The 56355-nt window shown below is 72.3% G+C and carries 54 protein-coding genes and 1 pseudogene (1 of these 55 only partly in view); 33 read left to right on the top strand and 22 right to left on the bottom strand.

Annotated features, from left to right (window positions below; genetic code table 11):
• The 5 genes from ACIRPT_RS35920 to ACIRPT_RS35900 all read right to left on the bottom strand — a co-directional run.
• Positions 1-434, bottom strand: the 5' end (the start) of a protein-coding gene (locus ACIRPT_RS35920) for a thioredoxin domain-containing protein (RefSeq protein ID WP_403835151.1). Its footprint begins 496 nt before the window's first position; only the first 434 of its 930 coding nucleotides appear in the window; it begins with the start codon at positions 432-434; its stop codon lies off the left edge, out of view.
• 43 nt (positions 435-477) lie between these two features.
• Complete coding sequence (locus ACIRPT_RS35915; protein WP_403835150.1) at positions 478-1143, bottom strand: hypothetical protein; 666 nt, start codon at positions 1141-1143, stop codon at positions 478-480.
• 62 nt (positions 1144-1205) lie between these two features.
• Positions 1206-2060 carry a thioredoxin domain-containing protein gene (locus ACIRPT_RS35910; protein ID WP_403835147.1) on the bottom strand — a complete coding sequence of 285 codons (855 nt, stop codon included), beginning with the start codon at positions 2058-2060 and terminating at the stop codon, positions 1206-1208.
• Positions 2061-2147: 87 nt separating this feature from the next.
• A complete protein-coding gene (locus ACIRPT_RS35905) occupies positions 2148-2813 on the bottom strand; it encodes a hypothetical protein (protein ID WP_403835145.1) in 666 nt (221 codons plus the stop codon).
• A 148-nt stretch (positions 2814-2961) separates the two neighbouring features.
• The gene (locus ACIRPT_RS35900; RefSeq protein WP_403507038.1) at positions 2962-4305 is read right to left on the bottom strand and encodes a DUF2252 domain-containing protein; all 1344 of its coding nucleotides are present in this window, start codon (positions 4303-4305) and stop codon (positions 2962-2964) included.
• Between the two features lie 312 nt (positions 4306-4617).
• On the opposite strand from ACIRPT_RS35900, the gene dnaE reads away from it, so the two are divergent.
• Positions 4618-8160 (top strand): DNA polymerase III subunit alpha, encoded by a 3543-nt coding sequence (gene dnaE / locus ACIRPT_RS35895; protein ID WP_403835142.1) that lies wholly within the window; start codon positions 4618-4620, stop codon positions 8158-8160.
• Between the two features lie 225 nt (positions 8161-8385).
• On the opposite strand, the gene ACIRPT_RS35890 is transcribed toward dnaE, so the two are convergent.
• Complete coding sequence (locus ACIRPT_RS35890) at positions 8386-8562, bottom strand: hypothetical protein (RefSeq protein WP_403507042.1); 177 nt, start codon at positions 8560-8562, stop codon at positions 8386-8388.
• A gap of 342 nt (positions 8563-8904) precedes the next feature.
• Here ACIRPT_RS35890 and ACIRPT_RS35885 point away from each other — a divergent pair, with 342 nt between their 5' ends.
• From ACIRPT_RS35885 to ACIRPT_RS35870, 4 genes are all read left to right on the top strand, one after another.
• Positions 8905-10248, top strand: a complete 1344-nt coding sequence (locus tag ACIRPT_RS35885; RefSeq protein WP_403835139.1) for an NYN domain-containing protein — start codon at positions 8905-8907, stop codon at positions 10246-10248.
• A 61-nt stretch (positions 10249-10309) separates the two neighbouring features.
• A complete protein-coding gene (locus ACIRPT_RS35880) occupies positions 10310-11320 on the top strand; it encodes an ABC transporter ATP-binding protein (protein ID WP_403835136.1) in 1011 nt (336 codons plus the stop codon).
• 91 nt (positions 11321-11411) lie between these two features.
• Positions 11412-12233: an ABC transporter permease gene (locus ACIRPT_RS35875; RefSeq protein ID WP_403835273.1), complete on the top strand. Its 822-nt coding sequence runs from the start codon at positions 11412-11414 to the stop codon at positions 12231-12233.
• A gap of 68 nt (positions 12234-12301) precedes the next feature.
• Entirely contained in the window at positions 12302-13060 is a 759-nt protein-coding gene (locus tag ACIRPT_RS35870) for an ABC transporter permease (protein WP_403835134.1), read from the top strand.
• A 360-nt stretch (positions 13061-13420) separates the two neighbouring features.
• On the opposite strand, the gene ybaK is transcribed toward ACIRPT_RS35870, so the two are convergent.
• From ybaK to ACIRPT_RS35855, 3 genes are all read right to left on the bottom strand, one after another.
• Complete coding sequence (gene ybaK, locus ACIRPT_RS35865) at positions 13421-13915, bottom strand: Cys-tRNA(Pro) deacylase (RefSeq protein WP_403835271.1); 495 nt, start codon at positions 13913-13915, stop codon at positions 13421-13423.
• A gap of 31 nt (positions 13916-13946) precedes the next feature.
• On the bottom strand, positions 13947-14693 hold the full coding sequence (locus ACIRPT_RS35860; RefSeq protein ID WP_403835132.1) for an LON peptidase substrate-binding domain-containing protein: 747 nt from the start codon (positions 14691-14693) through the stop codon (positions 13947-13949).
• Positions 14694-14841: 148 nt separating this feature from the next.
• Positions 14842-16443, bottom strand: a complete 1602-nt coding sequence (locus ACIRPT_RS35855; RefSeq protein WP_403835129.1) for an oxidoreductase — start codon at positions 16441-16443, stop codon at positions 14842-14844.
• A gap of 225 nt (positions 16444-16668) precedes the next feature.
• Between ACIRPT_RS35855 and hisD the strand changes: the two genes are divergently transcribed.
• The 12 genes from hisD (at position 16669) to ACIRPT_RS35795 (ending at position 24696) form a co-directional block, all read left to right on the top strand.
• Positions 16669-17994 carry a histidinol dehydrogenase gene (hisD, locus tag ACIRPT_RS35850; protein WP_403507054.1) on the top strand — a complete coding sequence of 442 codons (1326 nt, stop codon included), beginning with the start codon at positions 16669-16671 and terminating at the stop codon, positions 17992-17994.
• 8 nt (positions 17995-18002) lie between these two features.
• Positions 18003-19109: a histidinol-phosphate transaminase gene (locus ACIRPT_RS35845; protein WP_403835268.1), complete on the top strand. Its 1107-nt coding sequence runs from the start codon at positions 18003-18005 to the stop codon at positions 19107-19109.
• On the top strand, positions 19106-19699 hold the full coding sequence (hisB, locus tag ACIRPT_RS35840; RefSeq protein ID WP_403835125.1) for an imidazoleglycerol-phosphate dehydratase HisB: 594 nt from the start codon (positions 19106-19108) through the stop codon (positions 19697-19699). Before ACIRPT_RS35845 ends, hisB begins: the two co-directional genes overlap by 4 nt.
• 3 nt (positions 19700-19702) lie before the next feature.
• Positions 19703-19867, top strand: a complete 165-nt coding sequence (locus tag ACIRPT_RS35835) for a hypothetical protein (protein WP_403507058.1) — start codon at positions 19703-19705, stop codon at positions 19865-19867.
• Positions 19864-20514, top strand: a complete 651-nt coding sequence (gene hisH, locus ACIRPT_RS35830) for an imidazole glycerol phosphate synthase subunit HisH (protein ID WP_403835122.1) — start codon at positions 19864-19866, stop codon at positions 20512-20514. The genes ACIRPT_RS35835 and hisH overlap by 4 nt, the downstream gene beginning before the upstream one ends.
• A complete protein-coding gene (gene priA, locus ACIRPT_RS35825) occupies positions 20514-21251 on the top strand; it encodes a bifunctional 1-(5-phosphoribosyl)-5-((5-phosphoribosylamino)methylideneamino)imidazole-4-carboxamide isomerase/phosphoribosylanthranilate isomerase PriA (RefSeq protein WP_403507062.1) in 738 nt (245 codons plus the stop codon). Before hisH ends, priA begins: the two co-directional genes overlap by 1 nt.
• Before the next feature lie 40 nt (positions 21252-21291).
• On the top strand, positions 21292-21714 hold the full coding sequence (locus tag ACIRPT_RS35820) for a RidA family protein (protein WP_403835120.1): 423 nt from the start codon (positions 21292-21294) through the stop codon (positions 21712-21714).
• Positions 21715-21720: 6 nt separating this feature from the next.
• Positions 21721-22476, top strand: a complete 756-nt coding sequence (gene hisF / locus ACIRPT_RS35815) for an imidazole glycerol phosphate synthase subunit HisF (protein ID WP_403835118.1) — start codon at positions 21721-21723, stop codon at positions 22474-22476.
• A gap of 99 nt (positions 22477-22575) precedes the next feature.
• Positions 22576-23487 (top strand): NmrA/HSCARG family protein, encoded by a 912-nt coding sequence (locus ACIRPT_RS35810; protein ID WP_403835116.1) that lies wholly within the window; start codon positions 22576-22578, stop codon positions 23485-23487.
• Between the two features lie 75 nt (positions 23488-23562).
• Positions 23563-23832, top strand: coding sequence for a hypothetical protein (locus tag ACIRPT_RS35805; RefSeq protein WP_403835113.1), 270 nt, complete (start codon positions 23563-23565; stop codon positions 23830-23832).
• The gene (locus ACIRPT_RS35800) at positions 23825-24109 is read left to right on the top strand and encodes an SH3-like domain-containing protein (protein WP_403835110.1); all 285 of its coding nucleotides are present in this window, start codon (positions 23825-23827) and stop codon (positions 24107-24109) included. The genes ACIRPT_RS35805 and ACIRPT_RS35800 overlap by 8 nt, the downstream gene beginning before the upstream one ends.
• Positions 24106-24696 carry a nitrile hydratase subunit alpha gene (locus tag ACIRPT_RS35795; RefSeq protein ID WP_403835107.1) on the top strand — a complete coding sequence of 197 codons (591 nt, stop codon included), beginning with the start codon at positions 24106-24108 and terminating at the stop codon, positions 24694-24696. Before ACIRPT_RS35800 ends, ACIRPT_RS35795 begins: the two co-directional genes overlap by 4 nt.
• 1 nt (position 24697) lies before the next feature.
• Here the strand turns inward: ACIRPT_RS35795 and ACIRPT_RS35790 are convergent, their stop codons facing one another.
• Genes ACIRPT_RS35790 through ACIRPT_RS35780 form a run of 3 tightly spaced genes read right to left on the bottom strand, consistent with a single transcriptional unit; the run spans position 24698 to position 28186 of the window.
• Positions 24698-25441 carry a succinate dehydrogenase/fumarate reductase iron-sulfur subunit gene (locus tag ACIRPT_RS35790; RefSeq protein ID WP_403835266.1) on the bottom strand — a complete coding sequence of 248 codons (744 nt, stop codon included), beginning with the start codon at positions 25439-25441 and terminating at the stop codon, positions 24698-24700.
• A 35-nt stretch (positions 25442-25476) separates the two neighbouring features.
• The gene (locus ACIRPT_RS35785; RefSeq protein WP_403835104.1) at positions 25477-27426 is read right to left on the bottom strand and encodes a fumarate reductase/succinate dehydrogenase flavoprotein subunit; all 1950 of its coding nucleotides are present in this window, start codon (positions 27424-27426) and stop codon (positions 25477-25479) included.
• 1 nt (position 27427) lies between these two features.
• On the bottom strand, positions 27428-28186 hold the full coding sequence (locus tag ACIRPT_RS35780) for a succinate dehydrogenase cytochrome b subunit (RefSeq protein WP_403835100.1): 759 nt from the start codon (positions 28184-28186) through the stop codon (positions 27428-27430).
• A 94-nt stretch (positions 28187-28280) separates the two neighbouring features.
• Between ACIRPT_RS35780 and ACIRPT_RS35775 the strand changes: the two genes are divergently transcribed.
• Positions 28281-29180, top strand: coding sequence for a LysR family transcriptional regulator (locus ACIRPT_RS35775; RefSeq protein ID WP_403835097.1), 900 nt, complete (start codon positions 28281-28283; stop codon positions 29178-29180).
• 33 nt (positions 29181-29213) lie between these two features.
• On the opposite strand, the gene ACIRPT_RS35770 is transcribed toward ACIRPT_RS35775, so the two are convergent.
• Positions 29214-29849, bottom strand: a complete 636-nt coding sequence (locus ACIRPT_RS35770; RefSeq protein ID WP_403835094.1) for a TIGR03085 family metal-binding protein — start codon at positions 29847-29849, stop codon at positions 29214-29216.
• 46 nt (positions 29850-29895) lie between these two features.
• Positions 29896-30042: a hypothetical protein gene (locus tag ACIRPT_RS35765; protein WP_403835092.1), complete on the bottom strand. Its 147-nt coding sequence runs from the start codon at positions 30040-30042 to the stop codon at positions 29896-29898.
• A gap of 81 nt (positions 30043-30123) precedes the next feature.
• Between ACIRPT_RS35765 and hisI the strand changes: the two genes are divergently transcribed.
• The 11 genes from hisI (at position 30124) to lgt (ending at position 39873) form a co-directional block, all read left to right on the top strand.
• Positions 30124-30495 (top strand): phosphoribosyl-AMP cyclohydrolase, encoded by a 372-nt coding sequence (gene hisI, locus ACIRPT_RS35760; RefSeq protein ID WP_403835089.1) that lies wholly within the window; start codon positions 30124-30126, stop codon positions 30493-30495.
• Positions 30496-30619: 124 nt separating this feature from the next.
• Positions 30620-32164 carry an anthranilate synthase component I gene (locus ACIRPT_RS35755; RefSeq protein WP_403835087.1) on the top strand — a complete coding sequence of 515 codons (1545 nt, stop codon included), beginning with the start codon at positions 30620-30622 and terminating at the stop codon, positions 32162-32164.
• A 427-nt stretch (positions 32165-32591) separates the two neighbouring features.
• Positions 32592-33251 (top strand): TIGR02234 family membrane protein, encoded by a 660-nt coding sequence (locus ACIRPT_RS35750; protein WP_403835085.1) that lies wholly within the window; start codon positions 32592-32594, stop codon positions 33249-33251.
• Positions 33252-33333: 82 nt separating this feature from the next.
• The gene (locus ACIRPT_RS35745; protein WP_403507092.1) at positions 33334-33579 is read left to right on the top strand and encodes an HGxxPAAW family protein; all 246 of its coding nucleotides are present in this window, start codon (positions 33334-33336) and stop codon (positions 33577-33579) included.
• Between the two features lie 137 nt (positions 33580-33716).
• Positions 33717-34160 (top strand): DUF2752 domain-containing protein, encoded by a 444-nt coding sequence (locus tag ACIRPT_RS35740; protein WP_403835082.1) that lies wholly within the window; start codon positions 33717-33719, stop codon positions 34158-34160.
• A gap of 187 nt (positions 34161-34347) precedes the next feature.
• The gene (gene trpC / locus ACIRPT_RS35735) at positions 34348-35157 is read left to right on the top strand and encodes an indole-3-glycerol phosphate synthase TrpC (protein ID WP_403507096.1); all 810 of its coding nucleotides are present in this window, start codon (positions 34348-34350) and stop codon (positions 35155-35157) included.
• Positions 35158-35182: 25 nt separating this feature from the next.
• Complete coding sequence (trpM, locus tag ACIRPT_RS35730) at positions 35183-35425, top strand: tryptophan biosynthesis modulator TrpM (protein ID WP_403835080.1); 243 nt, start codon at positions 35183-35185, stop codon at positions 35423-35425.
• Between the two features lie 154 nt (positions 35426-35579).
• Positions 35580-36869, top strand: a complete 1290-nt coding sequence (trpB, locus tag ACIRPT_RS35725) for a tryptophan synthase subunit beta (protein ID WP_403835078.1) — start codon at positions 35580-35582, stop codon at positions 36867-36869.
• Positions 36869-37687, top strand: a complete 819-nt coding sequence (trpA, locus tag ACIRPT_RS35720; protein WP_403835075.1) for a tryptophan synthase subunit alpha — start codon at positions 36869-36871, stop codon at positions 37685-37687. Before trpB ends, trpA begins: the two co-directional genes overlap by 1 nt.
• Positions 37688-37776: 89 nt before the next feature.
• The gene (locus ACIRPT_RS35715) at positions 37777-38649 is read left to right on the top strand and encodes a DsbA family protein (protein WP_403835073.1); all 873 of its coding nucleotides are present in this window, start codon (positions 37777-37779) and stop codon (positions 38647-38649) included.
• Positions 38650-38769: 120 nt separating this feature from the next.
• Positions 38770-39873 carry a prolipoprotein diacylglyceryl transferase gene (gene lgt, locus ACIRPT_RS35710; RefSeq protein WP_403835070.1) on the top strand — a complete coding sequence of 368 codons (1104 nt, stop codon included), beginning with the start codon at positions 38770-38772 and terminating at the stop codon, positions 39871-39873.
• Between the two features lie 210 nt (positions 39874-40083).
• Here the strand turns inward: lgt and ACIRPT_RS35705 are convergent, their stop codons facing one another.
• From ACIRPT_RS35705 to ACIRPT_RS35680, 6 genes are read right to left on the bottom strand one after another with little or no spacing between them, the layout of a single operon-like run.
• Positions 40084-40950 carry an HpcH/HpaI aldolase/citrate lyase family protein gene (locus ACIRPT_RS35705; RefSeq protein ID WP_403835067.1) on the bottom strand — a complete coding sequence of 289 codons (867 nt, stop codon included), beginning with the start codon at positions 40948-40950 and terminating at the stop codon, positions 40084-40086.
• Positions 40947-42224 carry a CaiB/BaiF CoA transferase family protein gene (locus tag ACIRPT_RS35700; protein WP_403835065.1) on the bottom strand — a complete coding sequence of 426 codons (1278 nt, stop codon included), beginning with the start codon at positions 42222-42224 and terminating at the stop codon, positions 40947-40949. Before ACIRPT_RS35700 ends, ACIRPT_RS35705 begins: the two co-directional genes overlap by 4 nt.
• A 33-nt stretch (positions 42225-42257) precedes the next feature.
• Positions 42258-43697, bottom strand: a complete 1440-nt coding sequence (locus tag ACIRPT_RS35695; protein WP_403835063.1) for an ADP-ribosylglycohydrolase family protein — start codon at positions 43695-43697, stop codon at positions 42258-42260.
• A gap of 2 nt (positions 43698-43699) precedes the next feature.
• A complete protein-coding gene (locus ACIRPT_RS35690) occupies positions 43700-44899 on the bottom strand; it encodes an ADP-ribosylglycohydrolase family protein (RefSeq protein ID WP_403835061.1) in 1200 nt (399 codons plus the stop codon).
• Positions 44896-46182 (bottom strand): ADP-ribosylglycohydrolase family protein, encoded by a 1287-nt coding sequence (locus ACIRPT_RS35685; RefSeq protein ID WP_403835059.1) that lies wholly within the window; start codon positions 46180-46182, stop codon positions 44896-44898. Before ACIRPT_RS35685 ends, ACIRPT_RS35690 begins: the two co-directional genes overlap by 4 nt.
• Positions 46179-47150: an ADP-ribosylglycohydrolase family protein gene (locus ACIRPT_RS35680; protein ID WP_403835263.1), complete on the bottom strand. Its 972-nt coding sequence runs from the start codon at positions 47148-47150 to the stop codon at positions 46179-46181. Before ACIRPT_RS35680 ends, ACIRPT_RS35685 begins: the two co-directional genes overlap by 4 nt.
• 459 nt (positions 47151-47609) lie before the next feature.
• Between ACIRPT_RS35680 and ACIRPT_RS35675 the strand changes: the two genes are divergently transcribed.
• The 3 genes from ACIRPT_RS35675 (at position 47610) to ACIRPT_RS35665 (ending at position 54706) form a co-directional block, all read left to right on the top strand.
• On the top strand, positions 47610-48350 hold the full coding sequence (locus ACIRPT_RS35675; protein ID WP_403835057.1) for a VIT1/CCC1 transporter family protein: 741 nt from the start codon (positions 47610-47612) through the stop codon (positions 48348-48350).
• 292 nt (positions 48351-48642) lie between these two features.
• Positions 48643-53253 (top strand): glutamate synthase large subunit, encoded by a 4611-nt coding sequence (gene gltB / locus ACIRPT_RS35670; RefSeq protein WP_403835054.1) that lies wholly within the window; start codon positions 48643-48645, stop codon positions 53251-53253.
• Positions 53246-54706 carry a glutamate synthase subunit beta gene (locus ACIRPT_RS35665; RefSeq protein ID WP_403835051.1) on the top strand — a complete coding sequence of 487 codons (1461 nt, stop codon included), beginning with the start codon at positions 53246-53248 and terminating at the stop codon, positions 54704-54706. Before gltB ends, ACIRPT_RS35665 begins: the two co-directional genes overlap by 8 nt.
• A 103-nt stretch (positions 54707-54809) precedes the next feature.
• Here ACIRPT_RS35665 and ACIRPT_RS35660 read toward each other — a convergent pair whose 3' ends face one another.
• Positions 54810-55370: a hypothetical protein gene (locus ACIRPT_RS35660; RefSeq protein ID WP_403835048.1), complete on the bottom strand. Its 561-nt coding sequence runs from the start codon at positions 55368-55370 to the stop codon at positions 54810-54812.
• An 81-nt stretch (positions 55371-55451) separates the two neighbouring features.
• Between ACIRPT_RS35660 and ACIRPT_RS35655 the strand changes: the two genes are divergently transcribed.
• The gene (locus tag ACIRPT_RS35655; RefSeq protein ID WP_403835261.1) at positions 55452-56213 is read left to right on the top strand and encodes an ArsR/SmtB family transcription factor; all 762 of its coding nucleotides are present in this window, start codon (positions 55452-55454) and stop codon (positions 56211-56213) included.
• A 42-nt stretch (positions 56214-56255) separates the two neighbouring features.
• Here the strand turns inward: ACIRPT_RS35655 and ACIRPT_RS35650 are convergent.
• Positions 56256-56355, bottom strand: a pseudogene (locus tag ACIRPT_RS35650) (IS481 family transposase); the annotation flags it as partial.

Raw genomic sequence — 56355 nt, 5'->3', positions numbered from 1 at the left:
CCCTCGCCGCCGGACATGCCGTCGATGAACGAGTACATCGTGTAGCGGACCTTGAACCGGCCCTCCTTGATGTCCTTGATCAGCTCCGCGCCGGTGCTCTGCTCGAACGCCGCACACGCCGGGCACCGCACGTCCTCGAAGACCTCCAGCGTCTGCTTCGCCTTCGGGTCGCCGATCAGGATCTCGGTGCCGTTCTTGCCCTGGGTGTGGGCCGGCGGCACGGACTTGGCCTCGGCGGCGGCCTCCCAGCCGGTGGGCTCGGTCAGCTTCATGATGCCGAAGCCGATACCGGCGACGACCGCCAGGACGCCGACCACCGAGGCGCCCACGATGAGCTGGCGCCGCGTCTTCTCCTGCTTCTTCTGCCGCTCGCGCTCGGCGCGTATCCGGTCGCGGGCCGCCGACTTGTTGGCCTGGCTGTTGCGATTGCTCATGGGGGGTCCCGTTCCTCAGGAGGTGATGGCTCGTACGTACTGGTCAGCGGGCTGCCGCAGGCGGGGGGCCGCGGCGCAGCACACAGTGCACGAGGAGGGGGAGCGGGCGGGCCGGCAGCAGCGGACGCGGCAGCCCGCGGCCCGGTCGGCCGGGGCAGGAGCCGTTGGCGGTGCCGCCGGGTACGCGCGGCAGCGGGCGGAACGCGAAGGCGGCGACCGCGCGCAGCAGCCCGTGCAGGGCGGCGTCCCCGCGGTGCAGCCAGGCGGCGGCGAGCAGGCCGACGGCCAGGTGCGCGGCGAGCAGCAGCCAGGGGGCGGCCCCGCCGGTGCCGGCGGGACCATGGGCGAGCGCGGCCATCCGGACCAGCGGCGTGCCCAACTCGCCGCCCCGGCACAGCAGATCGACGCCGACCGAGTGCAGCGCACCCACCACCGGGCCGCCGGCCGGTCCGTAACAGGCGTGCTGCCCGGTGGTGAAGACGGTGTCGGCGGCCAGCTCCAGCGGCACCAGCAGCGCGGCGACCGCCCCGTAGCAGCGCTCCCGGCCGGTCAGCGCGTACGCCGCCGCGAAGACGCCGGCACAGACCGCCGCCAGCGTGGCGGGCGGCAACGGGGCGTGGGAGAGCAGGACATGGGAGGCGGCGGACAGGGTGACGCACAGCGCGCTGAACAGCGCCGCCCGTACCGCCCGAAATCCCCTCCCTTGCATGCCGGGAGTCTGCCATGAGCACGGCAGACTCCCGGGTCAAGATTTGGCATCGGCCGGATGCGTCAGTGCTTCAGCTCCTTGTCCACCATGGAGTTGAACTCCGCCACGGTGGAGGGTGCCGCGATGCCCTGGGGGCCCTTCGTGCCGATCACGGTGTCGTTGACCTTGATGGTCGGGGTGCTGGAGACGTCCTTGTGCGAGTCGAACTCGTGGGACATCTCCAGCGCCCAGCGGTCGTAGGTGCCGCCGTTGACGGCCTTCTGGAAGGCCGCGTTCCCCTTGAGCGCCGGGATCGTGTCCGCGACCTTGAGCAGATAGCTGTCGTCGGCGAACTTGTCCGCGCCGCGCTCGTCCGGGTGGAACTGCTTCGAGTACAGCGCGTACTTGTACTTGAGGAAGGCGTCCGGGCTGACGTTGAGGGCGGCGCCCAGCGCGCTCAGCGCGTTCTTCGAGCCGGTGCCCTGGAGGTTGTTGTCGAGGAACGTACCGAGGTGGTACGCCGCCTTGTACTTGCCGTCCTTGATGTCCTTCTCGACGGTCGCGCCGGCGGTCTGCTCGAAGCCGGCGCAGCCGGGGCAGCGCGGGTCCTCGAAGAGGCTGAGGGTGTTCTTGGCGTCCGGCTTGCCGATGACGACGGTGGTGCCCTTGGCGCCGGAGGTGTTGGCGGGCTTGACGAGCTTGGCCTTCGCGGCCTTCGCCCACACCTGGCCGGCGTCCGCGCCGCCGTTGCCGCCGCCGTCGCCGCCCGAGTTGGCGACGGCCAGCCCGATGCCGCCGGCCACCGCCAGCACGCCGACGACCGCGCCGCCGACGATCAGCTGCCGGCGCAGCCGCTCCTTCTTCGCCTGCCGCTCACGCTCGGCGCGCAGCCGCTCACGGGCTGCCTGCTTGTTGGCCTGACTGTTGCGATTGCTCATGACTGTCGTGCTCCGTGGTGATCCGTGGATGGGGGATGCCTGGGCGCGGTGCTGACCGAGGGGGCGCGCATGCCGCGCGGCCGGATCTCAGACAGCGAGCGCGCAGGGCGGTCCACGGCGTACGACGCTGTGCACGAGCAGCGGGACGGCGCGGGCGGGCCGGCCGGAGCGAACGGGGGCGGGCAGCGGGCGGCCCGGGGCGGGCGGCGCGCCGATGACCGCGACGGCGATCAGCAGCGGGCGGAAGGCGAAGCCGGCGACCGCGCCGAGCAGCTGCGCCAGCGCGGCCTCGCCGCGGCGCAGCCAGGCCGCCGCCAGCAGCCCGATCAGCAGATGCGCCGCGAGCAGCAGCAGCCACGGCGCGGCGGCCGCGGGGGCGGCGTCGCCTTGGGGCAGCCGTACCAAGGGGGCACCGACCGCGCCGCCCCCGCAGAGCAGATCGACCCCCAGCGAACGCAGCGGCCCGGTGACCGGCCCGCCGCCCTCGCCGTAACAGGTGTGCTGGCCGAAGCTGAAGACCGTGTCGGCGGCCAGCTCCAGGGGGAGCAGCAGCGCGGCGATCCGCCAGTAGCCGCGCTCCCGTCCGGCCAGCGCGTACGCGAGGGCGAAGACGGCGGCCGAGAGCGCGGCGACGGTGGTCAGCGGCAGCGGCATCCGGGACAGCAGCACATGCGACGCCGAGGACAGCGTCACGCACAGCGCCGTGAAGAGCGCTGCGCGCAGTGCCCGCAGGTGTGCCGCAGATATGTCCATTGCAGCGAGTGTGCCATGGGCCGGGCCGGACGGGGCCCAAGGGGACCCGAACCCACAGGAATCTCAGAAACCTCTCAGAAACCTCTCCGGAGATCGCTCGGGAGACCTCGCGAGGGAATCCCTTGGCGGATTCCCTCGCCGGAATCCCCTACAGGCCGGGGATCCGCCCGTTCCGGAACAGATCCACAAAGATCTGGTGGTCGGCGCGGGCGCGGGCCCCGTAGGAGTGCGCGAAGTCGACCAGGACCTTCGCGAAGCCGTCCTCGTCGGCCGCGATGGCCGCGTCGATGGCGCGCTCGGTGGAGAACGGCACCAGCGAGTGCCCGCTCTCGTCGTCCGCCGCGGCGTGCATGGTGGCCGTCGCCCGGCCGAGGTCGGCCACCACGGCGGCGATCTCCTCCGGGTCGTCGATGTCCGACCAGTCCAGATCGACCGCGTACGGCGAGATCTCGGCGACCAGCTGGCCCGCCCCGTCCAGCTCGGTCCAGCCCAGCCAGGGGTCGGCGTGGTCCTGGAGGGCGCGCTGGGAGATCACCGTGCGGTGGCCCTCGTGCCGGAAGTAGCCGCGGACCGCCTGGTCGGTGATGTGCCGGGAGACGGCCGGGGTCTGCGCCTGCTTCATGTAGATCACGACGTCGTTCTCCAGGGCGTCGCTGTTGCCCTCGAGCAGGATGTTGTACGAGGGCAGCCCGGCCGAGCCGATGCCGATGCCGCGGCGGCCCACCACGTCCTTGACGCGGTAGGAGTCGGGCCGGTCCAGGCTCGAGTCGGGCAGCGTCTCCAGATAGCCGTCGAAGGCGGCCAGCACCTTGTAGCGGGTCGCCGCGTCCAGCTCGACGCTGCCGCTGCCCGCCGAGAACCGGCGCTCGAAGTCGCGGATCTCCGTCATCGACTCCAGCAGCCCGAACCGGGTCAGCGAGCGGGCGTCGCGCAGCGCGTCCAGCAGCGGCCCCTCGGCGGTGTCCAGCGAGAACGGCGGCACCGCGTCCTGGTCGGCCTTCTTCGCCCCGGAGGCCAGCGCGTGGATGCGCTCGCGGTAGGCGGCGGCGTAGATGCGTACCAGTTCGGTGATCTGCTCGTCGCTGAGCGCCTTGGCGTAGCCGATCAGCGCGACCGAGGCGGCGAACCGCTTCAGGTCCCAGGTGAACGGGCCGACGTAGGCCTCGTCGAAGTCATTGACGTTGAAGATCAGCCGGCCCGTGGCGTCCATGTAGGTGCCGAAGTTCTCGGCGTGCAGATCGCCGTGGATCCACACCCGGCCGGTCCGCTCGTCGAGGTAGGGGCCGCTGTCCTTGCCGTCCTCGAGGTCCTTGTAGAACAGGCAGGCCGTACCCCGGTAGAAGGCGAAGGCCGAGGCGGCCATCTTCCGGAATTTGACGCGGAAGGCTGCGGGGTCGGCGGCGAGCAGCTCTCCGAAGGCGGTGTCGAAGACGGCGAGGATTTCCTCGCCGCGCTGCGCGGCGTCCTGGGCCGGGGCGTGCTGGGACGACATCGCTGGGTGCCTCCTGGGGTGCGGGAGATGCGGGAAGAGAAAAGAAGGGAAATGAAGGGAAAAGAAGGGTGGCAAGAATCCATGACGGATAACGATCGCGAGGTGACCGCGATTGTTCGTTATGGATCCGCCTGTGACAACGGGTGAGGCTACTCGGGAGTGCCCCGCGGCGGGCACCGGGGAGGCGCGGCACGCACATCGATTGTCGGCGCGGAGTCGTAGACTTCGAGACCGTCCCGACCGTCTCGCGCCGCCCGCCCGCCGCCCCCTGAGAGCACCGCGCGCCGCATTGATCCCTGGAGGTCCCCCGCCGTGGCCAAGCCGCCGTTCACGCACCTGCACGTCCACACCCAGTACTCGCTGCTGGACGGTGCGGCCCGGCTGAAGGACATGTTCAACGCGTGCAACGAGATGGGCATGACCCATATCGCGATGTCCGACCACGGCAACCTGCACGGGGCGTACGACTTCTTCCACTCGGCGCAGAAGGCGGGCGTGACGCCGATCATCGGCATCGAGGCGTATGTCGCCCCCGAGTCGCGCCGCAACAAGCGCAAGATCCAGTGGGGCCAGCCACACCAGAAGCGCGACGACGTCTCCGGTTCCGGCGGTTACACCCACAAGACGATCTGGGCGGCGAACAGCACGGGCCTGCACAACCTCTTCAAGCTGTCCTCGGACGCGTACGCCGAGGGCTGGCTGCAGAAGTGGCCGCGCATGGACAAGGAGACGATCTCCCAGTGGAGCGAGGGCCTCATCGCCTCCACCGGCTGCCCCTCCGGTGAACTCCAGACGCGCCTGCGCCTGGGCCAGTTCGACGAGGCCCTGAAGGCGGCCTCCGAGTACCAGGACATCTTCGGCAAGGAGCGGTACTTCCTGGAGCTGATGGACCACGGCATCGAGATCGAGCGCCGGGTCCGTGACGGGCTGCTGGAGATCGGCAAGAAGCTCGGCATCCCGCCGCTGGTGACGAACGACTCGCACTACACATACGCGCACGAGTCCGTCGCGCACGACGCCCTGCTGTGCATCCAGACCGGCAAGAACCTCTCCGACCCGGACCGCTTCCGCTTCGACGGCACCGGCTACTACCTGAAGTCCACGGACGAGATGTACGCCATCGACTCCTCGGACGCGTGGCAGGAGGGCTGCCGCAACACGCTCCTCGTGGCGGAGCAGATCGACACGACCGGCATGTTCGAGAAGCGCGACCTCATGCCGAAGTTCGAGATCCCGGAAGGCTTCACCGAGGTCACCTGGTTCCAGGAGGAGGTCCGGGTCGGCATGGGCCGCCGCTACCCGGAGGGCGTCCCCGAGGACCGGCAGAAGCAGGCCGAGTACGAGATGGACATCATCATCCAGATGGGGTTCCCGGGGTACTTCCTGGTCGTCGCCGACTTCATCATGTGGGCCAAGAACAACGGCATCGCGGTGGGCCCGGGCCGAGGCTCCGCGGCCGGTTCGATCGTCGCGTACGCCATGGGCATCACCGACCTCGACCCGATCACGCACGGCCTGATCTTCGAGCGGTTCCTCAACCCCGAGCGCGTCTCCATGCCCGATGTCGACATCGACTTCGACGAGCGCAGGCGCGTCGAAGTGATCAGGTATGTGACGGAGAAGTACGGCGCCGACAAGGTCGCCATGATCGGCACGTACGGAAAGATCAAGGCCAAGAACGCCATCAAGGACTCCGCGCGCGTGCTGGGCTACCCGTACGCGATGGGCGACCGCCTCACCAAGGCCATGCCCGCCGACGTCCTCGGCAAGGGCATCGACCTCTCCGGCATCACCGACCCCAAGCACCCCCGCTACAGCGAGGCGGGCGAGATCCGGGGGATGTACGAGAACGAACCGGATGTGAAGAAGGTCATCGACACCGCCAAGGGCGTCGAGGGCCTGGTCCGGCAGATGGGCGTGCACGCGGCCGGCGTGATCATGTCCAGCGAGCCGATCGTCGACCACGCGCCGCTCTGGACGCGGCATACCGACGGCGTGACGATCACGCAGTGGGACTACCCCCAGTGCGAGTCGCTCGGCCTGCTCAAGATGGACTTCCTGGGCCTGCGAAACCTGACCATCATGGACGACGCCGTCAAGATGGTGAAGGCCAACAAGGGCATCGACCTGGAGATGCTCTCGCTCCCGCTCGACGACCCCAAGACCTTCGAACTGCTCTGCCGCGGTGACACGCTCGGCGTCTTCCAGTTCGACGGCGGCCCGATGCGCTCGCTGCTGCGCCAGATGCAGCCCGACAACTTCGAGGACATTTCCGCCGTTTCGGCCCTGTACCGGCCGGGCCCGATGGGCATGAACTCGCACACGAACTACGCGGAGCGCAAGAACGGCCGCCAGGAGATCACGCCGATCCACCCGGAGCTCGAAGAGCCCCTGAAGGAGACGCTCGGCCTGACCTACGGCCTCATCGTGTACCAGGAGCAGGTGCAGAAGGCCGCCCAGATCATCGCCGGGTACTCCCTCGGCGAGGCCGACATCCTGCGCCGTGTGATGGGCAAGAAGAAGCCCGAGGAGCTGGCGAAGAACTTCGTCCTGTTCCAGGAGGGCGCGAAGAAGAACGACTACTCGGACCAGGCGATCCAGGCCCTGTGGGACGTCCTGGTCCCGTTCGCCGGCTACGCCTTCAACAAGGCGCATTCCTCCGCGTACGGCCTGGTCACGTACTGGACCGCCTACCTCAAGGCGAACTATCCGGCCGAGTACATGTCCGCGCTGCTCACCTCGGTCCGCGACGACAAGGACAAGTCCGCGGTCTATCTGAACGAGTGCCGCCGGATGGGCATCAAGGTGCTGCCGCCGAACGTCAACGAGTCCGAGGCCAACTTCGCCGCCCAGGGCGACGACGTCATCCTGTTCGGCCTCACGGCGGTCCGTAACGTCGGCCAGAACGTCGTCGAGGCGATCATCCGCTCCCGCAAGGCCAAGGGGAAGTACTCCTCCTTCCCCGACTACCTCGACAAGGTCGAGGCCGTCGTCTGCAACAAGCGCACCACGGAATCGCTGATCAAGGCCGGCGCGTTCGACGAGATGGGGCATACCCGCAAGGGCCTGACCGCACAGTACGAGTCGATGATCGACAACGTCGTGCAGGTCAAGCGCAAGGAGGCCGAGGGACAGTTCGACCTGTTCGGCGGGATGGGCGACGACGCCGCCGACGAGGGCCCCGGCTTCGGTCTCGACGTCGAGTTCTCGGACATCGAATGGGACAAGACCTACCTGCTCGCCCAGGAACGCGAGATGCTCGGCCTCTACGTCTCCGACCACCCGCTCTTCGGGCTGGAGCACGTCCTGAGCGACAAGGCCGACGCCGCCATCGCCCAGCTCACCGGCGGCGACTACTCCGACGGCTCGATCGTCACCATCGGCGGCATCATCTCGGGCCTCCAGCGCAAGATGACCAAGCAGGGCAACGCCTGGGCGATCGCCACCGTCGAGGACCTGGCCGGTTCCATCGACTGCATGTTCTTCCCCGCCACCTACCAGCTGGTGTCCACCCAACTCGTCGAGGACACCGTGGTATTCGTCAAGGGCCGCCTCGACAAACGCGAGGACATCCCCCGGCTCGTCGCCATGGAGATGATGGTCCCCGACCTCTCGGAGGCGGGCACCAACGCCCCGGTGACGATCACCATCCCCACGGTGAAGGTCACCCCGCCGATGGTCGAGAAGCTCGGTGAGGTGCTGAGCAGCCACCGCGGCTCCACGGAGGTACGGATCAAGCTCCAGGGCGCCCGGAAGACCACCGTGCTGCGGCTGGACCGCCATCGGGTCACGCCCGATCCGTCGCTGTTCGGTGATCTGAAGGTGCTGCTCGGCCCGTCCTGCCTGGCGGGGTGAGCCGGCGGGCGGGGCGCCGCCCGCGAGCGGCGCGGCGGCGAGCGGCGCGCCACCCGTGTGGCCCAGTCCGGAGCCGTCCGGGAGGAACGCCCCCGCGGTAGGGCCGGGCGGCCGGCCCGGCCCGGCCGCCGTCCGCCACCTGAGCGCGTTCCGCACGCGCCCGTTCACCACGACAAGGGGCGCGCCCGCAATCGGGCGCGCCCCTCAACTCATCGGCGATTCACATCAGTTGTGGCCGAACCGCCGCTGGTGCTTACGGGCAACATCAGCCGGGCTGCCCTGAGCGTGCTGCTGGGTCTGGGAGATGGCCTCGATGGCCGACTTCTCCGCCGCCTGCTGGCTGCGCTCCGCCGGGCTGCCCTTCTGCTGACTTCGTTCCTTCTTGGTCTTGTTCTTCGCCATGGCCGTGCCTCCTGAGGGGGGATCCTGGATCGGGGCCGGGACCAGACTTACATGTCGGATGAAAAGCCGCATTTCGGGCAATTACCGTGTGTGATGCGGGACGTGATGCGGGCATGATGCGGGGCGTCGGGCACGCCGCGAAGCGGCACCGACACCCCCCGCACGGCAGGGGCTCACGCCACATGCCCAACATCCCCGCCGAATCCGCCACGCCGATGATCCAGACGGGGCAGATAACCCCCGTACGGTCGGGCAGACTCGAGGGAAAGCCGAAGAGAACTCGTGCCACGGGCCGAGCCGGGGGGCGACCGGACTTCAGCACCTCAGGGAAGAGGGTGGAACGTGGATCGCTGCGTCGTCCTGGTGGACGCCGGATATTTGCTCGGCGCCGCCGCGAGTCTGCTCGCGGGAGAGCCCGCCCGTTCCCGGATCACCGTCGATCACGCCGCCCTCATCCAGGGCCTGCGCCAACGCGCCGAAGCCGATACGGAACGGCCGCTGCTGCGCATCTACTGGTTCGACGGCGCCCCCGACCGCGTCCCGCAGCCCGAGCACCGCAGGCTGCGCGTGATGCCCCGCGTCACCGTCCGCCTGGGCGCCCTGACCCGCAGCGACGGCCGCTGGGCCCAAAAGGGCGTGGACGCCGCCATGCACGCCGAGCTCACCGAACTCGCCCGCAACCGCGCCTGCTCCGACATCGTCCTGGTCACCGGCGACGGAGACCTCCTGCCCGGCCTGATGTCCGCCAAGGAACACGGCGTCGCCGTCCACCTGTGGGCCGTACAGGCCGCGGACGGCGACTACAACCAGTCCGAGGACCTGGTCGCCGAGGCCGACGAGCGGCGCGTGCTGGACCGGGCCTGGATCACCGGAGCCGTGCGCGCCAAGGAGCTCGGCGGCCCCTGCGCGCCGCCGCCCGCCCCGCGCCCGGAGATCGCCGCGATCCTCTCCGCCCCGCTGCCCGAATCCGCCGTCGCCGCGGCCGCCGCTGCCGCCGCCGGCCCCGACACCGCCGACCACCCCCACGAACGCAACGGCAGCAACGGCACCGCACGCCCCGCCCCCGACGCCGACCGGGACGAGGCGACCGCCGGCGCACCGGGCTCCGGCGCCTCCCGGGTCGTGCCCACCCCCAAGGACCTGGCCGGCCTGAGCCGCACCCACGCCACGGGCACCCCACCCGCCGGAAACGGCAACGGAAACGGCAACGGAAACGGCAGCAACACGAACGGCCACGGCAACGGCGCCCAGGTCCCCGCCCCCTCCGCCACCCTGCGCTGGTCCTCGGACAAGGGCTGGGCCGAGCGCGGCGGCCCCGTGGGCGAACCGTCCGAGACCGCCTCCCTGCCCACCCTGGCCCTGCTCACCAGCGCCGAACAGCGCTGGGCCGACCGCGAAGAGGACATCACCGCCGTCAGCGGCGACCCCTTCGAGGTCGGCCAGGTCTTCGCCCGCCGCTGGACCGAGCGGCTCTCCGAGACCGTCCACCTCCAGCAGCTCTCGACGGAATACCCGCGCATCCCGCACCGCATCGACGGCGAACTGCTGCGCTACGCCGCCCGGTTCGGCCTGCTGGCACACAAGGACGACCAGATCGACGAGCACGACCGCTATGCGATCCGGGCCGGGTTCTGGCGCGAGGTCGACGCCCGCACCGCCGCCGAACACGCACCGGCCGCCGACTGAGGGCGCGCCCCGAGTGCCCCGCGGCCCGGGGCCCCGCCCGGGCCGCGTACCCTCGTAGCTCGTGAGTACGGGCGCGAAACAGGCGGAGCACGGCGGCACGGCGTGCGTCGTACGGGACCTGGTCAAGACCTACCCCGCGGTGCGAGGGCGTCGCGGGGCGGACCGGGCGCCCGCCGTACGGGCCAGCGACGGCATCAGCCTGGACGTACGGCGCGGGGAGATCTTCGGGCTGCTCGGCCCCAACGGAGCCGGCAAGTCCACCCTGGTGCGCCAGCTGACCGGACTGCTGCGCCCGGACTCCGGCCGGATCTGCGTCCTCGGCCACGACCTGGTGCGCCACCCCGAGCGCGCCGCCCGGCTGCTGGCCTATCTCGGCCAGGAATCCACCGCCCTGGACGAGCTGACCGTCGCCCTCGCCGTGGAGACCACCGGGCGGCTGCGCGGACTGGACCTGCGCCGGGCGCGCGCCGAGCGCGACGACCTGATCGACGAGCTGGGCCTCGCCGACATCGCCGCCCGTCCCCTGAAGAAGCTCTCCGGCGGACAGCGCCGGCTGGCCTGCTTCGCGACCGTACTGATCGGCGAGCGGCCGCTGCTGGTGCTGGACGAGCCGACCACCGGCATGGACCCCCTCGCCCGCCGCGCCGTCTGGGCCGCGGTGGACCGCCGCCGCGCCGAGCGGGGCGCCACCGTCCTGCTGGTGACCCACAACGTCCTGGAGGCCGAGAGCGTGCTGGACCGGGTCGCGGTGATCGACCGGGGCCGGGTCATCGCCTGCGACACGCCCGGCGGCCTCAAGGAACGCGTGGCGGAGGAGGTGCGGCTGGAGCTGGTGTGGCGGGACCGGCCGCCGCTCGACGTCCCCGAAGTCGCCGCCCTGCGGCCCGCCGCCCAGATCTCCGGCCGCCGCTGGACCCTCCGGCTCCCCGCCGGCGAGGCCCGCGCCGCGGTCTCGGCCGTCACCACCGGCCCGGCCTTCGCCGCCCTCGACGACTTCACCTTCGCCACGCCGAGCCTGGAGGACGTCTATCTCTCCCTCGGCGGGCGCGCGGAGGGGCTGGTCAAGGCGTGACACGGCCGATGACGACGGGAGCGGCCACGCGGGCCGCAACGGGGATGACATACCGCGCAGACATCGACGAAGGCCGGGTGAGGGCGTGAGTGTGATTCCCGCGCAGGCGGCGACCGGGGCAGCCCCGGACACCGGGACGTGGCCCGAGGACGAGGCGCCCGCGCCGCTGGCGCCGCGCGCCCGGATGCTCCCCGCGCTCGGCGCCGTCTACCGCGCCCAGCTCTCCCGCGCCCGGGTCGCCCGGATCCCGCTGCTGTTCGTCGCGACCTTCCAGTCCGTCGGCATCATGATCATGATGCGCGGTGTGGTCGACGGCGGCACCGAGGCCGAGTCCGTGGTCGCCGGCTCCAGTGTGCTGGTCGTGGCCTTCGTGGCGCTGAACCTGCTGGCCCAGTACTTCGGACAGCTACGGGCCGGCGGCGGCCTCGACCACTACGCGACGCTGCCGGTGCCACCGGCCGCCGTGGTGCTGGGCGCGGCCGCCGCCTACGCCTCCTTCACCGTGCCCGGCGCCGTCGTCACCGCGCTCGCCGGCGGCGCCCTCTTCCAGCTGCCGATGGCCCATCTGTGGGTGCTGGCCGCCGTCATCCCGCTGTCCGGAGCGGCGCTCTCCGGGCTCGGCGCCGCCCTCGGACTGCTCGCCCCCCGTCAGGAAATCGCCACCCTCTGCGGCCAGTTGGGCATGTCGGCGGCGCTGCTGCTCGGCGTCCTGCCGCCCGGCGGGATGCCCCCGGTGATCGGCTGGGCCCGCGATCTGCTGCCCTCGACGTACGGGGTGGAGGCGCTGACCCGGAGCTATGCCGCCCACCCCGACTGGCCGGCCGTCGCCGTTGACCTGGGCATCTGCGCCGCCGTCGGCGTCCTTTCGCTGGGCGCCGCGACCTGGGCATATCGCCGCGCCGCCACCCGATGACCGCCGCCGCCGGGCCCCACGGGCGTCCCTCTTCCCGCCCCACCACGCCGACCTGGCACGATGACGGGGTGACCGCACCGCTGACGCCACGCGACAACCAACCGCCCGACGAGCCGCAGCACGACCGCCCGGGGAGCGACGAACCGGACAACGTCTGGGCCGCACCCGCCGCCCACCACGGGGCCACCGCCGTCGACGGCGGCCCCGGACTCGTCCGCGAACTGCGCGAGGCCGCGGTGATCGCGCTCCTTGTCGCCGCCTGCGGCCTGCTGCTCGGCGTCCTGTGGAACTGGCTCGCCCCGCACACCCCGCTGATCTCGGACACCAAGGCCGTCTACCTCAAGAACACCGAGGGCGAGGAGGCGATCGGCGCGGACGGCACCTTCGTGCTGCTGGCCCTCGGCTTCGGGCTGCTCACCGCGGCGGTGGTCTTCCTCTTCCGCCGGCGTGGCGGAATCCCGCTGGTGGTGGCGCTGACCGTCGGCGGCCTGCTCGGCGCCGTACTGGGCTGGCAGACCGGGATGTGGCTGGGCCCCGCCACCGATGTCGCCGTCCACGCCAGGCAGGTCGGGCCCGGCGTCACCTTCGACGGCCCGCTGCAGCTGGGCGCCAAGGGCGCGCTGCTGGCCTGGCCGATCGCGGCGATGCTGGCCCAGCTGGCGCTGAGCGGCCTGTTCGGCCCGCGCGACCCGGAGCCGGCACATCCGGACTGGTCCGGTCACTACGAGCGCGAGCCCGAGTCCGAGCAGGCGCCCGGTCAGCACGATCACGAGCGCGATCACGAGCGGGGGCCCGGCCGCCACGAGCAGGGGCCTTCGGGCTCCTAGGGGGCGGGGGAACGGATCCCCTAAGGGTCGCGAGGGCCCCCTGCGGGCCGACAACGCGGCGGGCCGGGGCGGTATTCCCGTGGGTCTGATCGGCCGTCCGACGGCCCGGTCGGCCCACCGGCCCACCGGCTGACCGACTGGCTGACCGGCCGGCTATGCGGGCCGCCGCCCGTGGTTGGCGCGGTGCTTGCGGATGCGCCACTTGCGCTTGCGGGTCCGTTTCGACATGGCGTGTCTCCTCCCCGGTCCGACCCGGTCCGACCGATCGGACTCCCCGGTCGTAGTAGCCGAGGAGGAGGCGGCCGTAAAGGCTTACGGACCGGGCGTACGGCTCTTATCGGCCATGCCGCCGGACGCGGCTCATCCGCGGGCGATCGGCGCGAGCAGCGCCCCGGTGAGCGCCACCAGGTCCGCGGGCGCCAGCTCGACCTCCAGGCCGCGCCGCCCCGCCGAGACACAGACCGTGGCCCGGCCCCCGGCCGACGCGTCCACGACCGTACGCAGCCGCTTGCGCTGCCCCAGCGGCGAGATCCCGCCCAGGACGTAGCCCGTACTGCGCTCGGCCGCGGCCGGATCCGCCATCGTGGCCCGCTTGCCGCCCACCGCGGCCGCCAGCGCCTTGAGGTCCAGCGAGCCGGACACCGGCACCACGGCCACCGTCAGCGTGCCGTCGACCTCCGCGAGCAGCGTCTTGAACACCTGCTCCGGCGCCACCCCGAGCGCCTCGGCGGCCTCCTCGCCGTACGAGGCGGCGGCCGGGTCGTGCTCGTAGGAGTGCGTCGTGAAGGCGACGCCGGCCTCGGTGAGGGCGATCGTTGCCGGGGTCCCGCCGGACTTCTTGGACTTCTTCGCCACCGTCTTCTTCGCCAACTCTTCGTGCCTCGCGTCAGTTCGGGCTGGTCGGCTGCCGTGTCAGATCCACCGCCGGCAGCGACGGGAGCTTACCGAGCAGCGCCGACTCCTGACGAAGGAGTTTCAGCTCCTGGCCCAGGCGGGCCGCGGTGTCCGGCGCCTCCAGCAGCCGCTGCTTGGCGGGCACGTCCAGCACGGCCGCCGCGGCGACCAGATACGACAGCACGGAAGGGTCGGCGGGCAGGTCCTGGCCGCTCGACAGGGTCCGCTCGTTCGCCCAGGCCAGCCGCTTCTGATAGGTGCGGAAGGCCCGTACGACGCCGGAGGCGAGCGCGCCCGCACCCTCGCCGGGGCCCTCGTCCAGCTCGTCCATCTCCGCCGTCAGATACGGCCCGGAGGCGTCCACCGACCGCAGCCGGAAGCGGGTGGTGCCGGTGGCCAGCACCTCGTAGCCGGTGTCGTCGTCGGACGACTTGGCGCGGATGGTGGCCGCGTCCGCGATGCAGCCCACCGCGTGGAACGCCTGCATCGGATCGTCACCGAAGCCCGCCGCGGGCCCCTCGGCCGCCGGCAGCGTGGCGTCCGGCATGCCCTGTGCGGTGGGCGCGACCTCGCGGCCGTCCCGGATGGCGATCACCGCGAAGCGGCGCTCGTCCTCGGGCCGGTCGGCCAGGTCGCGCATCATCGCTCGGTACCGCGCCTCGAAGACGTTCAGCGGGAGAACGAGTCCCGGGAACAGCACCGAGTTGAGCGGGAAGAGCGGCAGGCGCACGGAGGTCACAGCCGGTAAGCCTAGAGCCTGTGGCCGGCGGAGCCACCACCCCGGGGTCGCCCACCCCGGCGTACGGGATTGCCGCGGGCATCACCGCCCCGCTCCGCCGGGCGGAACCACCAGCGGCTCCTGCCCCGGCCCGCCCCGGCGTACGGGATCACTGCCGCCTCAGCAGCCGCGACGCGCCCGCCGCCACCGTCGTCGCCAGCACCCAGCCAGCCAGGATCAGCACCGCCGCCACCCACTGCGCCCCGCCGCCCGGCTTCCAGGCCGCGCCCTGATTGAGGTCGATCACCGGCAGCAGCAGGTCGAGGGCGTAGAGATACGGATTCCACGGCGGGGTCTCGCCCGCCTTGAGCGGGGGCGGCGGATTCTCGGAGAAATAGACCGTGCCGATCGCCCACAGGATCGCCATCCAGACCGCGGCCCGCCCCGGGCGGTAGCCGTACGCCACCGTCCAGTCCTGCAGCACCCCCCAGGTCTTCGCCGCCAGCGGCAGCGTCTCCCGGCGGCGCCGCTGCTTGGCCAGCTGCACCTCCCGGGCGTCCGCGTCCTCACCGCTGGCGCGCAGCGACGCCGCCAGCATCTCGTACGGCTCGGGCGCGTACTCGGGCGTCGCCGCGGCCACCCACTGCAGCCGCAGCGCCAGCGGGAAATGGCCGCGCGGTATCAGCGTCTCGTAGGCGAAGCCGGCCATCCACAGCCCGCCCAGGCCCGGCCAGCTCGCCGACTTGTCGACGAGGTTGACGACCCGTGCACCGGAGAGGATCACCCGGCCGCGCTGCGGGCGCTCGCACAGGAACCGCAGCTCGGGCGTCTGGATGCGGCGCAGCGACAGCTCCTGGTCGGACTCCATCAGGAACCGCGCGTGCTCGATGTCGACCGCGTCCCCGAACCGCCCGTCGTCCAGCCGCATCCCGCCCTCGCACTCGAAGCGCTGCATCCGCGTGCCGCGCGACGGGGTGTGGGCGATGCCGTACGGGGGAGTGGCGCCGCTGGAGAACGGGGAGTTCGCCAGGCCCGCGGCGGTCAGATGGAGGGTGCGCTCGACGGTCAGCTGGGGGGCGTTCAGCGCCCGGCGGCCGAAGGGGTTGCTCAGCCGGCTGCCGCGCAGGCTCAGCGAGACGCCGATGGTGGCGCCGCGCAGCGACAGCTCGCCGTACGACTCCAGCATCTCGGCCTGGAGGTCCTGGGCGACGGTCAGCCCGTCGGCCATGATCGAACGGCCCTGGCGGTCCTTGTGCGCCACCACCTGGTTGAGCATCAGGTCCGTGCCGATGTGCGCGTCCGTGAGCCGGATGCCGTTCTGCACCACGCAGCGCGGCAGATGCAGATCGCCCTCGGTCTGGAGCCGGGCGGCCTCCAGCCGGGGTATCGCGCAGTTGACCATCCGCAGCGTGGTGAACCGGCTCTCCGGCAGCACCACCTCGGCCTCGAAGCGGCAGTCCCGCAGCTCCACGAATGGCTTGATCGTGCCGCCCGCAAGGTCGAGAGTGTCCGTGATGTACGCACCGGTGAGCTTGAGCGCGGAGACCCGCCCCGGCTGCGCCACCGGCCCCTCCAGGAGCAGCAGCGCCACCACGCGGGCCCGCACCCGCCGCTCGGGGCCCCACAGATGCTGCCCGTGCGGATCGTCGCGGGCCGGATCACCGATGTGCAGATCGCAGGTGCTGCCATTGCGGAAGGCCTGCCACATGCTCCACTCCGCAGAGGTCAGCTGCAGGTCGGCGGGCGCGTCGCCCTCGCCGGGCTCGGTCACGTGTGTCCCCCTTTCTTTGCCCCCGTACATCCCGTGCTGCCGTACGTCTGTACGGATCCCATGCCCGCTGGGTGACCGGTTGAACACGCGCGGTGAGGATCAACTCCGGTCAACTTCAGGCGGCCGGTACCGGCCGGTCGCACGGCCGTCCGGCCCCTGCCTGGCTGTGTATCACTGAGTGATACGGACGGCCGGGGCCGAGATCGGGTCTGAGACACTGGGAGGGTGATCTCCCGAATCGATCTGCGCGGTGACGCCCTCCCCGAGGGCGGCGCCCTGCGCGACCTGCTGCCCCGTGCCGAGTTCGACGTGGAAGCCGCCCTGGAGAAGGTGCGGCCCATCTGCGAGGACGTACGCCATCGTGGCACCGCGGCGCTGATCGACTACGCGCGGCGGTTCGACGGCGTCGAGATCGAGCGGGTGCGGGTCCCCGCCGAGGCCCTCACCAAGGCCCTCGACGAGCTGGACCCGGCCGTCCGCGCCGCCCTGGAGGAGTCCATCCGGCGCGCCCGGATCGTCCACCGCGAGCAGCGCCGCACCGACCACACCACCAAGGTCGTCCCCGGCGGCACGGTCACCGAGCGCTGGGTCCCCGTCGAGCGCGTGGGCCTCTACGTCCCCGGCGGCCGCTCGGTCTACCCCTCGTCCGTCGTGATGAACGTCGTCCCCGCCCAGGAGGCCGGCGTCGAATCCCTGGCCGTCACCTCCCCGCCGCAGGCGGACTTCGGCGGCCTGCCGCACCCGACGATCCTGGCGACCTGCGCCCTGCTCGGCGTCGACGAGGTCTACGCCGCCGGCGGCGCCCAGGCCATCGCGATGTTCGCCTACGGCACCCAGGAGTGCCCGCCCGCCAACCTCGTCACCGGCCCCGGCAACATCTACGTCGCCGCCGCCAAGCGCCTGCTCAAGGGCCGCATCGGCATCGACTCCGAGGCCGGGCCCACCGAGATCGCGATCCTCGCGGACGACACCGCCGACCCGGTGCACCTCGCCGCCGACCTGATCAGCCAGGCCGAGCACGACCCGATGGCCGCCGCCGTCCTGGTCACCGACTCGCTCGAACTCGCCGAGAAGACCGAGAAGGAACTGGCCCCGCAGATCGCGGCCACCAAGCACGTCGAGGACCGGATCAACCCGGCGCTCTCCGGCCGGCAGTCCGCGATCGTCCTCGTTGACGGCATCGACGCGGGCCTGCGGGTCGTCGACGCCTACGGCGCAGAGCACCTCGAGATCCAGACCGCCGACGCCTCCGCCGTCGCCGCCCGGGTCCGCAACGCCGGCGCGGTCTTCGTCGGCCCCTACGCCCCCGTCTCCCTCGGCGACTACTGCGCCGGCTCCAACCACGTCCTGCCCACCGGCGGCTGCGCCTGCCACTCCTCCGGGCTGTCCGTGCAGTCCTTCCTGCGTGGCATCCACGTCGTGGACTACACCCGCGACGCGCTGGCCGAGGTCGCCCACCACGTGGTGACCCTCGCCGAGGCCGAGGACCTCCCGGCACACGGCGCGGCCATCAAGGCACGGTTCGACTGGAAGGTCCCGCAGAGCAAGTGAGCCAGCACGTGACCAGGATCGACGACCTCCCCATCCGGGACGAACTGCGCGGCAAGTCCCCCTACGGCGCCCCGCAGCTGGACGTCGCCGTACGCCTCAACACCAACGAGAACCCCTACCCGCTGCCCGAACCGCTGGTCCGGCGGATCGCCGAGCGGGTGGCCGAGGCCGCCCGGGAGCTCAACCGCTACCCCGACCGGGACGCGGTCGAGCTGCGCACCGAGCTCGCCCGCTACCTCACCCGGACCGCCCGCCACCAGGTCACCAAGGACCAGGTCTGGGCCGCCAACGGCTCCAACGAGGTCATCCAGCAGCTGCTGCAGACCTTCGGCGGCCCGGGGCGCACGGCCATCGGCTTCGAGCCCTCGTACTCCATGCACGCCCTGATCGCGCGCGGCACGGGCACCGACTGGATCTCCGGCCCGCGCCACGACGACTTCACCATCGACGTGGCGGCGGCGAAGGCGGCCATCGCCGAGCACCGCCCCGACGTCGTCTTCATCACCACCCCCAACAACCCCACCGGCAGCGCCGTCCCGGCCGAAGCCGTCCTCGCCCTGTACGACGCGGCCCAGGCGGCCAGGCCGTCGCTGGTCGTGGTCGACGAGGCGTACATCGAGTTCAGCCACGGCGACTCGCTGCTGCCGCTGCTCGAGGGACGGCCGCATCTGGTCATCTCGCGCACGATGTCGAAGGCGTTCGGCGCGGCCGGGCTGCGCCTGGGCTACCTCGCCGCCGACCCTGCGGTCGTCGACGCCGTCCAGCTCGTACGGCTGCCGTACCACCTCTCGGCCGTCACGCAGGCGACCGCGCTCGCCGCGCTGGAGCACACCGACACGCTGCTCAAGTACGTCGAACAGCTCAAGCAGGAACGCGACAGGCTGGTGAACGAACTGCGCGCGATCGGCTACGACGTGACGCCGTCCGACGCCAACTTCGTCCAGTTCGGCCGCTTCGACAACGCGCACCAGACATGGCAGAAGATCCTCGACCGGGGCGTCCTGGTCCGGGACAACGGCGTACCGGGATGGCTGCGGGTCACCGCCGGCACCCCGGCCGAAAACGACGCGTTTCTCGACGCGGTCCGTGAACTGAAGAAGGAGCAGAGCGCATGAACCGCGTCGGACGCGTGGAGCGCACGACCAAGGAGACCACCGTCCTCGTCGAGATCGACCTCGACGGCACCGGACAGGTCGATGTCTCGACCGGGGTCGGCTTCTACGACCACATGCTCGACCAGCTCGGCCGCCACGGCCTGTTCGACCTCAAGGTCAAGACCGACGGCGATCTGCACATCGACACCCACCACACCATCGAGGACACCGCCCTCGCGCTGGGCGCCGCCTTCAAGCAGGCCCTCGGCGACAAGGTCGGCATCTACCGCTTCGGCAACTGCACCGTCCCGCTGGACGAGTCGCTCGCCCAGGTCACCGTCGACCTCTCCGGCCGCCCGTACCTGATCCACACCGAGCCGGAAAACATCGCGCCGATGATCGGCAGCTACGACACGACGATGACCCGGCACATCTTCGAGTCGTTCGTCGCCCAGGCCCAGATCGCGCTGCACATCCACGTGCCCTACGGCCGCAACGCCCACCACATCGTGGAGTGCCAGTTCAAGGCGCTGGCCCGCGCGCTGCGCTACGCCAGCGAGCGCGACCCCCGCGCGGCCGGCATCCTCCCCTCCACCAAGGGAGCCCTGTAGCCCGTGAACGGTCTGTCGACAGTCTTCATCCTCATCGGGCTCTTCCTGCTGGGCGGCGTCTACTCCTTCTGGAAGCAGCAGCTGCCCAAGAGCATCATCACCGTGCTCGCCATCGGCTCCGCGATGTGCCTGGCCGCGGGCGTGCTCCGGCTGGAGGTGTGGAATTGACCGCCGCCGCCTCCCGTAAAAAGGTCGTCGTCTTCGACTACGGCTTCGGGAACATCCGCTCCGCCGAGCGCGCCCTGGCCCACGTCGGCGCGGACGTCGAGATCACCCGTGACTACGACACCGCCATGAACGCCGACGGCCTCCTCGTCCCCGGCGTCGGCGCCTTCGCCTCCTGTATGCAGGGGCTCGTGGACGCCCGCGGTGACTGGATCGTCGGCCGCCGGCTGTCCGGCGGCCGCCCCGTCATGGGCATCTGCGTCGGCATGCAGATCCTCTTCGGCCGCGGCATCGAGCACGGCGTCGAGACCGAGGGCCTGGACCAATGGCCCGGCACGGTCGGCCCGCTCAAGGCCGATGTCGTCCCGCACATGGGCTGGAACACCGTCGACGCCCCCGAGGGCTCGCGGCTCTTCGCGGGCCTGCCCGCCGACGCGCGTTACTACTTCGTGCACTCCTACGCGGTGCACGACTGGGAGCTGGAGACCGGCAACCCCCACATCGCCGCGCCGCAGGTCACCTGGGCCACGCACGGCGAGCGGTTCGTGGCCGCCGTCGAGAACGGCCCGCTGTGGGCCACACAGTTCCACCCCGAGAAGTCCGGCGACGCCGGCGCCCAGCTCCTGACCAATTGGATCGAGACCCTGTGATGTCCACCTCCGCCCAGCAGCAGCTCGAACTCCTCCCCGCCGTCGACGTCCGCGACGGCCAGGCCGTACGCCTCGTGCACGGCGAGTCCGGCTCCGAGACCTCCTACGGCGACCCGCTCGAGGCGGCCCTCGCCTGGCAGCGGGCCGGCGCCGAATGGCTGCACCTCGTCGACCTCGACGCCGCCTTCGGCACCGGCGACAACCGCGCGCAGATCGCCGAGGTCGCCCGCTCCATGGACATCAAGGTCGAGCTGTCCGGCGGCATCCGCGACGACGACTCCCTCGCCGCGGCCCTGGCCACCGGCTGCACCCGCGTCAACATCGGCACCGCGGCCCTGGAGAACCCCGACTGGGTCGCCAAGATCATCGCCGAGCACGGCGACCAGATCGCCGTCGGCCTCGACGTACGCGGCACGACGCTGCGCGGCCGCGGCTGGACCCGCGACGGCGGCGACCTCTACGAGACGCTGGCCCGCCTCGACTCCGAGGGCTGCGCCCGCTACGTCGTCACCGACATCAACAAGGACGGCACCCTCCAGGGTCCCAACCTCGAACTGCTGAAGAACGTCTGCCAGGCCACCGACCGCCCCGTCGTCGCCTCCGGCGGCGTCTCCTCCCTCGACGACCTGCGGGCCCTGGCCGGTCTCGTCCCGCTGGGTGTGGAGGGCGCGATCGTCGGCAAGGCGCTCTACGCCAAGGCGTTCACCCTCGAAGAGGCACTGGCGACGGTGTCATAAGGGCGCAACCCGCGTGATGACGTAACCGAAAGGCGGCGTGATGAGCATCGAGCGCGTACAGACCGGGAGTCCCTGGGAGACGGCCATCGGCTTCGCCCGCGCCGTGGCGGCCGGCGACCGCGTCCTGGTCGCCGGCACGATGCCGCTGACCGACGGCGTACTGCAGGGTGAGGGCGACCCGTACGAGCAGACCAGGGCCGCCTTCACCAACGCGCTGGCGGCCCTGAAGCCCTTCGGGCTCGATGCCTCCGCCGTCCTGCGCACCCGGATGTATCTGACCCATCTGCGCGATGTGGACGCGGCCGCCCGCGCCCACAAGGAGATCTTCGACGCCACCCCGCCCGCCACGACCCTGGTCGTGGTCTCCGGCTTCGTCGACTCCCGCGTCCTGGTCGAAGTAGAACTAGAAGCGTTCCGAGAACTGCCCGCGGTCTCGGAACAGACACCTTTCCGAGAGGCCTGAGCACCCATGACCCTGGCGGTCCGAGTCATCCCTTGCCTGGACGTCGACAACGGCCGGGTCGTCAAGGGCGTCAACTTCCAGAACCTGCGCGACGCCGGCGACCCCGTGGAGATGGCCAAGATCTACGGTGAGGAGGGCGCCGACGAGCTGACCTTCCTCGACATCACCGCCTCCTCCGGCAACCGCGAGACCACCTACGACGTGGTCCGCCGCACCGCCGAACAGGTCTTCATCCCCCTCACGGTCGGCGGCGGCGTCCGCACCACCGAGGACGTCGACAAACTGCTGCGGGCCGGCGCCGACAAGGTCGGCGTCAACACCGCCGCGATCGCCCGTCCCGACCTGATCCGCGAGATCGCCGAACGCTTCGGCAGCCAGGTCCTGGTCCTCTCGGTGGACGCCCGCCGCACGGCCTCGGGCTCCTTCGAGGTCACCACGCACGGCGGCCGGCGCTCCGCCGGCATCGACGCCGTCGAATGGGCCCACCGCGCCGCCGAGCTCGGCGCCGGTGAGATCCTCCTCAACTCCATGGACGCCGACGGCACCAAGGACGGCTACGACGTCGAGATGATCGAGGCCGTCCGCAAGCACGTCACCGTCCCGGTCATCGCCTCCGGCGGCGCGGGCAAGCTGGACCACTTCGCCCCGGCGGTGGCCGCGGGGGCCGATGCCGTACTGGCCGCGTCCGTCTTCCACTTCGGGGACCTGCGCATCGGCCAGGTCAAAGACGCGCTGCGGGGGGCGGGGCACCCGGTGCGGTAGCCCGGTGCGGGCCCGCACTCTTGTTAAGTGGAGGCACTCTCCGTATATTCGGAGGGTGCCTCCGCATCGTGTCCGGAGGCCCGTCGAAGGGGGAGAGTCATGCGTACGGAGCATGCCGGGCCTGCGGTGCGTGCGCCGCGCGCGGACCGGACCGTCCTGGTCACCGGCTCGACCGGACGGCAGGGCGGGGCGACCGCCGCGCGCCTGCTGGCGGACGGCTGGCGGGTACGGGTGCTCGTGCGGAAGGGGCGCGAGGGCGCGGTCGACGGCCTGGTGCGCACCGGCGCCGAAGCGGTGACCGGAGACCTGGACGACCCGGCGTCGCTGGCCGCGGCGGTCGACGGCGCGTACGGCGTCTTCGGGGTGACCCCGGACGACAAGGACCCCGAACGGGAGGTGCGGCGCGGCGGCAACCTGGCAACCGCCGCCGCCCACGCGGGCGTCCGGCACTTCGTGTTCGCCTCGGTCGGCGGGGCCGAGCGGCCGAACGGTATCGGCTACTGGGCGGCCAAACGAGCCGTGGAGGAACGGATCGCCGCGCTCGGGCTGCCGGCGACCGTGCTGCGGCCGGTGCGGTTCATGGAGAACCACACCGTCCCCGGCCTGCCCTTCGGCGGTATCACCGAGGACGGCGAGCTGGTGCACCTCTTCCCGCCGGACGTCCCCGTCCAGCTCGTCGCCACCCGCGACATCGGCGTCTTCGCCGCGCTGGCCCTCGCCCACCCCGAGGAGTACCTGGGCCGCGCCCTGGAGCTGGCCGGCGATGAGCTGACGTCCCGTCAAGCAGCCGCCGTGATAAGCGAGTTCACCGGGCGCCCGATCACCTACCGGCACCTTCCGGCGGAGCGCGCCGGCCTGCCGGCCCGGGCCGCCCGCGCCTTCGCCGACCCGGCCGGAATCTGGCACGCCGACATCCCCGCCCTGCGCGCCCGCCACCCGGAACTGACCGACTTCCGCACCTGGCTGGCGACCGGCGGCGCGGCGGCGGTCACGGCCCTGCTGCGGAACTGACCGCATGCGCCGCCGCGACCGGCCGCGGGGCGCGCCCTGTACCGCCGCGGCGCTCGCTGCCCGTACGCTCCGCCCATGAGCCGTGTCAATGATGTGGGCGGGCAGACCGGATTCGGCGCACTGCGGATCGAGGCGGACGAACCGCCGTTCCACGCCGACTGGGAGGCGCGGGTCTTCGCCTTGAACTCCGTGCTGGTGCGCAACGGTGTCTACCGCCTCGACGAGTTCCGGGACGCGGTCGAGCGGATGGACCCCGGGCAGTACCTGGCGACCCCGTACTACGAGCGGTGGCTGATCGCGATCGAGACGCTGCTCGCGGAGCGGAAGGTGCTCGCGGATGGGTGACTTCCGGGTGGGGGAGCGGGTCCGGGTGCGGGCCGGTGACCCCGCGGGGCACACCCGCGTGCCGCGGTATGTCCGCGGGCACGTGGGGCGGATCGTCGAGTCGCAAGGCCGCTGGGCGCTCGCCGACGAGGTGGCCATGGGCGTCGCCGAGCCGCGGGTCGAGCCGGTCTACACCGTGGCCTTCGCGGCGCGTGACCTGTGGGGCGAGGGAGACCACGAGGTCACGGTCGACCTCTGGGAGTCGTACATCGAGCGGGCACGGAGGGACGGGGCATGAGCGAGGGACACCCGAGCACGCCGGTGGCGGCACGGGTCAGGCGGCTGGAGGAGCGGCTCATCGAGGCCCGCGTGGTCGAGGAAGCCCAGCTGGACGCGGCGCTCGCCACGATGCTCGAAGGGGCGTCACCGCTCAACGGCGCGCGGATCGTGGCCCGGGCGTGGGTCGACGAGGGCTTCCGGCGACGGCTGCTGGCCGATGCCAACGCCGCGCTTCCCGAGATCGGGCTCTCGATGGCGGGCGGCATCCAGGAGCAACGGCTCAAGGTCGTCGAGAACACCGAGACCGCCCACCACGTCATCGTGTGCACGCTGTGCTCCTGCTATCCGATCGGGCTGCTGGGGCCCTCGCCGTCCTGGTACAAGAGCGAGGCCTACCGCTCGCGGGTGGTGCGGGAACCGCGCGCGGTGCTGGCCGAGTTCGGGCTGGAACTCCCCGAGGACACCGCGATCACGGTGTGGGACTCGAGCGCGGAGAGCCGCTACCTGGTCCTGCCGCGGCGGCCCGAGGGCACCCGGGAGATGAACGAGCACGAGCTGGCCGCGCTCGTCACCCGGGAGGGGCTCATCGGGACCGCCGCGGTGTGACTCAGCGCACCTTGCGCGCCGCCCGGACGAACTCGCGGTTCATCTTGGTGATGCTGAACAGCGGAATGCCCTTGGGGCAGGCCGTGGCGCACTCGCCGGCGAGCGTGCAGCCGCCGAAGCCTTCGTCGTCCATCTGCCCGACCATGTCCACCACCCGGGACTCGCGTTCCGGCGAGCCCTGCGGCAGCACATTGAGGTGGTTGACCTTCGCCGAGGTGAACAGCATCGCCGAACCGTTGGGGCAGGCCGCCACGCAGGCACCGCAGCCGATGCACTCGGCGTGCTCGAAGGCGGCGTCGGCGGCCGGCTTCGGCACGGCGGTGGCGTGCGCCTCGGGGGCCGCGCCGGTGGGGGCGGTGATGTAGCCGCCGGACTGGATGATCCGGTCGAAGGCGCTGCGGTCGACCACCAGGTCCTTGACGACCGGGAACGCCGAGGCCCGCCAGGGCTCGATGTCGATGATGTCGCCGTCGGAGAACGACCGCATGTGCAGCTGGCAGGTCGTGGTCCGCTCCGGGCCGTGCGCATCGCCGTTGATGACGAGGCTGCACGCGCCGCAGATGCCCTCGCGGCAGTCGTGGTCGAAGGCGACCGGGTCCTCGCCGCCAAGGATCAGCGACTCGTTGAGGGTGTCGAGCATCTCGAGGAAGGACATGTCCGGGGAGATGCCGTCCACCTTGTACGTGGACATGGCGCCCGGGGCATCGGCGTTCTTCTGACGCCAGACGCGCAGGGTGAGGGACATCGTGGGTATGGGGGTCGCCCCCCGGGAGACGGTGGTCATGCGTAGCTCCGCTGGGTGGGGTGGACGTACTCGAAGACGAGGTCTTCCTTGTGGAGGGTGGGAGCGTCGCCGGTGGCGGTGAACTCCCAGGCGGCCGCGTACGAGAACTCCTCGTCGCGGCGGGCGGCCTCGCCGTCCGGGGTCTGGGACTCCGCGCGGAAGTGGCCGCCGCAGGACTCCGCCCGGTGCAGCGCGTCGAGGCACATCAGCTCCGCGAGCTCCAGGTAGTCCACGACGCGGTTGGCCTTCTCCAGCGACTGGTTGAACTCCTCGCCGGTGCCCGGGACCTTGATCCGCCGCCAGAACTCCTCGCGGATCCCAGGGATCCGCTCGAGGGCCTTGCGCAGGCCCTCGTCGGTACGGGCCATCCCGCAGTACTCCCACATGAGTTCGCCGATCTCGCGGTGGAAGGAGTCGGGCGTACGGTCCCCGTCCACGGCCAGCAGCCGGGCGAGCCGCTCCTCGGTCTCCCGCACGGCCGCCACCGCCTCCGGATGCGAGCCGTCGACGCCGTCCTTGTGCGGATGACGGGCGAGGTAGTCGTTGATGGTCGAGGGCAGTACGAAGTAGCCGTCGGCCAGGCCCTGCATCAGGGCGGAGGCGCCGAGGCGGTTGGCGCCGTGGTCGGAGAAGTTGGCCTCCCCGATCGCGAACAGGCCGGGGACGGTGGTCTGGAGGTCGTAGTCGACCCACAGACCGCCCATCGTGTAATGCACGGCCGGATAGATCCGCATCGGGACCTCGTACGGGTCCTCGTCGGTGATCCGCGCGTACATGTCGAAGAGGTTGCCGTACTTCGCCTCGACGGCCTTACGGCCCATCCGCGCGATGGCGTCCGCGAAGTCGAGGTAGACGCCCTGGCCGCCGGGGCCGACCCCGCGCCCCTCGTCGCACACGTTCTTCGCCGCCCGGGACGCGATGTCGCGCGGCACCAGGTTGCCGAAGGCGGGGTAGATGCGCTCCAGGTAGTAGTCGCGCTCGTCCTCGGGAATGTCCTTCGGGGACCGCGCGTCGCCCTTGGCCTTCGGCACCCAGATGCGGCCGTCGTTGCGCAGCGACTCGCTCATCAGCGTCAGCTTGGACTGGTGGTCGCCGGTGCGCGGGATGCAGGTCGGGTGGATCTGGGTGAAGCAGGGGTTGGCGAAGTACGCACCGCGCCGGTGCGCCCGCCAGACGGCGGTCGCGTTGGAGTTCATGGCGTTGGTGGAGAGGTAGAAGACGTTGCCGTAGCCGCCGGAGGCCAGCACCACCGCGTCGGCGAAGTAGGTGTCGATCTTCCCGGTGATCAGGTCGCGGGCGACGATCCCGCGGGCCCGCCCGTCCACCACGATCAGGTCCAGCATCTCGGTACGCGGATGCATCTCGACATTGCCGGCGGCTATTTGCCGCGACAGCGCCTGGTAGGCGCCGAGCAGCAGCTGCTGGCCCGTCTGGCCGCGGGCATAGAACGTACGGGAGACCTGGACGCCGCCGAACGAACGGGTGTCGAGCAGCCCGCCGTACTCGCGGGCGAACGGCACACCCTGCGCCACGCACTGGTCGATGATCTCCACCGAGACCTGCGCCAGCCGGTGCACATTCGACTCGCGCGCCCGGAAGTCGCCGCCCTTGACGGTGTCGTAGAACAGCCGGTGGACGGAATCCCCGTCGTTGCGGTAGTTCTTCGCGGCGTTGATGCCGCCCTGCGCGGCGATGGAGTGGGCCCGGCGCGGCGAGTCCTGGTAGCAGAACTGCACGACGCGGTAGCCCTGTTCGGCGAGCGTGGCGCCCGCCGCGCCGCCCGCCAGGCCGGTGCCGACGACGATCACGGTCTGCTTGCGCCGGTTGGCCGGGTTGACCAGCTTCGCCTCGAAGCGGCGGGTGTCCCAGCGCTCGGCGATCGGGCCCTGGGGAGCCTTGGCGTCGACGACCGGAGTGCCGGTCGCGTAGTGGGTGTATGCGGTCACGTCAGCTCACCAATCCGGTCATGACGGCGACGGGCACGGAGATGAAGCCCGCCGTCAGCAGCAGCGCGAGGACATTGGCGGTGGTCTTCAGCACCCGGTCGCGGGCGGCGCTGCCGGCGCCGAGGGTCTGCGCGGCGCTCCAGAAGCCGTGCCGGATGTGCAGGCCCAGCGCGAGCATCGCGACGATGTAGATGACGTCGCCGTACCAGGTGGAGAAGGTCGCGACGACGTTCGCGTACGGGTGGCCGGCCGCGGCGTGCGGGTTCACCGTCAGCGTCGTCAGGTCCAGGATGTGCCAGACGATGAACAGGCCGAGGATGATGCCGCCCCAGCGCATGGTGCGGGTGGCGTAGCTCGCCCGGCGCCGCCGAGAGAGGTGCGGCGCGAAGCGCCTCCATCCGGAGTGGCGGTCGGGCGACGGGCGGGCGTACTTCACCGGGCGGGCGGCGATGTCCCGGCGGCTGAGCTGGAAGGCGGCCACCGCATGGGTGACGACGGCGGCGACCAGCACCACCCGCGCGATCCACAAGAACCACTCGTGGTGCAGGAACGGCTCGCCGATGGTGCGCAGCCAGGCGGCGTACGCGTCGAAGTCCCCGGCCCCGAAGAAGATCTTGAGGTTGCCCAGCATGTGGACGACCAGATACAGCAGCATCACGATGCCGCTGACGGCCATTGCCGTCTTCTTGCCGACGGTCGAGCCCCACAGGAGGCCGGCGAAGGACGGCCGTCGATCCGTCCGAGTGTCCAGTGCTGCCATGAGGCCGACGGTAAGGACGCATCCACCCATCAGTCCAAGACATGCTCCGGCTCATCTCGATAGGCCAGGCCTATCGCTGCCTTATATTCCCCTTATGCAGCTGCAGCAGCTCCGCTACTTCACGGCCGTCGCGGACACCCGCCACTTCACCCGCGCCGCCGAGCGCGAACACGTCGCCCAGCCCTCGCTCTCCCAGCAGATCCGGTCCCTGGAGCGGGAGTTGGGCGCCGATCTCTTCCACCGCGCCCGCGGCCACATCACCCTCACCGACGCCGGCGAGACCCTGCTGCCGCTGGCCCGCCGCATCCTCGCCGACACCGAGACCGCCCGCCGCGAGGTCCAGGAGGTCGCCCAGCTCCGCCGCGGCCGGCTCCGCCTCGGCGCCCCGCCCAGCCTCTGCGCCAGCCTCGTCCCGGACGTCCTCAGCGCCTTCCACGCCACCTACCCGGGCGTCGACCTGATCGTCACCGAGGACGGTTCCCAGGACCTCGTCCGCGCCCTGGCCGACGGCGCACTGGACCTCGCCCTGATCATCACCCCGCTGCCGGTCCAGGCCCCGGCGCTGACCACCGCCGACCTGCTGCGGGAGGAGCTGGTCGTGGTCTCCGCCCCCGACCGCCCCGCCCCGGTGGCCGGCCGGCGCACCCGCATCCGCGTCGAAGACCTCCGCGGCCGCCCCCTCGCGATGTTCCGCCGCGGCTACGACCTGCGGGAATTCACCACCGCGGCCTGCCGGGCGGCCGGCTTCGAGCCCACCTTCACCGTCGAGGGCGGCGAGATGGACGCGGTCCTCGGGTTCGTCCGGGCGGGGCTGGGCATCGCCGTCGTACCGAGCATGGTCGCCGAACGCTCCGGGCTGCGCGTCACCCGCTTCGCCACCCCCGGCATGCACCGCGTCGTCTCGGTGGCCCACCGCGGCGATGTCTCCCCGCCCCGTGCCGCCCGCGAACTGGAGCGGATCCTGATGGAGCACCTGGACCTGGGGATGTCCTGAGGGCCCTGGCGGGCGCCTGCCCCGGACCCGTCCCTACACCCCCAGCTGCTTCGCCGTCCGCAGCCGGTCGACCGCCTCCTTGTCGCCCTCCATCTCGACACGGGCCGCCGCCTGCCGGCCGAACACGAACATCGTCAGCTCACCCGGCTCCCCGGTGACCGTCACCACCGGGGCGCCCCGGTGCGCCACCGCCGTCTGCCCGTCCGGCCGCCGCAGCACCAGCCCCACCGGCGCCTTGCGCCCCAGCACCCGCGCCATCTTCTCCACCCGCGACCACAGCGCATCGGAGAAGACCGGGTCCAGCTCCCGGGGGCTCCAGTCCGGCTGCGCCCGCCGCACATCCTCGGCGTGGACGAAGAACTCCACGGTGTTCGACGCCTCGTCGATCGGCTTCAGCGCGAACGGCGACATCCGCGGCGGACCGCTGCGGATCAGCTGGATCAGTTCCTCGTACGGCTTGGCCGCGAACTCCGCCTGCACCCGCTCCAGCCGCGCGGCCAGCGGCTTGAGGAGGATCCCGCCCGCCGCGTCCGCGCGCCGCTCGCGCACCACCACATGCGCGGCCAGATCCCGCGCCGTCCAGTTCTCGCACAGCGTCGGAGCCTCCGGTCCCGCGCTCTCCAACAGATCGGCGAGAAGGAGCCGTTCACGCTTCGCATGGGTCGACATACGGCCACCCTACGACCGCGGTCCCCGCGCTGCCACGGCGCCGCACTCAGCGCCCCGGCAACAGCACCACCAGCACCACCGCGACGGCCACCGCCGCCACGAACACCGCGACCAGTACCCGCACCGCGACCCTCGCCGCCCGGTCCGGATCCGGCGGCGGGGGCGGAGGCGGCGGCTGGGGCGGCGGATGCATAGGAGCAGAATGCCGTACCCGCCGCAGGGCCCCGCCGCACGGCGGCCGAGGCCCATCGGGGCGGCAGGCACAATAGGCACCATGAGCAGCCGCGTCACCGCCTCCGCCTCCGCGCTGGACCCCGCCATCGCCGCCCGCCTCAAGCGCGCCGCCGACGGCCTGGTCCCCGCCATCGCCCAGCAGTACGACACCGGCGAGGTGCTGATGCTCGGCTGGATGGACGACGAGGCCCTGCACCGCACGCTCACCACCGGGCGCGGCACGTACTGGTCGCGCAGCCGCCAGGAGTACTGGGTCAAGGGCGACACGTCCGGGCACTTCCAGCACGTCAAGTCCGTGGCCCTGGACTGCGACGCCGACACGATCCTGGTGAAGGTCGACCAGGTCGGCGCGGCCTGCCACACCGGCGACCGCACCTGCTTCGACGCGGACGTCCTGCTCACCCGCGACTGACCTGGCGACTGACCCGGCGAAAGGCCCGGCCAGGGGTCCGGCACCAGGGGCGGCCGGGCCATCCGTGGATCATCAGGCGGACGTGCCCCGCGTGCCGCACCGAGCCCTACTAGGATCCGACGCCATGACCACGGGAACCACCGGCACCGCGACTCCGGGCCTCGAGAACTTCCGCACCCTCGCGAAGGACCGCCGGGTCATCCCGGTCACCCGGCGCCTCCTCGCGGACGGCGACACCCCGGTCGGCCTCTACCGCAAACTCGCGGCCGAACGCCCCGGCACCTTCCTCCTCGAATCCGCGGAGAACGGCCGCACATGGTCGCGGTACTCCTTCATCGGCGTCCGCAGCGCCGCGACGCTCACCACCCGTGACGGCCAGGCCCACTGGCTGGGCACCCCGCCCGTGGGCGTGCCCACCGACGGCGACCCGCTGGCCGTGCTGCGGGCCACCGTCGAGGCGCTGCACACCCCGCACGACCTGGTCGAGGGCGCGGGCCTGCCGCCGTTCACCGGCGGCATGGTCGGCTACCTCGGCTACGACGTCGTGCGCCGCCTGGAGAAGATCGGCGACAGCACCGAGGACGAGCTGAAGCTGCCCGAGCTGACCATGCTGCTCACCTCCGACCTCGCGGTCCTCGACCACTGGAACGGCACGGTCCTGCTGATCGCCAACGCGATCAACCACAACGACCTCGAGACCGGCGTGGACGAGGCGTACGCGGACGCGGTGGCCCGCCTGGACGCCATGGCCGACGACCTGGCCCGGCCCGCGCCCGCCGGCGCCGCCGCGCTGCCGCCGTCCGAGGTGCCGCCGTACACCGCCAAGTGGGGCGGCCCCGCCTTCCAGGACGCCGTCGAGGACATCAAGGAGCGCATCCGGGCCGGCGAGGCCTTCCAGGTGGTGCCCTCGCAGCGCTTCGAAACCCCTTGCGCGGCAAGCGCGTTGGACGTCTACCGGGTGCTGCGGGCCACCAACCCCAGCCCGTACATGTACCTCTTCCGCTTCGAGGGGGGAGAGGGCCCCGGCGGCGTCCCCTTCGATGTCGTGGGGTCCAGCCCCGAGGCGCTGGTGAAGGTCGAGGGGGGCCGGGCGATGGTGCACCCGATCGCCGGGACCCGGCCGCGCGGCGCCACGGTCCAGGAGGACCAGGCCCTGGCCGACGAGCTGATGGCCGACCCCAAGGAGCGCGCCGAGCATCTGATGCTGGTCGACCTGGGCCGCAACGACCTGGGCCGGGTCTGCGAGCCCGGCAGCGTCGAGGTCGTCGACTTCATGTCCGTCGAGCGCTACAGCCACGTCATGCACATCGTCTCGACGGTGACGGGGACGGTCGCCAAGGGCCGTACCGCCTTCGACGTCCTGACGGCCTGCTTCCCGGCCGGGACCCTCTCCGGCGCGCCCAAGCCGCGCGCCATGCAGATCATCGAGGAGCTGGAGCCGACCCGCCGCGGCCTGTACGGCGGCTGCGTCGGCTACCTCGACTTCGCCGGGGACTCCGACACCGCCATCGCGATCCGTACGGCACTGCTGCGGGACGGCACCGCCTACGTCCAGGCCGGCGCCGGAATCGTCGCCGACTCCGACCCGGTCGCCGAGGACACCGAGTGCCGGAACAAGGCGGCGGCGGTGCTGCGGGCCGTGCACACGGCGAATCACCTGGCGAAGTAGCCCGCCGTGGGGCGGTAGGCCGGGCGGGACCGTCAACGGCTCCTGCCCTGGTCCGCCTCGCCGCGGGGTGCCGCGGGTGCATGACGAGGCGGCGGCGGTGCTGCGGGCCGTGCACATTGCGAATCACCTGGCCGAGTAGCCCGCCGTGGGGCGGTAGGCCGGGCGGGACCGTCAACGGCTCCTGCCCCGGTCCGCCCTGCCGCGGGGTGCCGTGCGGGGTGCCCCGCGTGCCGGGTGCCGCGGGTGCCCGACGAGGCGGCGGCGGTGCTGCGGGCCGTGCGCACGGCGAATCGTTTGGCCGGAGGCCGCGGGGCGGTTCACGGGCGGGACCGTCAACGGCTCCTGCCCCGGTCCGCCCCGCCGCGGGGTGCCGTGCGGGGTGCCCCGCGTGCCGGGCGCCGCGGGGCCGTGCGCGATAGTGGTACGCGTGAGTGCCGTACCCCAGCCCCGAACCGATGCCGCGACCGCGCCCGCGAGCGCGCCGGCGGCCGCGCCCCGCAGCGCCAAGCGAAGCCTCGCCCTCGCGCTGCCGGCCGGCGCGGCCGGCGCCGGGCTGACGCTGTTCGCCGCCGGCCGGACCTGGGCGACCGGCACCGCGGTCCTGGCCCAGGGCGAGCTGCCCCGCAGCGTGACCGGCAACGATGTGACCGGCGTGCCCGGCGCGCTCGCGGTCGTCGGCCTCGCCGCGCTGGTCGCCGTCTTCGCGGTCCGCCGGGCCGGCCGGATCGCTATCGCCGCGCTGCTCACGCTCAGCGGCCTGGGCATCGCCGTCGCCTCCGCGCTCGGCAACTCCGACACCTCGGCGCTGCGCGACAAGGCCTCCACCGCGGTCGGTCTGGCCGGCACCGATGTGCATCACGTCACGCACACACCCTGGCCGTGGGTGACCGCGGCCGGCGGTCTGCTGCTGCTCTCCGCGGGACTGCTCGCCCTCCTCCGCGGCCGCCACTGGCCCGCAATGTCGGGGCGGTACGAGCGCACACCGGACGGTGCCCGCGGTCCCCGGCGCGCGCCCGCGCCCCCGGATCTGGACCGTCCGGAGGAGATCTGGAAGTCCCTGGACCGCGGCGAGGACCCCACCCGGTAACGGTGCTTGCCCCGGCATCGGTGACAATGGACGACGATTACCGCGCCCGGACCCCGGCGCGAGAGAGCAACGAGGAGCACTCATGTCGAGCAGTGGCCACGGACACACCCCCGCCGCCTGGACCGGCGTCATCATCTCGTTCATCGGCTTCTGTGTCGCCGGAGCCTTCATCGTGCTGGCGAACGTCCCCGGGTTCTGGGCGGGCATGGCCCTGATCGGCCTGGGCGCCGTGGTCGGCGGCCTGATGAAGATGGCCGGCATGGGTTCCGAGCCCAAGCGCTCGGCCAAGGTGCGCCCGGCGGCCCAGGCGCAGCCGCAGGAGAGCTGACCGCCGCTCCCGCCCTTCCGCAGTACCTCCGAAGGCGCCGCTTCCCGGCCCGTACGCACTCCGGTGCCGTACCCCGCCGTCCGTGTCCACCCCGTACGGCGGCCGAGAAGCTGCGCCTTCGCGCATCCGGCGTCACCATGGGCACCGTGACCGATCCCGTGGCCGGATCCCGGATGGCGGGCGGACTGCCGCGACGGCTCGCGGCGCCGCTGGGCAGCGTCGCGGCCGTCGCCGCCGCCTTCGCGCTGGTCGGCGCCGTCGACCCCCGCGAGCCCGGCCACTACCCCGTCTGCCCGCTGCGGCACCTCACCGGCCTGTCCTGTCCGGCCTGTGGGGGGCTGCGCAGCGCCTACGCCGTCGCACACGGTGACCTCGGCGCCGCCCTGCACGCCAATGCGCTCGCGGTGGCCGGCTACGCCGTCTTCGCGGTCCTGGCCGCGCGCTGGCTGCTGCGCGCGGGCCGCGGCCGCCGCACGGCGGGCCCACGGCTGGGGGCCGTCCACTGGTGGGCGCTGAGCGGCCTGCTGGCGGCCTTCACGGTCGTGCGCAACCTCCCCTTCGGCGCGGGCCTGACGCCATGACCGGGCGCGCGCACGGCGGCACCGGAATTCCGGCCGATGTCCAGGTGGTGGGACCACCGTCAACCGGATGCGAAACCTGTGCCCCATGGCGGATACCATCGGAGTGCCTGATGGGACGGCACCTTGTACGGCACGTCGTAACAGGGGTCGCCGTCCACCCCCACCGTTCTAGAAGGAGGCCGCTCGCGTGAGTGTGCTCGACGAGATCATCGACGGAGTCCGCGCCGACCTCGCAGAGCGGCAGGCCCACGTCAGCCTCGACGAGCTCAAGGAGCGGGCCCAGAAGGCGCGGCCGGCCAAGGACGGCGTGGCGGCCCTGAAGGGCGAGAGCGTCACGGTGATCTGTGAGGTCAAGCGCTCCAGCCCGTCCAAGGGTGCGCTCGCCGCGATCGCCGACCCTGCCGGGCTCGCCGCCGACTACGAGGCGGGCGGTGCGGCGGTCATCTCCGTGCTGACCGAGCAGCGCCGGTTCGGCGGCTCGCTGGCCGACCTGGAGGCCGTCCGCGCCAAGGTCGACATCCCCGTCCTGCGCAAGGACTTCATCGTCACCGCCTACCAGCTGTGGGAGGCCCGCGCGTACGGCGCCGACCTGGCGCTGCTGATCGTCTCCGCGCTCGAGCAGGAGGCACTGGTCTCGCTCATCGAGCGGGCCGAGTCGATCGGCCTGACGCCGCTGGTCGAGGTGCACGACGAGGAGGAGGTCGCCCGCGCGGTGGACGCCGGCGCCAGGATCATCGGCGTCAACGCCCGCGACCTCAAGACCCTCGAGGTCGACCGCGGCAACTTCGCCCGGATCGCCCCCGAGATCCCCGACCACATCGTCAAGATCGCCGAGTCCGGGGTGCGCGGTCCGCACGACCTGATCGCCTACGCCAACGACGGCGCGGACGCCGTCCTGGTCGGCGAGTCCCTGGTCACCGGCAAGGACCCCAGGACCGCCGTCGCCGATCTGGTCGCCGCGGGCTCCCACCCGGCGATCCGCCACGGCCGGTCCTGAGCGGCCGGGACGGACGACACACGACATGACCGCCACCGCCGCAGGCATCCGCCGCCCGGCCCGGGGAGTGCACCCGGGCCCGGCAGGCGTGCGCGCCGCGGCGGGAGCCGCCCGCGTCCCGCACCCGGCGCTGGGCCGCGGCTGCCGGCCGCGGGGCTGCCGGGCGCCCGCGCGGCGGGTGCACGGACGGCGGGTCAGGTATCACATCGGATCCGAGCCGGGACAGATCAACGGCAGGCGATGGCGACCGGAGCGGACCGCGCGCTGACGCGTCGCCCCTCCTTGCCACGGAACCGTCCGCTTGCGTTCCGTGGCGGCGGCGACCCCTTGTCGTGCGCCCCGCCTACCGTGAAGTTCCTGTTCCGCATATTCCGACATAACCGGATTCCCGGGGCGAGTGCCCCGGTCTAGGAGTGCGTCAGATGTCCTCCGAGTTCTTCATTCCCGACCCCGAGGGTCAGGTACCCAGCCCCGCAGGCTATTTCGGTGCCTTCGGCGGCAAGTTCATCCCCGAGGCGCTGGTCGCCGCGGTCGACGAGGTCGCCGCGGAGTACGAGAAGGCCAAGTCGGACCCCGCGTTCGCGGCCGAGCTCGACGACCTGCTGGTCAACTACACCGGTCGCCCCAGCGCGCTCACCGAGGTGCCGCGATTCGCCGAACACGCCGGCGGAGCCCGGGTGTTCCTCAAGCGCGAGGACCTCAACCACACCGGCTCGCACAAGATCAACAACGTGCTGGGCCAGGCGCTGCTCACCAAGCGCATGGGCAAGACCCGGGTCATCGCCGAGACCGGCGCCGGCCAGCACGGCGTCGCCACCGCCACCGCCTGCGCCCTCTTCGGCCTCGAATGCACCATCTACATGGGCGAGGTCGACACCCAGCGCCAGGCGCTCAACGTCGCCCGGATGCGGATGCTCGGCGCCGAGGTCATCGCCGTGAAGTCCGGCAGCCGCACCCTCAAGGACGCCATCAACGAGGCGTTCCGCGACTGGGTGGCCAACGTCGACCGCACGCACTACCTGTTCGGTACGGTCGCCGGCCCGCACCCCTTCCCCGCCCTGGTCCGCGACTTCCACCGGGTCATCGGCGTCGAGGCCAGGCGGCAGATCCTCGAGCGCGCGGGCCGCCTGCCGGACGCCGCCATCGCCTGCGTCGGCGGCGGCTCCAACGCCATCGGCCTCTTCCACGCCTTCCTCCCCGACGCCGACGTGCGCCTCATCGGCTGCGAACCGGGCGGCCACGGCGTCGACAGCGGCGAACACGCGGCCACCCTCACCGAGGGCACCCCCGGCATCCTGCACGGCTCGCGCTCGTACGTGCTCCAGGACGAGGACGGCCAGATCACCGAGCCGTACTCGATCTCGGCCGGCCTGGACTACCCCGGCATCGGCCCCGAGCACGCCTACCTCAAGGACACCGGCCGCGCCGAGTACCGCGCGGTCACCGACGACGAGGCGATGCGCGCGCTGCGCCTGCTGTCGCAGACCGAGGGCATCATCCCGGCCATCGAGAGCGCCCATGCGCTGGCCGGCGCCCTCGAGGTCGGCCGCGAACTGGGCCCCGACGGCCTGCTGCTGGTCAACCTGTCGGGCCGCGGCGACAAGGACATGGACACCGCCGCCCGCTACTTCGGGCTGTACGACGACACGGGCCGCAAGGCCACAGCCGATGTGAACGGTGCGGTCCAGCCCACGGGCGAGGGGGAGAAGTGATGGCGGGCAACGTGGAACTCCTGAACTCGGTGCTGGCCCAGGCCCGCACCGAAAACCGCGCGGCCCTCGTCGGCTACCTCCCGGCCGGCTTCCCGACCGTCGACGGCGGCGTACGGGCGATGACCGAGATGCTGGACGGCGGCTGCGACATCGTCGAGGTCGGCCTGCCGCACAGCGACCCGGTCCTGGACGGTCCGGTGATCCAGACCGCCGACGACATCGCGCTGCGCGGCGGCGTCAAGATCGTCGACGTCATCCGCACGGTCCGCGAGGTGCACGCCGCCACCGGCGCGCCGGTGCTGTGCATGACGTACTGGAACCCCGTCGACGCCTACGGCGTGGAGCGGTTCGCCGCCGACCTCGCCGAGGCGGGCGGCGCCGGCTGCATCCTGCCGGACCTGCCGGTCGAGGAATCCGAGGTGTGGCGCAAGGCCGCCGAGCAGCACGGGCTGGCCACCGTCTTCGTGGTCGCGCCGAGCAGCCGGGACGAGCGGCTCGCCAAGATCACCGCGGCCGGCAGCGGCTTTGTCTACGCGGCCTCCCTGATGGGCGTCACCGGCACCCGCGCCTCCGTCGGCCGCGAGGCCCAGGAGCTGGTGGCCCGCACCCGCGCCACCACCGACCTGCCGGTATGCGTCGGGCTTGGCGTCTCCAACGCCGAACAGGCCGCCGAGGTGGCCCAGTTCGCGGACGGCGTGATCGTCGGCTCGGCGTTCGTCAAGCGGCTGCTGGCCGAGGACGGCGACCTTGACGCCGGTCTGACGGGCGTGCGGGCCCTGGCCGGCGAGCTGGCCGAGGGCGTGCGCAAGCACACGTAAGGCCGTCTGCCCAGGGGGATGTCCCTCGATAGGGCGAACATCGGTGCGGAGGGGTGCGAGGGCACCCCTCCGCTTCGTTGTCCAGTGGCGTGAACCCGAAGAATCATGACGCAAAGGGCAGCGCCCGCGAGCGGCTGCAGGCACAGCGGGCCAAGGAACAGGCGCGCGCCCGACGGAGCCGCCAGGCGATCGTCGCCGGATCGGTGGTCGCGGCGCTGGCCATCGCCGGCGGCATCGCCGTCTGGGCCTCGACCCTCAGCAGCAACGGCGGCAGCACCGACAACGAAACCGCCCGCCCCAAGCAGGCCAGCGGCGGTGACCGGCCCGCCGTCCCCGTGGGCGCGCCCGACGCCCCCTCCACCCTCACGGTGTGGGAGGACTTCCGCTGCCCCGCCTGCCGGCAGTTCGAGACCGGCTTCCGCCCGGTCCTCCACGAACTCGAGGACTCCGGCCAGCTGAAGATCGATTACCACCTCGCCACGATCATCGACGGCAACACCGGCGGCAAGGGCTCCCTCGCCGCCGCCAACGCCGCGCTCTGCGCCCAGGACGCCGGCCGCTTCCGCGAGTACCACGACGTCCTCTACGCCAACCAGCCGCCGGAGCCGCAGGACAGGTTCGCCGACAAGAAGTACCTCATCCAGCTCGCCGACAAGGTCAAGGGGCTGCCGTCCGCCGCCTTCGCCAAGTGCGTCAACGACGGCCGTTACGAAGGCTTCGTCCGCAAGTCCAACACCGCCTTCACCCACTCCGGGTACGGCGGCACCCCCACCGTCCTCCTCAACGGCAAGGACCTCTCCAAGGAGAAGGGCGGCCGGCTCACCGCGGCGGACTTCAAGAAGCTGGTGCTGGAGACCAACAAGGGAAAGCAGCCGGGGAAGCAGCAGACATCGCAGTCGCCGCAGTCGCCGCAGTCGCCGCAAGCGCCGCAGAAGTCGCAGCCGAGCGCTTCGCCGTCGTAGCGCGGGTGCCCGGGAAGCCGGGCACGCAGCGTCATGGCGTGATGCGCCAGGGTCGTTACGGAGCCGTTGCCGGGTGTGGTTGTCGCCGACCCCGCCCGGCGCGGTAGCGTCGACCCTGCCATGGACCTCGCATTCATTCCCAGCCCGTCGACCGGTGTCGTCTATCTCGGCCCGATCCCGCTGCGCGGCTACGCATTCTGCATCATCATCGGCGTCTTCGTCGGCGTCTGGCTCGGCAACAAGCGCTGGATCCAGCGCGGCGGCCGCTCCGGAACGGTCGCGGACATCGCGGTTTGGGCCGTGCCCTTCGGGCTGGTCGGCGGACGCCTCTACCACGTCATCACGACGTACGAGCCGTACTTCGGCCCCGACGGACACCCCCTCGACGCCTTCAAGGTGTGGCAGGGCGGCCTCGGTATCTGGGGGGCGGTCGCGCTCGGCGCGGTGGGCGCCTGGATCGGCTGCCGCCGCCGCGGCATTCCGCTGCCCGCATACGCCGACGCGCTGGCGCCGGGCCTGGCCATCGGGCAGGCGATCGGCCGCTGGGGCAACTGGTTCAACCAGGAGCTCTACGGCAAGCCCACCGACGTGCCCTGGGCCCTGAAGATCAGCTCCGACCCGGCCATCGGCCGCATCGGCGGCACCTACCACCCGACCTTCCTGTACGAGTGCCTGTGGTGCCTGGGCGTCGCGGCCCTGGTGATCTGGGCCGACAAGCGCTTCCGGCTCGGCCACGGACGGGCCTTCGCGCTGTACGTCGCCGCCTACTGCGCGGGCCGCGCCTGGATCGAGTACATGCGGGTCGACGAGGCGCACCACATCCTGGGCCTGCGGCTGAACGTCTGGACCGCGCTGATCGTCTTCGTCCTGGCCGTCGTCTACCTGGTGGTCTCGGCCAGGATGCGGCCGGGCCGGGAAGCGGTCGTGGAGCCGGGCGCGCAGCCGGCGGAGGACGCGGAGGACGAGGGCGCGGACGGTGCCGGGTCCGAGGCCAAGGACGATGCCACGTCCGAGGCCAAGGACGGCGCCAAGGTGTCCATCGAGAAGACGGGCGACACCGAGCCCGCGGCCGAGTCCGACGCGACGCCCGAGGCGAAGCCCGAGCCCGAGGCCGGGGACGCCGAGGAGCCGGCGAAGGGCGAGAGCGGCGACGCCAAGTCCGAGGACGCCGCCGAGGCGGATGCCGACGCCCCCGCCGGGAGCGGCAGCACCAAGAAGTCCTGACGCGGCCGACGGCCGCCACCGGCGCCGGGTGGACCCGACACGTACGACACGTATCGGGTCCGCCCGGCGCTTTGTCGTACGAGGGGGAGGACGAGGCCGGGAACGAGGACAGGGACCGGGACCGGCCCCGGGCGCTCAGCGGCACCGCCGGTCGGCGTCGGCGCATGTCGCGTCCCCGCTGACCGCAACCGTCAACGGCTCCTGCCCCGCTTATCCACGCCGATGGGCGCCCGCGAGGGCCAACACCCGCCGCGCACCCGCCACCACCGCCGCGTCCACGAACCGGCCGTCCGGCAGGGCCAGCGCCCCCGCCTCCGTGGCGGCGGCCCCGACCACCTCCCGCGCCGCCTCGATCTCCTCCGCCGACGGAAGATAGGCCGCCTCGATGACCGGCAGCTGGCGCGGATGGATCGCCGCCCGGCCCCAGAAGCCGAGGTTCCGGCCGTGCGCGCAGGAGACGGCCAGGCCCTCCGCGTCGCGTACGTCCGGATGGACCGACTGCGGCGGCGGCGCCAGACCGGCCGCCAGCGCCGCGACCACCGCCCGGCTGCGCGGCCAGGCCAGCCCCGCCTCGTCCCGTACTCCCAGTTCCGCGCGCAGATCCGCCTCGCCGAGGGCGAGCCCGTGCAGCGTGGGGTGCGCGGTGGCGATGGCGTAGGCGTGCTCGATGCCGAGGGCGGATTCGAGCAGGGCATACAGGGCGGGCCGGGCCGGCCGGCCGCTGTCGGCCGCCCAGGCCGCGGCGCGGCGGACCTCGGCCGGGCCCTGCACCTTGGGCAGCCGCAGCCCGGCCAGCCCCGGCAGCCCGGCCAGGGTGCGGATCTCGGTCTCGGCGAGCGGGCCGTCCAGGGCGTTGACGCGGACGTGAAGGGGCGCGGCGGAGGCCGGCGGGTCGGCCAGGAGCTCGGCGGTGGCGCGCAGCGCGTATTCCTTGCGGTCCCCGGCGACCGCGTCCTCCAGGTCGATGACGATCACATCCGCGCCGCAGCCGAGCGCCTTGGTCACCACCTCCGGCCGGTCACCGGGCACGTACAGCCAGGTCAGGGGAGGGGAGACCGAGGGCTCCGGAGGGGTCACAGCGCGCCCGCCTCCCGCAGCCCGGCGATCTCGGGGCCGGTCAGGCCGAGGCCGGTCAGTACCTCGTCGGTGTCCGCGCCGTGCGGACGGCCCGCCCAGTGGATGGCGCCGGGGGTCTCGGAGAGCCGGAAGAGGACGTTTTGCATCCGTACGGTGCCCAGCTCGTCGTCCGGGACCTCGGTGACCGATTCCAGTGCCCGGTACTGCGGGTCGGCCAGCACATCGCGGATGTCATGGACCGGGGCGATGGCCGCCTCGGCCCGTTCGAAGGCGGCGAGGACCTCGTCCCTGTCGTGCCGGGCGATCCAGCCGCCGACCGCCGCGTCCAGCTCCTCGGCGTGCCGGGCGCGGCCCTCGCCGGTCGCGAACCAGGGCTCGTCGATCAGCTCCGGCCGGCCGACCAGCCGCATGACGCGCTCCGCGATGGACTGCGCCGAGGTGGAGACCGCCACCCAGTAGCCGTCGGCGGTGCGGTAGGTGTTGCGGGGCGCGTTGTTGGTGGAACGGTTGCCGGTGCGCGGCTGGACGTAGCCGAGCTGGTCGTACCAGACGGGGTGCGGGCCGACCACGGTCAGCATCGGCTCGATGATCGCCATGTCGATGACCTGGCCCCGGCCGGATGGGGGTCCCCCCGCTCGAGCGGAGCCGAGAGTGGGGGAGTCCCGGGCGCGCAGCGCGGCCATGATGGCGTACGAGGTGGTGAGGGCGGCGACGGAGTCGGCGAGGCCGAACGGCGCCAGGGTAGGCGGCCCGTCCGGCTCCCCGGTGAGCGCGGCGAAACCGCTCATCGCCTCGGCCAGGGTGCCGAATCCGGGGCGCCGGGCGTACGGGCCGAACTGCCCGAAGCCGGTGACCCGGGCGAGGACCAGGCGCGGGTTGGCGGCGGAGAGTTCGGGCCAGCCCAGGCCCCACTTCTCCAGGGTGCCGGGGCGGAAGTTCTCGATGATGACGTCCGCGTCGGCGGCGAGCCGCAGCAGTACGTCCCGGCCGCCGGGCCGCGACAGATCGAGGGTCATCGTCTTCTTGTTGCGGCCGAGCAGCTTCCACCACAGGCCCACGCCGTCCTTGGCGGGCCCGTGACCGCGCGCGGGGTCGGGCCGCCGGGGATGCTCGACCTTGATCACTTCGGCGCCGAAGTCCCCGAGCATGGTGGCGGCGAGCGGCCCGGCGAAGAGCGTGGCGAGGTCGAGGACGCGCAGGCCGGCGAGGGGGCCCGACGGGGCGGGGGGCGGGGCCGCCTGCTCGTACAGGGCGGTGAGGGACGGGTCGGTCATGGTGCGGGCCTCCGGTCGGTCGGGGTGGCGGAGCTACGCGAGCGGCGCGTCCGGAGCATCGGGCGCGTACGGCGCGGTCAGTGCGGCGGTGCGCCGGGCGAGGGCGTCGAAGCCGATGCCGTCCAGGCCGCCGACGCTGGTGGCGAGCCGGTTGCGCAGCGGCGCGGTCCAGCGCTCGGGGAGCGCGGCGGGGCTGCCGGCGAGCAGTCCGGCCAGCGATCCGGCGGTCGCGCCGTTGGAGTCGGTGTCCCAGCCGCCGGACACCGCACGGCAGATGGCGCCGGTGAAGTCCCCCTCCGCGTGGGTGAGCGCGGCGGCCAGCAGGGCCGCGTTCGGCACGGCGTGCACCCAGTGGTGGTGGCCGTATCTGCGGTGCAGCCGGTCGGCGACGACCGCGAAACCGCCCGGCAGGCCGGTGGGTTCGTCCCGCGCCGCCGCGATCCCGAAGCGGACGGCCGCCGCGAGCCGGGACCGGCCGGGGATCACGGCGAGCCCGGCCCGCAGCGCGCCGTGGACGTCCGCGCGTCCGCCCGCCGCCTGCGCCACGGCCGCCGCGACGAACATCGCCCCGTACACCCCGTTCGCGGTATGGCTGAGCGTGGCGTCCCGCCAGGCCTCGGCGGCCGCGCCCGCCGGATCGCCCGGGTGGGTCCAGCCGTAGACATCCGCGCGGATCCCGGCGCCGATCCACTCCCGGAACGGATTGCGGTACCGGGCGGTGGCCGGCGGCTCGATGCCGTCCAGGAGATTGCGGTACGCGATGCGCTCGGCGGTGAAGGTACGGCCGGCCGGCAGTTCCTCCAGCCACAGCCGTGCCACATCGGCGGTGGTGAAGCCGTGGCCGTGGCGTTCGAGCAGCAGCAGCCCGAGGAGCGGGTAGTTGAGGTCGTCGTCCTCGGGCATTCCGTTGATGTTCTCGGCGAGCGAGGTGGCCCGGCTGCGGCGGTTCCACGGGTAGCGCGCGGCCACCGCCGGATCGAGCCCGGTCTGGGTGAAGTACGAGGTCAGCGGCCAGTTCCCGGTGCCGCGGGCGAGCGCGCGGATGCCCTCGAGGGGCAGCTTCTCGACGGGCTTGCCGAGCAGACAGCCGGTCGCCCGGCCCAGCCAGGCGGCTTCCAGGCGGGAAGTGAGCGAATCCTGACGGTCCGTCAATCTCAAGTCGTGTGCGGGCCATTGCGTACATGACGCCCGGATCGGCGTCAGCTCCGTCGGCTCCTCCCCGTCCAACGGGCACGGCAGCAAAGCGAGTTCGTCCAGCAGCGCCTCGGCGAGCGGGCGCAGTGCGGGGTCCGCGGGCGCGGCGGAGGCGCCGGCGCGGTCCGGCGCGGGCGCGCCGCCGGCCGCCCGCCACCGCCGCTCGATCGCCCCGGTGTCCCGCCCGTCCTCGGCCGCCTGCCGCAGCTCGTGCCCGACCAGGTCCTCGGGCTGCACCCAGGTCACCCGGAGCGGGGGTGCGGCCACCGCCGTGCCCATGGTCAGCCCTCCGTGAGCGCCGCGAAGGTCCGCTCGTGGGCGCGGCGGCGGGCCCGGTCGCGGGCGAAGATCTCGCGGGTGACGGTGGCCAGCGCCGCCGCTGGGGCGTGCAGATCGAGCCGGCTGGCGCGGGCCACCTCCGTGGCCCATTCGGCCGGTACGGCGGCGGCGCCGTGCAGCGCCCCGGCGATCGCGCCGCTCATCGTGGCGATGGAGTCGCAGTCGCGGCCGTAGTTGACCGAGCCCAGGACCGTGCGGCGGAAGTCGCCCTCGCAGGCGAGCAGCATGCCCAGGGCGATGGGGAGTTCCTCGATGGCGTGCAGCCGGGAGGGGCGGCGGGCGCCCAGTGACGGGTTGCGGTAGTCGGGGCCGACGGTGTCGAAGGGGGCGACGGCCGCACGCAGCGGCACCAGCGCGGACTCGTAGCCGGTGTAGAGCGTGGCGGCCTCGCACACCGCCTCGATCGCGGCGCGGGTGCCGTCCTTGGCGAGCCGCAGCGCATGGCCGATGACGGAGGCCACGGTGGCGCCCGGGGCGAAGGCGGCGGCCACGGCGGCGGCGAAGACGCCCGCCGCCTCCCTCCCGTAGGAGGACTGGTGGGCGCCGGCGATGTCCAGCGCCTCGGCGTAGGCACGGTCGGGATGACCGGCGTTGACGATGCCGACCGGCGCCATGTACATCGCCGCCCCGCAGTTGACGATGTTGCCGACGCCCGCCTCGCGCGGGTCGATGTGCCCGTAGTGCAGCCGCGCCACGATCCACTTCTCGGCGAGGAAGATGCGCTGCAGCGGCAGCGCCTCGTCCTCCAGCTCGGGGATCCAGCGCGGGGTGCCGATCAGGTCCGGTACGAGATGGTCGGCGATGTCGAAGGCGTCGAGGTGGTCGCGGACCTTTTCGTAGACCCGCACCAGCGCATGGGTCATCAGGGTGTCGTCGGTGACGTGTCCGTCGCCCTTGTGGTAGGGGGCGATCGGGCGGGCGGTGCGCCAGTCCTCGTGGAACGGGCCGACGATGCCGGTGACCCGGCCGCCGTGCCGCGCCGCGATCTGATCCGGCGTCCAGCCTTCGACCGGCCCGCCGAGGGCGTCGCCGACGGCGGCACCGACCAGGCAGCCGGCCGCCCGGTGCTCCAGCGGGGCGGCGTCGCCGCCGGTGGCCGGGGCCGCGGCCGGTTCCGGGGCGGTCTGCATCGTGTGCGTCATGTGGAGGTGCGTCCTTCCGCGGTGGAGACGGCGGGGCCGTGCGATGTGGTCAGCGGGGTGACCAGCGCGAGGGGAGCCGGTGGGGCCGGTGGGGTGGGTGAGGCCGGCGCGGCGACCAGGGCTTCGTGAACGGCGTGGTGATGGTCGGTCAGCTCGGTTCCGGCGAGCAGGCCCGCCAGCTCGACGAGATCGGTGCCGGCCAGCCGGGGCAGGGCACAGCCGGAGAGCACCCGGCAGGCGTCGCGCCAGGGGCGGGGCACTCCGTGGGCGCCGCCGAGCGCGCCGGTCAGCGCACCGGCCAGGGCGGGCGCGGAGTCCGCGACGCGGGAGAGGCAGGCCGCGGCCGGGACCGCCTCGGCGACCCGGCCGCCGCCCGCGAGGGCGAGCGCGAGCGCGACGGGGACGGTCTCGGCCGCGGCGATGCCGTAGCTGTAGACGTGATCGACGATCTCGTGCTCCAGGACGGGGACCAGGGCGAACGCGCCGCCGGGGCGGACGGGCCGGTCGGCGGCCGCGGCCCGCGCCAGACCGACCGCGTGCAGTGCGTTGCGGCGGATCTCGGTGCCCTCGGGGAGCTGGCCGAGCGCCGCGTCCACGCAGGCGTCCACCGGCGCGCCGCCGAGCGCCGCCGCGAGGGCCGCGGCCATCGCCCGGGCGCCGTACACCCCGTCGCCGTCCTGGGTGTAGCGCGCGTCGTACTCGGCCAGCCCGGCGGCCGCGGCCGGCTCACCGGGGTAGACGACCGCGAGGACGGTGGCCCGTACGCAGGCCGCGTCGTCGAAGTAGTGCGGGTTGTCGTGGCCGGTGGCGGGCGGCCGCAGCCCGGCGGCGAGATTGCCGAGCCCGGCCCGCACCGAGATCCGGGCGCGCAGCGGCAGCACCGCCGACTCCACCTCGGGTGCCCGGTCGGCGGCCGCGGCGACCTCGCCGGCCAGCGCGTTCCAGGCCAGGTCGAGGGCGGCCCGCATCCGGCGGTCCCGGCCCAGGTCGCTGAGGAGCGCACCGGCCGCCGTCAGCACCGACTCGGCGGTGAAGGCGGCCCACTCGGCGTCGTCGGACGGGCCCAGCCGCAGCGGTTCGGGCGGCTGGTTCAGCGCGATCGGCACCGGCAGGGTGGTGGTGGCGTTCTGTTCGGCGAAGGTGTCCAGCTCGCGGGTCAGGCGCCGGGTCCACTCGGGCATCCGGGCCGCCCGGTGCCGGGCCGCGGGCCAGCCGGCGGCGTCCCCGGAGGCCAGCCCGAGGAGCAGGCCCTCGATACGGCTGCGGGGGTCGGGGTCGTTCATCCGGCGGCCGCCCCGGCGTCGGCGGGGGCCAGCAGATCCGCGATGTCCAGCACGTGGTAGCCCGCCATCGAGGGCAGACAGCTGCCGCGGGCCGGGCCGATGGCGGCGGTCCAGGACTCGGGGATCGCGGCGGCGCCGGCCAGCGCCCCCGCCAGGGCGCCCGCCACCGCCGCGGTGGTGTCGGCGTCGCGGCCCATGTTGACCGCGGTCAGGACCGACCCGGTGAAGTCCCCGCGGGCGGCGGCGAACGCCCCGAAGGCCAGTCCGACGGCCTCGGGGGCCAGATCGGTCCAGGGGTAGCCGCCGACGACGACCGCGGAGCGCACCGCGCGCTCGGTGCCCAGCTGGGTGATGCCGGGGTCGTGCCGCGAGCGCTGGGCGGCGCCGACCGCGCGGCGCAGCGAGCGGGCGGTCCAGGAGTCCTCGGGGACGACGGAGAGCGCCGCGGCGATCACCGCGTCGGTGGACCGGGCGACCATGGCGGTCGCGACGCCGGCGGCCACCGCCTGACCGCCGTAGATGCCCTCGCCGTCGTGGCTGACCGTGCCGTCGATGGCCACCAGCCGGGCGGCCTCGGCGGGCCGCCCGGCGGCGAACACCCCGAACGGCGCGGCGCGCATCGCCAGCCCGTCGCTCCAGGCGTGCCGGTGCTGCGCCGAGATCGGGGCCGCCAGGCCGCGGCGCAGGTTCTCCAGCGTCCCGCGCTCGCTGAAGCCCGCGCCGCGGAACGGCCCCTCGTCGCGGTCGGCGATCCACTGGTGCCAGGCCGCCTCGACATGGGCGACGGTCAGCGTCGAGCCGTGGGCGGCCAGCAGCAGCCCGGAAAAGATCGCGTACTCGGTGTCGTCGGTGCCGGCCGGGTCGTCCTCGACATAGCCCTCGATACGGCCCCAGCGGCGGCGGATCTGCGAGGGCTTCATGTTCTCCGCGGGCGCGCCGAGCGCATCGCCGACCGCGAGCCCCAGCATCGCCCCGCGCGCCCGGTCCGTCCCGCCCGTCACCCGGCCGCCGCTCCCCGTGGAGCCGCTTCGCGCCGCCCCTCCGCCCGTCACCCGGCCGCCGCCCCGGACGGAGGCTCCCCCGGGCTCCGTCCGGAGGGACCCCCAGCGCGCCGCCCCTCGCTCGGCGACGCCGGCCGTCGAGGGCGGGGGGTCCGGTGCGCTCATGGCGTGCCCTTTCGTCGTGCGGCTCGGGGTGTATCCGTCCCACGCGAGGGCCCGCCTCTCTTGCCCCGGGCGGCGAGGTCACCCGGTCGACGGCACTTTCTGACGGTGCATCATCATCTTGTTTTCGGTAAAGCCGCAGGTCAGCGCGGTAAGTTCGGCCTTCCTTGCTAGCGGCGGAGGGTGATGAGTGCATAACTTCGAGGTGTTGCAGGGGGAAGCGCCGCCATCGGCCCACACCTCGTGGAAGGGAGAGGTCCCTATATGTCAGTCCTGGAGATCATGGACAGCGCGGCGCCGACGCATGTTGCGCACCGCGACAACCACACCCACCGCGATGTCAACGGCGGCTGGCTGCGCCCCGCCGTGTTCGGCGCGATGGACGGCCTGGTCTCGAACCTCGCCCTGATGACCGGCGTCGCCGGCGGCGCCCTCTCCCAGCAGACGATCGTCATCACCGGCCTCGCGGGGCTGGCCGCCGGCGCCTTCTCGATGGCCGCCGGTGAGTACACCTCGGTCGCCTCGCAGCGTGAGCTGGTGCAGGCCGAGCTGGACATCGAGCGGGCCGAGCTGCGCAAGCACCCCGCGGACGAGCTGGAGGAGCTGGCGGCGCTGTACGAGTCCCGGGGCGTCGAGCCGGAACTCGCCCGGAAGGTGGCCGAGCAGCTCTCCCGGGACCCCGAGCAGGCGCTGGAAATTCACGCTCGCGAAGAATTGGGAATAGACCCGTCCGACCTTCCTTCTCCCGCAGTGGCCGCCATTTCCTCCTTCGGATCATTTGCTTTGGGTGCGCTTTTGCCTGTCCTTCCTTATCTTCTGGGCGCTTCGGCATTGTGGCCCGCGGTGCTGCTCGCGCTGCTCGGGCTCTTCGCCTGCGGCGCGGTCGTGGCGCGCGTGACGGCGCGCTCGTGGTGGTTCAGCGGATTGCGCCAACTGGCCCTGGGTGGCGCCGCCGCTGGTGTGACGTACATCCTGGGATCGGTGTTCGGAACCGTCGTAGGGTGACGAGCCGCGCAGGGCTTTGCATAATTAACGCGTTACCCAGCGGTTTCGGTTTGTTGACGGCCGGGCATAAGGCCCAGGCGTCGCGGGCAATGTCGCTCGCCGAACGCCGCCTTACGGGATGGCGGAGTGTCCGCCCGTGTCCTTGATCCACCGCAATGCGCGGTGTCCGTATGTTGGAAGGCACTATCCGCTTTTCGAGAAGCGGGCCATCCTGTAACCTGCACGAAAATTTCGCGGAGGGCCAACGTCGTCCCTCGGCAATGCCTATGCCACGACGACGTTGGGAGAGCCGATGCGTTCCGCGTCCACGCACTCCGCGACCACCGGCGGCGCCAGCGCCGCCTGGTCGCCCATGGACGGGCGCCCCGCCCAGCAGGGGATGTACGACCCGCGCAACGAGCACGACGCCTGCGGCGTCGGCTTTGTGGCCACCCTCACCGGCGAGGCCAGCCACGCGTTGGTCGAGCAGGCGCTCACCGTCCTGACGAACCTGGAGCACCGCGGTGCCACGGGCTCCGAGCCCGACTCCGGCGACGGCGCCGGCATCCTGCTCCAGGTACCGGACGCGTTCCTGCGCGAAGAGGTCACCTTCGAGCTCCCCGAGGCCGGCGCCTACGCCGTCGGCATCGCCTTCCTGCCGTCCACCGCCCAGGAAGCGGCCGACGCCGTCTCGCGCATCGAGACGATCGCCGGCGAAGAGGGCCTGGACGTCATCGGCTGGCGGATCGTCCCCGTCGCCCCGCAGCTGCTCGGCAACGGCGCCCGCGCCACCATGCCGGCCTTCTCCCAGATCTTCGTCGCCGACGGTAGGAACACCGGCCTGGCGCTGGACCGCAAGGCGTTCGCGCTGCGCAAGCGCGCCGAGCGCGAGGCGGGGGTCTACTTCCCCTCGCTCTCCTCGCGGACGATCGTCTACAAGGGCATGCTGACCACCGGCCAGCTCGAGCCCTTCTTCCCGGACCTCTCCGACCGCCGCTTCGCCACCGCCATCGCGCTGGTCCACTCGCGGTTCTCCACCAACACCTTCCCGAGCTGGCCGCTGGCCCACCCGTACCGCTTCGTCGCGCACAACGGTGAGATCAACACGGTCAAGGGCAACCGCAACTGGATGCGCGCCCGCGAGTCCCAGCTCGGCAGCAAGCTCTTCGGGGACGAGAACCTCGAGCGCCTCTTCCCCGTCTGCACCCCGGACGCCTCCGACTCCGCGTCCTTCGACGAGGTCCTGGAGCTGCTCCACCTCGGCGGCCGCTCGCTGCCGCACTCGGTGCTGATGATGGTCCCGGAGGCGTGGGAGAACTCCACCTCCATGGACCCGGCCCGGCGCTCCTTCTACCAGTACCACTCCACGATGATGGAGCCCTGGGACGGCCCGGCCTGCGTCACCTTCACCGACGGCACCCAGGTCGGCGCGGTCCTGGACCGCAACGGTCTGCGCCCCGGCCGCTACTGGGTCACCGACGACGGCCTGGTGGTCCTCTCCTCCGAGGTCGGCGTACTCGACATCGACCCGGCCAAGGTCGTCCGCAAGGGCCGCCTCCAGCCCGGCCGGATGTTCCTCGTCGACACCGCCGAGCACCGCATCATCGAGGACGACGAGATCAAGGCGCAGCTCGCCGCCGAGCAGCCCTACCAGGAGTGGCTCGACTCCGGGCTGATCGACCTCGCCGACCTGCCCGAGCGCGAGCACATCGTGCACACGCACGCCTCGGTCACCCGCCGCCAGCAGACCTTCGGCTACACCGAGGAAGAGCTGCGCGTCATCCTCGCCCCGATGGCCAAGGCCGGCGCCGAGCCCATCGGCTCGATGGGCACCGACTCGCCGATCGCCGCGCTCTCCGAGCGCCCCCGGCTGCTCTTCGACTACTTCACCCAGCTGTTCGCGCAGGTCACCAACCCGCCGCTGGACGCCATCCGCGAGGAGCTCGTCACCTCGCTGATCTCCTCCCTCGGCCCCCAGGGCAACCTCCTGGAGCCCACCTCGGCCTCCTGTCGCAGCGTGACCCTGCCCTTCCCGGTGATCGACAACGACGAGCTGGCCAAGCTCGTCCACATCAACGCCGACGGCGACATGCCCGGCATGAAGGCCGTCACCCTCTCCGGCCTCTACCGCGTCTCCGGCGGCGGCGAGTCGCTGGCCGCCCGGATCGAGGAGATCTGCGCCGAGGCGGACGCCGCCATCGACGACGGCGCCCGGCTCATCGTCCTCTCCGACCGGCACTCCGACGCCGAGCACGCGCCGATCCCGTCGCTGCTGCTGACCGCCGCGGTCCACCACCACCTCATCGCCACCAAGGAGCGCACCCAGGTCGGTCTGCTCGTCGAGGCCGGCGATGTGCGCGAGGTGCACCACGTCGCGCTGCTCATCGGCTTCGGTGCCGCGGCCGTCAACCCCTACCTGGCCATGGAGTCCGTCGAGGACCTCGTCCGCGCGGGCACCTTCCTGCCGGGCATCGAGGCCGAGGCCGCCATCAAGAACCTGATCAAGGCGCTCGGCAAGGGCGTCCTGAAGGTCATGTCCAAGATGGGCATCTCCACCGTCGCCTCCTACCGCGGCGCGCAGGTCTTCGAGGCCGTCGGCCTGGACGAGGAATTCGTCGCCAAGTACTTCCAGGGCACCGCCACCAAGATCGGCGGCGCCGGCCTGGACGTCATCGCCAAGGAGGTCGCGGCCAGGCACGCCAAGGCCTACCCCGCCTCCGGCATCGCCGCCACGCACCGCGCGCTGGAGATCGGCGGCGAGTACCAGTGGCGCCGCGAGGGCGAGCCGCACCTCTTCGACCCGGACACCGTCTTCCGGCTCCAGCACTCCACCCGCTCGCGCCGCTACGACATCTTCAAGCAGTACACCGAGCGGGTGAACGAGCAGTCCGAGCGGCTGATGACGCTGCGCGGCCTGTTCGGCTTCAAGAGCGACCGCGAGCCGATCTCCCTCGACGAGGTCGAGCCCGCGTCGGAGATCGTCAAGCGCTTCTCCACCGGCGCCATGTCGTACGGCTCCATCTCCAAGGAGGCGCACGAGACCCTCGCCATCGCCATGAACCAGCTGGGCGGCAAGTCCAACACCGGTGAGGGCGGCGAGGACCCCGAGCGCCTCTACGACCCGGCGCGCCGCTCGTCCATCAAGCAGGTCGCCTCCGGCCGCTTCGGTGTGACGTCCGAGTACCTGGTCAACTCCGACGACATCCAGATCAAGATGGCCCAGGGCGCCAAGCCCGGTGAGGGCGGCCAGCTGCCCGGCCACAAGGTCTACCCGTGGGTGGCCAAGACCCGGCACTCCACGCCGGGCGTGGGGCTCATCTCCCCGCCGCCGCACCACGACATCTACTCCATCGAGGACCTGGCTCAGCTGATCCACGACCTCAAGAACGCCAACCCGGTCGCCCGCATCCACGTGAAGCTGGTCTCCGAGGTCGGCGTCGGCACGGTCGCCGCGGGTGTCTCCAAGGCGCACGCGGACGTGGTCCTGATCTCCGGCCACGACGGCGGTACGGGTGCCTCCCCGCTGACCTCCCTCAAGCACGCGGGCGGTCCCTGGGAGCTCGGCCTCGCCGAAACCCAGCAGACGCTGCTGCTCAACGGCCTGCGCGACCGCATCGTCGTGCAGACCGACGGCCAGCTCAAGACCGGCCGCGACGTCGTCATCGCCGCCCTGCTGGGCGCCGAGGAGTACGGCTTCGCGACCGCACCTCTGGTCGTCTCCGGCTGCGTCATGATGCGCGTCTGCCACCTGGACACCTGCCCGGTCGGCATCGCCACCCAGAACCCCACGCTGCGCGAGCGCTTCAGCGGCAAGGCCGAGTACATCGTCAACTTCTTCCAGTTCATCGCCGAAGAGGTCCGCGAACTCCTCGCCGAGCTGGGCTTCCGTACGCTCGAAGAGGCCGTCGGCCACGCCGAGCTGCTGGACACGGCCAAGGCCGTGACCCACTGGAAGGCGCAGGGCCTGGACCTGGCCCCGCTGCTGTACGTCCCCGAGCTGTCCGAGGGCGCGGTCCGCCACCAGGTCACCGTCCAGGACCACGGCCTGGAGAAGGCGCTGGACAACGAGCTGATCGAGCTCGCCGCGGACGCGCTGGCCGCGGACACCGCCGAGGCCGCGCAGCCCGTACGGGCCCAGGTCGCGATCCGGAACATCAACCGGACCGTCGGCACCATGCTCGGCCACCAGGTGACCAAGAAGTTCGGTGGCGCGGGCCTGCCCGACGACACCATCGACATCACCTTCACCGGCTCGGCCGGCCAGTCCTTCGGCGCGTTCCTGCCGCGCGGCGTCACGCTGCGCCTGGAGGGCGACGCCAACGACTACGTCGGCAAGGGCCTCTCCGGCGGCCGGGTCGTCGTCCGCCCCGACCGCGGTGCCGACCACCTCGCCGAGTACTCGACCATCGCGGGCAACACCCTCGCCTACGGCGCCACCGGCGGCGAACTGTTCCTGCGCGGCCGGGTCGGCGAACGCTTCTGCGTCCGTAACTCCGGTGCCACGGTGGTCTCCGAAGGCGTCGGCGACCACGGCTGCGAGTACATGACCGGCGGCCACGCCGTCGTCCTGGGCGAGACCGGCCGCAACTTCGCGGCGGGCATGTCCGGCGGCATCGCCTACGTCATCGACCTCGACCCGGACAACGTCAACCGCGAACTGACCGCCGCGGTCACCACGCTGGACGACACCGACAAGCAGTGGCTGCACGACGTCGTGCGCCGCCACCAGGAGGAGACCGGCTCCACCGTCGCCGCCAAGCTCCTCGCCGAGTGGGACACCCCCCAGCGAGGCGTCGCCCGCTTCAGCAAGGTCGTCCCGGCCACTTTCCAGGCAGTGCTCGCCGCCAAGGACGCCGCCGAGCGAGCCGGACTCTCCGAGTCCGAGACCCACGAGAAGATGATGGAGGCGGCGACCAATGGCTGACCCCAAGGGCTTCCTGACCCACGAGCGCGAAATCGCCAAGACCCGCCCCGTCGAGGAGCGCGTCAAGGACTGGAACGAGGTCTACCAGCCCGGCTCCCTGCTGCCGATCATCAGCAAGCAGGCGTCGCGCTGCATGGACTGCGGCATCCCGTTCTGCCACAACGGCTGCCCGCTCGGAAACCTCATCCCCGAGTGGAACGACTACGCCTACCGCGAGGACTGGACCGAGGCCAGCGAGCGGCTGCACGCGACCAACAACTTCCCGGAGTTCACCGGTCGCCTCTGCCCCGCCCCCTGTGAGGCCGCCTGCGTGCTGGGCATCAACCAGCCGCCGGTGACCATCAAGAACGTCGAGGTCTCCATCATCGACAAGGCGTGGGACAACGGCGACGTCACCCCGCAGCCGCCCGAGCGCCTCTCCGGCAAGACCGTCGCCGTCATCGGCTCCGGCCCCGCCGGTCTGGCCGCCGCCCAGCAGCTGACCCGGGCCGGCCACACCGTCGCCGTCTACGAGCGCGCGGACCGTATCGGCGGGCTCCTCCGCTACGGCATCCCCGAGTTCAAGATGGAGAAGCGCCACATCAACCGCCGCATCGAGCAGATGCGCGCGGAGGGCACCAAGTTCCGTACGGAGGTGGAGATCGGCCGCGACATCGACGCCAAGAAGCTGCGCAAGCGCTACGACGCCGTCGTCATCGCCGCCGGCGCCACCACCTCCCGCGACCTCCCCGTCCCCGGTCGCGAGCTGAACGGCATCCACTTCGCGATGGAGTACCTGCCGCTGGCCAACAAGGTGCAGGAGGGCGACCTGACCGTCGCCCCGATCACCGCCGAGGGCAAGCACGTCGTCGTCATCGGCGGCGGCGACACCGGCGCGGACTGCGTCGGCACCGCCCACCGCCAGGGCGCGGCCTCCGTCACCCAGCTGGAGATCATGCCCAAGCCGGGCGAGGAGCGCAGCTCCGGCCAGCCCTGGCCGACCTTCCCCATGCTCTACAAGGTCACCTCCGCGCACGAGGAGGGCGGCGAGCGGGTCTATTCCGTCTCCACCACCCACTTCGAGGGCGACGAGGACGGCAACGTCCAGTACCTGCACCTGATCGAGGTGGAGTTCAAGGACGGCAAGCTGGAGCAGAAGCCCGGCACCGAGCGGAAGATCCCGGCCCAGCTGGTCACCCTCGCGATGGGCTTCACCGGCACCGACCAGGAGAACGGCCTGGTCGAGCAGTTCGGCCTGGAGCTGGACGCCCGCGGCAATGTCGCCCGCGACGCGGACTTCGCCACCAACGTCCCCGGCGTGTACGTCGCCGGCGACGCGGGCCGCGGCCAGTCGCTGATCGTGTGGGCCATCGCCGAGGGCCGCTCCGCGGCCAAGGGCGTGGACCGCTTCCTCACCGGAGCCAGCGCCCTGCCGGCTCCCATCAAGCCGACGGACCGTTCACTGACCGTGTAACGACCGTCCCTGGATGTCCCGTACAACGTCGTACGGAACAACTGCGCGGCGCCTGCCTCCTCCCCCGACCGGAGGGCAGGCGCCGCGCGCCGTCTGCACACCCTCAGCCGCCGGGGAACCGCCGCCCCAGCTCCTGCGCCATCTGCCGCGCGGGCGCCGGCACGGCACGCTGCGGCGGACCGCCCGACGGGCGGAAATCGTGCACCGGCGGGCACCAGGCCGACAGATCGATACGGTGGTCGCCCAGCGGCAGCACCCACCGGGGATCGGCGTGCACCCGCAGTACCTGGGCCTCCATCTGCGTCCAGGCCCCCTCGCACTCCCGCAGCTCACCGACCCGCCGCGCCTCCAGCTGCACCGGGCAGTTCAGCAGCCTGGGCGGCCGCACCAGCTCCGACGGCTCGGTCCAGGGAGCGTCCGGCGAAGGCGGGCCGGCGCACGCTCCCTCCTCGGCCCCGCTCGCGGCCTGCGGCAGGTTGAAGACCACATCCGGGCGAACCGCGAGATTGCGCGCGGTACGCCCGCGAGCCGGCAGCGATACGCACACCACCGGTCCGAGCTCCCACCGGATCCGCAGCGCCACCAGCGCGAAGGTCCCGTCGTCGTTCTCCGTGGACAGCAGCGCCGGCGCGGCGGAACTGCTCTCCTCCCGCACGCCGTTCATCCCCCGAGGATAGAAGCCGGACGATTCGGTGCTCACCGAAGTGTGATGAGCGATTACTCTCTGCACATGAGTCATCTACACATGAACCGATGGGATGCCGACCAGGAAAGCGCCGCGGAAACCCCCGACATCGCGGCCCTGGCGCAACTCCTCGCGGACCGCACCCGCGTCGCCATCTGCATGGCCCTGCTGGACGGCGGCACCTGGACCGCGAGCGAACTGGCCGAATACGCGGCCGTCGCCCCCTCCACCGCAACCGAACACCTCAACCTCCTGGTCTCCGGCGGCCTGTTGACCGAGCAACGGCAAGGCCGGCGGCGCTACGTACGGCTCGCCGGACCGGACACCGCGGAAACCCTGGAGAACCTCGCCGGCCTCGCCCCCTACCGCCAGGTCCCGATCCGCTCCCTCGCCGAGGCCAACCACCGCAGGGCTCTGCACCACGCCCGGACCTGCTACGACCACATCGCGGGCGCCCTGGGCGTGGCGATCGCCGACGCGATGACCGAACGCGGCCTGCTGACACGGGACTACGGCCTCGTCCTGACCGGCGCCGGCGCCCGCTGGCTGACCGCCCTCGGCATCCCCGACACCGCCCCCTCCGTCGCCCACCGGGCCCACATCCGCACCTGCCTGGACTGGACGGTGCGCCGCCGGCACCTCTCCGGCGCGGTCGGCGCCGCCCTCTACCGGCACGCCGTGGACCACGAATGGATCGTCAAGGCCCCCGCCACCCGCATCCTCACCGTCACCGACGCGGGCCGCGCGGCCCTCCGCGACCATCTCGCCCTGCCCGACGAGGCGCTCTCGCCGTCCCCGGCGCTCGCCGCGCCCCGCCCCTGACGTGCGGCGGGCGCGCGACGTCCCGTCGATGCCGGAAAGGCCCTAGGTGTGTTGTCCGGAGAGGTTGGTGACGCGGCTGGCTGGGGTGTGGCCGCTGATTCCGGTGTGGGGTCGGTGGTAGTTGTACCAGTCCAGCCAGTCG

This window comes from Streptomyces sp. NPDC101227 (assembly GCF_044767545.1).
Taxonomy (GTDB): Bacteria; Actinomycetota; Actinomycetes; order Streptomycetales; family Streptomycetaceae; genus Streptomyces.
The sequence above is the reverse complement of the archived record's forward strand: the minus strand, read 5'-3'. Positions and strand labels throughout refer to the sequence as shown.

Bases quoted from the DNA above. Each gene is read 5' to 3' on its own strand.
- ACIRPT_RS35915 (WP_403835150.1), bottom strand. From the start codon at position 1,143: ATGCAAGGGAGGGGATTTCGGGCGGTACGGGCGGCGCTGTTCAGCGCG.
- ACIRPT_RS35910 (WP_403835147.1), bottom strand. From the start codon at position 2,060: ATGAGCAATCGCAACAGTCAGGCCAACAAGCAGGCAGCCCGTGAGCGG.
- ACIRPT_RS35905 (WP_403835145.1), bottom strand. From the start codon at position 2,813: ATGGACATATCTGCGGCACACCTGCGGGCACTGCGCGCAGCGCTCTTC.
- ACIRPT_RS35900 (WP_403507038.1), bottom strand. From the start codon at position 4,305: ATGTCGTCCCAGCACGCCCCGGCCCAGGACGCCGCGCAGCGCGGCGAG.
- ACIRPT_RS35890 (WP_403507042.1), bottom strand. From the start codon at position 8,562: ATGGCGAAGAACAAGACCAAGAAGGAACGAAGTCAGCAGAAGGGCAGC.
- hisB (WP_403835125.1), top strand. From the start codon at position 19,106: ATGAACCGCGTCGGACGCGTGGAGCGCACGACCAAGGAGACCACCGTC.
- priA (WP_403507062.1), top strand. From the start codon at position 20,514: ATGTCCACCTCCGCCCAGCAGCAGCTCGAACTCCTCCCCGCCGTCGAC.
- ACIRPT_RS35820 (WP_403835120.1), top strand. From the start codon at position 21,292: ATGAGCATCGAGCGCGTACAGACCGGGAGTCCCTGGGAGACGGCCATC.
- hisF (WP_403835118.1), top strand. From the start codon at position 21,721: ATGACCCTGGCGGTCCGAGTCATCCCTTGCCTGGACGTCGACAACGGC.
- ACIRPT_RS35810 (WP_403835116.1), top strand. From the start codon at position 22,576: ATGCGTACGGAGCATGCCGGGCCTGCGGTGCGTGCGCCGCGCGCGGAC.
- ACIRPT_RS35805 (WP_403835113.1), top strand. From the start codon at position 23,563: ATGAGCCGTGTCAATGATGTGGGCGGGCAGACCGGATTCGGCGCACTG.
- ACIRPT_RS35800 (WP_403835110.1), top strand. From the start codon at position 23,825: ATGGGTGACTTCCGGGTGGGGGAGCGGGTCCGGGTGCGGGCCGGTGAC.
- ACIRPT_RS35795 (WP_403835107.1), top strand. From the start codon at position 24,106: ATGAGCGAGGGACACCCGAGCACGCCGGTGGCGGCACGGGTCAGGCGG.
- ACIRPT_RS35790 (WP_403835266.1), bottom strand. From the start codon at position 25,441: ATGTCCCTCACCCTGCGCGTCTGGCGTCAGAAGAACGCCGATGCCCCG.
- ACIRPT_RS35780 (WP_403835100.1), bottom strand. From the start codon at position 28,186: ATGGCAGCACTGGACACTCGGACGGATCGACGGCCGTCCTTCGCCGGC.
- ACIRPT_RS35775 (WP_403835097.1), top strand. From the start codon at position 28,281: ATGCAGCTGCAGCAGCTCCGCTACTTCACGGCCGTCGCGGACACCCGC.
- ACIRPT_RS35770 (WP_403835094.1), bottom strand. From the start codon at position 29,849: ATGTCGACCCATGCGAAGCGTGAACGGCTCCTTCTCGCCGATCTGTTG.
- ACIRPT_RS35765 (WP_403835092.1), bottom strand. From the start codon at position 30,042: ATGCATCCGCCGCCCCAGCCGCCGCCTCCGCCCCCGCCGCCGGATCCG.
- hisI (WP_403835089.1), top strand. From the start codon at position 30,124: ATGAGCAGCCGCGTCACCGCCTCCGCCTCCGCGCTGGACCCCGCCATC.
- ACIRPT_RS35755 (WP_403835087.1), top strand. From the start codon at position 30,620: ATGACCACGGGAACCACCGGCACCGCGACTCCGGGCCTCGAGAACTTC.
- ACIRPT_RS35745 (WP_403507092.1), top strand. From the start codon at position 33,334: ATGTCGAGCAGTGGCCACGGACACACCCCCGCCGCCTGGACCGGCGTC.
- ACIRPT_RS35740 (WP_403835082.1), top strand. From the start codon at position 33,717: ATGGGCACCGTGACCGATCCCGTGGCCGGATCCCGGATGGCGGGCGGA.
- trpM (WP_403835080.1), top strand. From the start codon at position 35,183: ATGACCGCCACCGCCGCAGGCATCCGCCGCCCGGCCCGGGGAGTGCAC.
- trpB (WP_403835078.1), top strand. From the start codon at position 35,580: ATGTCCTCCGAGTTCTTCATTCCCGACCCCGAGGGTCAGGTACCCAGC.
- trpA (WP_403835075.1), top strand. From the start codon at position 36,869: ATGGCGGGCAACGTGGAACTCCTGAACTCGGTGCTGGCCCAGGCCCGC.
- lgt (WP_403835070.1), top strand. From the start codon at position 38,770: ATGGACCTCGCATTCATTCCCAGCCCGTCGACCGGTGTCGTCTATCTC.
- ACIRPT_RS35700 (WP_403835065.1), bottom strand. From the start codon at position 42,224: ATGACCGACCCGTCCCTCACCGCCCTGTACGAGCAGGCGGCCCCGCCC.
- ACIRPT_RS35695 (WP_403835063.1), bottom strand. From the start codon at position 43,697: ATGGGCACGGCGGTGGCCGCACCCCCGCTCCGGGTGACCTGGGTGCAG.
- ACIRPT_RS35690 (WP_403835061.1), bottom strand. From the start codon at position 44,899: ATGACGCACACGATGCAGACCGCCCCGGAACCGGCCGCGGCCCCGGCC.
- ACIRPT_RS35685 (WP_403835059.1), bottom strand. From the start codon at position 46,182: ATGAACGACCCCGACCCCCGCAGCCGTATCGAGGGCCTGCTCCTCGGG.
- ACIRPT_RS35680 (WP_403835263.1), bottom strand. From the start codon at position 47,150: ATGCTGGGGCTCGCGGTCGGCGATGCGCTCGGCGCGCCCGCGGAGAAC.
- ACIRPT_RS35675 (WP_403835057.1), top strand. From the start codon at position 47,610: ATGTCAGTCCTGGAGATCATGGACAGCGCGGCGCCGACGCATGTTGCG.
- gltB (WP_403835054.1), top strand. From the start codon at position 48,643: ATGCGTTCCGCGTCCACGCACTCCGCGACCACCGGCGGCGCCAGCGCC.
- ACIRPT_RS35665 (WP_403835051.1), top strand. From the start codon at position 53,246: ATGGCTGACCCCAAGGGCTTCCTGACCCACGAGCGCGAAATCGCCAAG.
- ACIRPT_RS35660 (WP_403835048.1), bottom strand. From the start codon at position 55,370: ATGAACGGCGTGCGGGAGGAGAGCAGTTCCGCCGCGCCGGCGCTGCTG.
- ACIRPT_RS35655 (WP_403835261.1), top strand. From the start codon at position 55,452: ATGAACCGATGGGATGCCGACCAGGAAAGCGCCGCGGAAACCCCCGAC.